Genomic DNA, 56,268 nt, shown 5'->3' with positions numbered 1-56,268 from the left:
CCAGGCGCACGGCCCGTGCTCCTGGCGCAGATGGGTGGTGAGGACGTCGGAGATCAGCGCCAGCCAGGCGGACCAGGAGGTGTGGGCGCCGGAGCCGAGGCCGAGTTCCCCGGCGAAGAAGCGGCGGAGGGTGTCGTCGTCCTGGAAGAGGGCGAGGGCTTCGGCGCATTCGGCGACGACGGGGGGCAGGCGCCACAGGCAGCTGCCGATGTGGTGCCAGTCCGCGACGTAGAGGCCGATGCCGTCCTCGTCGGACATGTCCTCGTCCTCCAGGGCCAAGCCGTCCTGACCGAAGTACGGGCGGAGCAGATTCACGAGCTGGGGAAAACGGCGCTCCAGCTCCCAGGCGGTCGGCACGGAGGCGAGGAATTTGCTGTCGACGGCGACCTGCCACGTGTCCACGTAGGCGGCGATGCCCCTGAGTGCGGTGGGTTCCCCTCCGGGTCCTGATGCCGTGACGAGCTCCCAGAGGTCCCGGGGCATCCTGGAGGCCCCGTCCGCACCCTCGGCGACGGCCTCGGCCAGTGCCCGGACCTCCTCCGCCGCCTCGTACACCGTCACGCCGCCGCGCTCGGAGCGGTCGTACAGGAAGCGCAAGGGAGCCTGGAGCGCGGCCTCAAGCGCGGCCCGGTCGGAGGGGATGCCGGAGCCGGGGGGAAAGAAGGGACTGAGGAGGGTACGCGCGGCTGCGTAGCGGAAGTAGATCCGGTGCACGGGCGGTTCCTGACGGGCTAGGGCCTTTCCGGGAAGGCGGTGACGACGATGAACGGGGGCTGGCGTCCGTCACCGGTGGGCTGGATACGGACCAGGACATTGTGTACGGAGGCCGGTGTGCCGGTGGGGCTGTCCACGGATACCCCGGTGGGTGCGGGACCCATGTAGACCAGGTAGTCGAGCGTCTTCTGGTTCGGACTCGGGTTGGCCAGATAGGTCTGCACGTCCTGGGTGATCTTCGGGGACTCCCTGTCGATCGCCTCCTGGACCAGCCGCTGGGCCGTGGCGAGATCGGCGAACGTGGAGGCTCGTGGCGCTTTGTTGTCGTCCCTCATGCGCCGCTGGAGCTCTTCGGGGGTCAGCCCCACATGCCGGTCGATGGTGTGGGCCGTCTGGTTGCCGACCGTCATGTCCTCCTGGTTGGCCAGGTCGATCGGGTACGTGTGGTTCGTCGCCTGGTCGCCCTCCACCGTCCATTTGTGGTCCGTCCCGTACCCGGCGATGGAGCGGGAGCCCACGGACTGGGCTTTGGCCTCCTCCGCCTGGAAGCTGGGGACGCTGCGCCGGGCCTCGCGCAGGGCTGCCAGGCGGCTCCGCAGGTCCTGGGCGAGCTCGGAGGTCCTGGCGTTGTACCGGTCCACGCCCGCGTTGAGGGCGCCCTCGTTCAGGTTGTCCAGGAAGTTCTTGGCGAGCCCCACCGGGCCGGTGAACAGGGAGACCAGGTCTTTCATGAAGTTCTTGACGGTGTCCGACTCCACCAGTTCCTTGGCCGCCTCCAGGTACTCGTGCTCGATCACCTTGCGGACGTCGCGCACCGCCGTGGCGAAGGAGTCGAGGGCGTCGGCGATGGCCTGCGCGGTCTTGATCAGCACCTGGAGCACGGGCTGCTCGTTCATGCTGCGTTTCCATTTGTAGCCCTGCGCGACGGGGCCGCCGCCCTTGCCCCAGGTCGCGGTCCCCCACAGGTCGGAGGTGAACTGGCCCATCGCGTCCTGCCATTCGGTGGCAGCGCTGTCCGGGTTCTTCAAATAGTTGATGGCGGCGTCCAGGTCGCGGCCGGTCCTCTCGGCGTCGGTCGCCAGCTGCCGCCAGGCCGCCGCCACCAGCGGCAGTTCGATGTCGTCGCCGCCCGGGGTGATCTGGCCGACCTTGCCGTGGTTGAGGGCCTTGTCCATGGCCTCCTTGATCAGCCACTGGATGGCGCTGCCCAGGGCCCCGAGGACATCGTCGATGATCCGCTCGGCGAAGTTGCCGCCGCCTCCGGTCCGCCAGCCGAGGAACGGCGCCTTCCCGTAGTCCGGGATGCTCCGGATGACGTCCGGTATCTGCTTCAGGGTGGTCGGGGCGCCCCACGACGGGTGGGAGGCGTACTCGGCCCGGACGTAGTTGTTCGCGGTGATCGTCAGGCCGGTGGAGACGCCGCCGATGGCCACGACGGAGGCGGCCCACACTTGCAGGTAGAGGGCGGCGACTTCGTCGTAGGCCTTCTCGAACTCCTCCGGGCCCGAGCCGACCCCGCCCACGTGCTTGTGGCCGTCCAGCGTGTTCAGGAGCTGCCGGGGGGCCTTGTCGAAGGCCGTCTGGTGGTTCCGGATGAGGTACGAGGTGTACCAGACGTGCCCCGAGTCGACGTCGAAGCCGCTCGGGAAATCCGGGCCGGTGGACGGCTTGAGGCCCTGGACCTCCTTGTCCGGGTCGGGTTTCGGCTGCGGCTGCCCCTGGGAGATGTCGTTGCCCTGGGGGTCGGTGAGCTTGCCGGGGGCGGGGGACGGCACCTGCGGCACGTTCGGCTGCGTGTTCCCGCTGCTCCCGTTCCCGCTGCCCCCAGACGGCGGCGCCGGCGTGGCCATCAGGCCGCCCCCCAGCCGCGCAGGACCGCCTGGTGGGCGGCCGTGTAGTTGGCGTGGGAGGTGGTCACCGAGTCGTGCAGCCAGGACTGGGTGGCCTTCAGGTCCTCCATGTCCCTGGCCCACCGGTCCAGGGTGATCACGAACTCTTCGCGGGCCTCGCCCTGCCAGCCGAGGACCACCCGCTCGACGCGCGCGTACAGCTGGGCCAGTTGTTCGTTCAGCTTCCGGAGGATCTCCTCCAGTTCCCCGGACATCGCCTGTAACGCGGCGATGTCCACGGCTATCCGCTCGTCTCCCGCCATGCCCGCTCCTCCCCCTACACGTCTTCGATGCGGCTGCGGGGGACGGGCACGGACTCGGGGCCCGGCGCGCCCGGCGGCGGGGCCTGGAGGGCGTTCGCCTCCCGTGCCACGTCGACCTGGCTCTGGGCCTTCCGCAGCCGGGACAGCACGTCCAGCTCCCGCTCGGTGAACCCGTCGCGGCTGAGCCGGACCGCCTCCTCCAGGAGCCGCAGGTGCTCCCGGACGCGTACGGCGTCCTGCGCGGCCTCGTCGTGCAGGGTCCGGTAGGCGGCGCCGGTGGCGCCCTGCCAGCGGGCCTGGATGCGGTCGACGATCCCGTCCATGAGCCGGACCTGCGAGTCGAGGTGCCGCTGCATGACGCCGAGGTCGTCGGCCAGCTTGGTCAGCCCGTCGTCCTCGGGCACCCGCAGATCGGGATCGTTCACCGCCATTGGCGCCCCGCCTCCCCCGTCGGTCGCGCGACCATCAGCCGCGCGCCGAACCTACAAGGGGGCCTGGAACAAAGGAAGTTGCGATGAGGTCAGGAGACACGATCGTGATGGCGGGTTCTCGCCGCTCACGCCGCCAGCCGCACCGCCAGCACCGCGATCAGCGCGCTCGACGCGAGGGTCGTGGCCAGCCGGCCCCTCGGGCCGGTCAGGGCGCGGCCCAGCAGGGTGCCGCCGGTGGCCAGGAGGAGCTGCCAGCTCGCCGAGGCGGCGAGGGCCGCGAGGACGAAGGCGGCGCGTTCGGGGAGGGTCGCCGGGGCGTCCGGGCCGGTGGCCAGGATCAGGGCGGCGAAGTAGACCACCGTCATCGGGTTCAGGACCGTGATGGCCAGGAAGGCGGCGTAGGCGCGGGCCGGGGTGAGGGGCCGGGCGCCGTCGTCGCGGGAGGCGAGGGTGCCCGCGCGGTGGGCGCGCAGCGCCGTCCACGCGGCCCGGGCGGCCAGGACCAGCAGGACCGCGGCCGAGACCAGGCGCAGCGGCGTCGTCACCGGGGCCAGGTACGGGACGAGGGCGGAGCCGCCCGCGACGGCGAGGAGGGCGTAGGCGCCGTCGGCGGTGGCGACGCCGAGGGCCGCGGCGGCGCCGGTGCGCCAGCCGGTGCGGGCGGTGACGGCGACGAGGTACGCGCCGACCGCGCCGACCGGGATCGCGATGCCGTAGCCGGCCAGCAGGCCGGCCAGGGCCGCGGCCGTCACGCGACGGCGGGGGTCGCTCCGGCGTCGGCGCCGGGCTGTCGGCGGTAGGCCGAGCCGTCCTTCGTACGGGCGAGCTGGCCGCCGATCACGAGGTAGCGGCGCAGCGCCGGGAAGTCCTCGTGGACGGTCTTCAGGGCCTCGTTGACCTCGCGCTCGCTGTAGACGGCGGAGGCGTCGAAGAGCGTGGCGGCCAGGTGGTCGAGGAGGGCCGCTCTGCGGGCGGGCTTGCGCGGGATCGCCTTGAGGCGTCCGTCCGCGCTGAACAGGTCGGAGATCATGGGGTGCAGACTGGCCCGCGCCGCCCGTGCGCGGCAACGGGTTTTAGCGGGTCGTCACGTTCACCGCCGGGTCGATCCTCGGCATGATCGGCGGCATCCCGTGCTCCACGAAGATCGGCCGCGCCCGCTCGACGAAGGCCAGGAACGCCTCCTCCGACTCCCAGAAGTCGACCACCCGCCACCCGCCCGTGCCGTCGGGCCCGGCCGCGTGCGCGAGGAAGCCGGGCATGGGCCACCACGAGGCGGTCTCGATCGCGGTGATGGCGCGCTCGTAGACCTCCTGGGTCAGACCGGGGACCTCGACGGTGACGATGACGGCCATGGCGCTGCTCCCGTGCGTGGGGGGTGGGGCGGGGTCCCGACCAGCACAGCAGCCGGTCCCCCGCCCCGCATCGTGGCCGGGCCGAAAGGGCTACCCGCCCAGGCGGTAGTGGATCTTCTTCACCAGTTCCCTCAGGTCCGGCGTCCGCAGCAGGCTGTAGTGGTCGGCGTCCAGTTCGATCACCGTCGGCGGGCGGCTGGACCAGCCGGTGGTGCCTTCGAGGAAGGAGTAGTCGTCGCCCTGCGCCTTGAAGATCGTCACCGGGCAGGACACCTTCCGCTCGGTGAGCTCCTGGAAGGTGTACGTGAAGTCGAAGGTCTGCTCCACGATCGCGATGATCCGGGCGATCAGCTCCGGGTCCAGCGCCGGGAAGCGCTCCGCCACGTGCGCCGCGAAGCCCTCCGCGTCCTTCGCCGGGACGTCCGCGAGGGTGCCCGCGAAGACCGAGTACAGGATCTGCGTGAAGCCGGGGTTGTCGTACGAGGCGCCGCCCGCCGCCGACTCCGCGCGTACCTTCGGCGAACCGGGGGCGATCAGGAAGAGGTGCTCGACCTGTTCCCCCGCCGCCTCCAGCAGGTGCGCCGACTCGAAGGCGACCCGGGCGCCGAAGGAGTAGCCCCACAGGGTGTACGGGCCGGCGGGCTGGCGGCGCCGGATCGCGGCCACGTCGGCGGCGGCCATCTCGCGGATCGTCGCGTACGGCGTCTCGCCTCGGTTGATGCCGTGCGCCTGCACCCCGTAGAAGGGGCGGTCGACGCCGACGGCCTCGGCCAGGAAGCGCAGGTTCATCGTGTAGCCGCCGAGGCCGGGCCAGCAGAACACCGGCGACTGGGCGCCGTCCGCGTGCAGCCGGACGAGCCGCGAGGCGGGCGTCGCGGCGGCGCCGTCCACCCGGTGGGCCAGCTTCTCGATGGTGGGGGCCTCGAAGAGGATCTGGAGCGGGAGGGCGGCGTCCGGGAACTCGCGGTTGATCTTCGTGATGAGCGCGACCGCGATCAGCGAGTTGCCGCCCGACTCGAAGAAGTCGTCCTGCACGGAGACCGCCTCGACCTCCTCGTACTTGAGCGCCGCCGCCCAGATCGCGGTCAGCCGGGTCTCGGTGCGGGTGCGCGGCAGGACGTGCGGGCGGCCGTGCAGGCCCGCGTTGACGACGGCGAGCTCGCCGAGCGCCTTGGTGTCCACCTTGCCGTTGGCGGAGTGCGGCAGCCGGTCGAGGACGACGACGCGGTTGGGGATCATGTAGTCGGGCAGGTGGTTGACCAGGTCGTCGCGGATCATCTCCGCGGGGCCCTTCATGTGGACGGTGTCCTCGTACATGCCCTCGCTGAGCGCCTGCTCCTCGCTGACCCGGCCGCCGACGAAGAAGTACGAGGGGCCGGTCGGGCGGCCCGCCGCCGCCAGCACCTCGTCCATGCGGCGGGCGGCGGGCAGCGGGTTGCCGGTCATCGAGCTGTAGCCGGAGGACATGAAGCCGAGGCCGTGGCCGCCGAGCTGGAGGCGCTGGAGGGCGCGGCCCAGGTCGATGTAGGCGCGCCAGGGCTCCTCGGTCCGGCTGATCGCCGTGACGCCCAGGCTCGCCCGGTCGTACACCGCCTGGTTGATGGCGATGACGTGCCTCCTCTCGACCAGGCCGGGGGCCAGGGGGCTCAGCTCGCCCCGCTCGTACACGTACTGGCCTTCCGGAAGGTCCGCGATCCGGTCCGGGTGGGACTGGACGTAGAGGTCCACCTCCGGCCCGGCCGGCGCCTCCTCGTCGTACGGGACGAGCGCGAAGACACCCAGGTCCTCGGGGTCGCCGGGGGCGCCGCCGCGGACCGGGCGGACGTCCAGGCCGAGGCCCGGCAGGATCTCCTCGAACAGGCCGACCATGTGGCCGGTCTCGATCTCCAGGACCTCGCGGATGTTGTTGCGGTAGACCGGCTCGATCGCCGACCACTTGCCCCGGAAGGCGAAGCGGACCAGGGGCTCTCCCCCGGCGGCGGCCGGCTCCATCAGGTGCAGCCGGTGGTGCACCGGGTGGTAGTAGTACGTGCCGGGCTCCAGGCCCGCGATGCCGCGCGCCTGGACGTACAGCTGGGTCGCGTAGAGCGCGCCCGGCGAGGCGTAGCCGTACTTCGGGAGCAGCCGCTCCTCGCTGGTGAACTGGCCGAACCAGCGCAGGATCTCGCCCAGGTCGGCGGCGGTGAGGGTGCCCACGGCGCGCGAGCCGATGCCCTCGGGGCGGCGGGCCAGGGCGGCCAGCACGTCGGCGCGGGTGACCGGGCCGCCCTCGTAGAAGCGGTAGGTCTTGCGGGCGAAGACGGTGCGGCGCATCCGCTCGGTGGGGGTGCGGCCGGCGAGCCCGACGACGGGGCGGCCGGCGAGGGCGGTGTCGTCGAGGGTGCCCGCGTTGGACAGCTGCGCCTTGACCTGGAGCTTGGACTCCTTGGACTGGTGGTGGGCGCCGTGGTTGCCCTGGTCCATCAGGGCGGCTTCCTTCGGGGAGAGCTCGACGCAGGCGACCAGGTTCTGGAAGCCGGTGCGGGGCTCGTTCTTCACGATGACGGCGGCGGACTTCACCCAGTCGTGGTTCTCGATGGCGACGGCGATCTCGTCGAGCTCGACGCGGAAGCCGCGGAGCTTGATCTGGTTGTCGGCGCGGCCGGCGAACTGGACGGTGCCGTCCTCGTTCCAGGTGGCCAGGTCGCCGGTGCGGTAGAGCCGTTCGCCGTCCTCGGCGGTGATGAAGCGCTCGGCCGTGAGCTCGGGCCGGTCCAGGTACCCCCGCGCCACCTGGACGCCGCCGATGCAGAGCTCGCCGTCGCGTATGTGGAAGGTCGTCTCGTACGCGGGTCTTCCGATCGGGACGGCGGAGGGCCCGTCGGCGACGGTGGCCCGGTCCACGGTGTGCGAGGAGGCGTTGATGGTGCACTCGGTGGGGCCGTACAGGTTGATCAGCTCGGTGCCGGGGAGTTCGGCGAGGAGCTGCACGGCGAGGTTGCGCGAGAGGACCTCGCCGCCCGAGTAGACCCGGCGCAGGGTGGCGCAGCTCCCGAGGCGCTCGGTGTCGACGAGGGCCTGGAGGAGGGTGGGGACGCCCTGGAGCATGGTGACGCCGTGCCGCCGGATGGTGTCGATCAGGCCCTCGGGGTCGCGGTAGACGCCGGGCGGGCCCATGGCGACGCGGGCGCCGACGGCGGAGGCGAGGATCTCCCACTGGGCGGCGTCGAAGGACATCGGGGTCTTCTGGACGACGACGGCATCGGCGCCGAGGGAGTGCTCGGCGCCCATCCAGCGCATCTGGGCGGTGATGGAGCGGTGCTCGACCATGACGCCCTTGGGCTTGCCGGTGGAGCCCGAGGTGTAGATCACGTACGCGAGCTGGGACGGGTCCACCTCGGGCTCCGCGAGCGGCTGTTCGTCGCCCGCGGTGCGCCAGGCGTGCTGGACGGCGTCCTTGAGGGTGATGACGGTGGAGCCGGGCGGGGCGAGTTCGGTGACGCGCTCGCGGAAGCGTTCCTGGGTGAAGACGATCCGGGCCCCGCTGTCCTCGATCATGTAGCGCAGCCGCTCCTCCGGGTACTCCGGGGAGAGCGGCACATAGGCGCCGCCGGAGAACAGCACGCCCCAGGTGCCGATCACCAGTTCGAGCGAAGGTTCGACGTGAACCCCGATCCGCTCGTCGGCGGACACCCCTAAGGTGCGCAGGTACGTGGCGAGGACGGCGGCGCCCTCGTGCAGTTCGCGGAAGGACAGGGTGTCGTCGCCGAAGACGACGGCGGTGTCGTCACCGCGCAGCGCCGCCTGCTCGCGCAGCAGCCGGTCGAGCGTCGCCGGCGCCTCCGCCGTGTTCACCGTACTGGGCATGAAGGTCCTCTTCGTGAGTCGAAAGGGATGGGCCCCGGTCCTTCCGGACCGGGGCCCACCGCTCTCAGCGGTAGATGAGCAGTTCCTGCTCCGTCGCGCCCGTCAGCTCGTAGCGGGTGCGTACCAGCGGGCGTCCCGAATAGATGCGGATCAAGGTCGCCGCGTCGCCGTGGAAGCGGGCCGGCGGCCGGCCCTCGATCTCGTTGCCGAGGGCCACCTCCCCGCCGCCCCGGTCGGCCAGGACCCCCACCAGCCGAGGAGTCTCCCGCTTGCGGCTGGTGACGGAGAGCAGCGGCAGGGCCAGTTCGAGGGCGTCCCCGCAGTAGGCGCCGGGCTCCCCGAAGGCCTCCCGGACGTCCCCCGCGTGGACCCACTCGCCGAGCGCGACGGCGTCGAGCCTGCCGTCCTCCCGGTCGGCGATCACCGGACCGGCCTCGGTGAGCCCGCGCTCCAGCTCGTCGAGGATGCGGTCGAGCGCCCACTTCTCCCGCTCGGCCACGTCGCAGGCGTTGGCCTCGGGGAGGAACACCCCTTCCTCCAGGCGCCCTTCGACGATCCGGACCAGGGCCGCCCCGCAGTGCGCGAGCACCTGCCGGGCGGTCCAGCCGGGACAGGCCGTGCGGAGCTCGAAGGCCTCGGGGGGCGTCCGCCGCAGCAGCGGCATCAGCAGGTCCCGCTCGGTCTTCAGGAGGTGGTCCGGCAGCCAGGGGTCACGTCTGTCGTCCACGTCGGCGGGACACATCAGTAGCGGTAGTGGTCGGGCTTGTACGGGCCCTCGACCGGAACGCCGATGTACGTGGCCTGCTCCGGGCGGAGGGTGGTGAGCCGGACGCCCAGGGCGTCCAGGTGAAGGCGCGCGACCTTCTCGTCCAGGTGCTTCGGCAGCGTGTAGACGCCGACGGGGTACTCGGCGGTCTTCGTGAAGAGCTCGATCTGGGCCAGGGTCTGGTCCGCGAAGGAGTTGGACATCACGAAGGACGGGTGGCCCGTCGCGTTGCCCAGGTTGAGCAGCCGGCCCTCGGAGAGCACGATGACGACCTTGCCGTCGGGGAAGGTCCAGGTGTGGACCTGCGGCTTGACCTCGTCCTTGACGATGCCGTCGATCTTGGCCAGGCCGGCCATGTCGATCTCGTTGTCGAAGTGGCCGATGTTGCCGACGATCGCCTGGTGCTTCATGCGGGCGATGTCGGACGCCATGATGATGTCCTTGTTGCCCGTGGTGGTGATGAAGATGTCGGCGGTCTCGACGACGTCCTCCAGGGTGGCGACCTGGTAGCCGTCCATCGCCGCCTGGAGGGCGCAGATCGGGTCGATCTCGGTGACGATGACCCGGGCGCCCTGGCCGCGCAGCGACTCCGCCGAGCCCTTGCCGACGTCGCCGTAGCCGAAGACGACCGCGGTCTTGCCGCCGATGAGGACGTCGGTGGCCCGGTTGATGCCGTCGATCAGGGAGTGCCGGCAGCCGTACTTGTTGTCGAACTTCGACTTGGTCACGGCGTCGTTCACGTTGATCGCCGGGAAGAGCAGCTCGCCCTCGCGGTGCATCTCGTAGAGGCGGTGGACACCGGTGGTGGTCTCCTCCGTCACGCCCCGGATCTCGGCGGCGATCGTCCCCCAGTCGAGCGGGCTGTTCTCCAGCAGGGCGCGGACGACGGCCAGCTCCTCGTTCGCGGCCTCCGGCAGCGCCCCGGTCTTGCGGTACTCCACACCCTTGTGGACGAGCAGCGTGGCGTCGCCGCCGTCGTCCAGGATCATGTTGGGGCCGTCGGCGTCCGGCCAGGTCAGCGCCTGCTCGGTGCACCACCAGTACTCCTCCAGGGTCTCGCCCTTCCAGGCGAAGACCGGGATGCCGGCGGCGGCGATCGCGGCGGCGGCGTGGTCCTGGGTGGAGTAGATGTTGCAGGACACCCAGCGGACCTCGGCGCCCAGCGCGACGAGCGTCTCGATCAGCACGGCCGTCTGCACCGTCATGTGCAGGGAGCCGGTGATCCGGGCCCCGGCCAGCGGCTGCCGCTCGGCGTACTCGCGGCGGATCGCCATCAGGCCCGGCATCTCGTGCTCGGCCAGGGTGATCTCCTTGCGGCCGAACTCCGCGAGACCGATGTCGGCGACCTTGTAGTCGGAAAACACAGCACCGGTGGACTCAGACACGTGCGAGGCTCCTTGAGGCGTGGATCGAACGGTGGATTTCGAGGGCGGCGGTGCTCTTGTTGAGCGTGATGTAGTGCAGGCCGGGGGCGCCCTCGTCGAGCAGCCGCCGGCCCATCGCGGTGGCGTGCTCGACGCCGATCCGGTACGCGGCGGCCGGGTCGTCCTTCGCCGCCTCCAGGCGGTGCGCCAGGTCCTCGGGGAAGGCCGCGTCCGACAGCTCGGCGAAGCGGCGGATCTGGCGCACGTCGGTGGCGGGCATGATCTCCGGGATGATCGGGGTGTCGCAGCCGGCCGCCGCGACCCGGTCCCGCAGCCGCAGGTAGTCCTCCGGGTCGAAGAACATCTGGGTGATCGCGTAGTCGGCGCCCGCCCGGCACTTGGCGACGAAGTGCGCCAGGTCGCTGTCCGGGCCCGCCGAGCGCGGGTGGCCCTCCGGGAAGGCCGCCACGCCGATCCTGAACTCGCCGAGCGAGCGGACGAGTTCGACCAGCTCGTAGGCGTACGCGAAGCCGTCCGGGTGCGGGGTCCAGGCGCCGCGCGGATCGCCCGGCGGGTCGCCCCGCAGCACCAGCACGTCCCGCACCCCGGCGTCCGCGTAGGCGCCGATGATGGCCCGCAGCTCGGCCACCGAGTGCCCGACGGCCGTCAGGTGCGCGACCGGCCGCAGCGTCGTCTCGGTGACGATCCGCTTGGTCACCTCGATGGTCCGGTCGCGGGACGAGCCGCCCGCGCCGTACGTCACGGAGACGAAGTCCGGCGCGAGGGCCTCCACCCGCCGGATCGCGTCCCACAGGGTCTGCTCGCCCCTGTCGGTCTTCGGCGGGAAGAACTCGAAGGAGAAGGTCGGGGCGCCGGCGACCGGGCCCCCGGGATTCGGGTTCACAGGCGTCTGCCTCCCGCGTTGAAGTAGCTGGCCTCCGGGTGGTGCACGACGAAGGCGTCCGTGGACTGCTCGGGGTGCAGCTGGTACTCCTCCGAGAGCTCCACCCCGATCCGCTCGGGCCGCAGCAGCTCGGCGATCTTCGCCCGGTCCTCCAGGTCGGGGCAGGCGGGATAGCCCAGCGAATAGCGGCAGCCCTGGTACTCGGTGCGCAGCATCCCCTCGATGCCGTCCGGATCGGCGCCCCCGATGCCCCACTCGGCACGCACCCGGCCGTGCCAGCACTCGGCCAGCGCCTCGGCCAACTGCACGGACAAGCCGTGGAGTTCGAGGTAGTCGCGGTAGGCGTCGGCGGCGAAGAGCTTCGCCGTCTCCTCCCCGATCCGCGAGCCGACGGTGACGACCTGGAGGGCGAGCACGTCCACCTCGCCGGAATCCTCCGCGCGGAAGAAGTCGGCCAGGCAGAGGCGGCGGCCCCGCTGCTGGCGGGGGAAGGAGAAGCGGGTCCGCTCGCCTCCGTCCTCGTCCAGGACGATCACGTCGTCGCCCTTGGACACACAGGGGAAGTAGCCGTACACGACGGCCGCTTCGAGGAGGTGGTCCGTCTGGAGCCGGTCCAGCCAGCCGCGCAGCCTCGGCCGGCCCTCCGACTCGATCGTGGCGGCGTCCTTCAGCCCCCACTGGCCCTTGAACAGGGCGCTCTCGTCCAGCCAGGAGGCGTACTCGGCGAGCTGGATGCCCTTGACCACCCGCGTCCCGAGGAACGGCGGCTCCGGTACGGGGTTGTCGGCGGCCACGTCGGACCGGCCGGCCGGCTCCGGCTCCCGCACCTGGAGCACGGGGGTCTCCCGCTTCGGCACCCGGCGCTGCTTCAGCTCCGGCAGGGTCGCGCCCGGCACGCCCCGCTTGACCGCCATGAGCGCGTCCATCAGGCGCAGCCCCTCGAAGGCGTCGCGGGCGTAGCGGACCTCGCCCCGGTACAGCTCGTGCAGGTCCTGCTCTACGTACGCCCGGGTGAGGGCGGCGCCGCCGAGGATCACGGGGAAGCGCTCGGCGAGCCCCCGGCCGTTCAGCTCCTCCAGGTTCTCCTTCATGATCACCGTGGACTTGACCAGGAGGCCCGACATGCCGATCACGTCGGCCCGACTCTCCTCGGCGGCCTCCAGGATCGCGGAGACCGGCTGCTTGATGCCGATGTTGACGACGTTGTAGCCGTTGTTGGACAGGATGATGTCGACGAGGTTCTTGCCGATGTCGTGGACGTCGCCCCGGACGGTCGCGAGGACGATGGTGCCCTTGCCCTCGGCGTCCGACTTCTCCATGTGCGGCTCCAGATAGGCCACCGCGATCTTCATGACCTCGGCGGACTGGAGCACGAACGGGAGCTGCATCTGGCCGGAGCCGAAGAGCTCGCCGACCGTCTTCATGCCGTCGAGCAGCACGTCGTTGACGATCTCCAGCGCCGGGCGCTCCGCGAGCGCCGCGTCCAGGTCGGCCTGCAGGCCGTTCTTCTCGCCGTCGATGATCCGGCGCTTCAGGCGCTCCTCCAGCGGCAGCGCCAGCAGCTCCTCCGCCTTGCCGGCCTTGAGCGACTTCGCCGTCGCGCCCTCGAAGAGCTCCAGGAGCCGCTGGAGCGGGTCGTAGCCCTCCCGCCGCCGGTCGTAGATCAGGTCGAGGGCCACCTCCACCTGCTCCGGCTCCAGGCGCGCGATCGGCAGGATCTTCGACGCGTGGACGATCGCCGAGTCCAGGCCCGCCTTCACGCACTCGTCCAGGAACACCGAGTTCAGCACCAGCCGCGCGGCCGGGTTCAGGCCGAAGGAGATGTTGGACAGGCCCAGGGTCGTCTGGACGTCCGGGTGCAGCCGCTTCAGCTCGCGGATCGCCTCGATGGTGGCGATCCCGTCCTTGCGGGACTCCTCCTGGCCGGTGCAGATGGTGAACGTGAGGGTGTCGATCAGGATGTCCGACTCCCTGATCCCCCAGTTCTCCGTGAGGTCGCCGATCAGCCGCTCGGCGATGGCGACCTTGTGCTCGGCCGTCCGCGCCTGCCCCTGCTCGTCGATGGTCAGCGCCATCAGCGCCGCCCCGTGCTCCCGCGCCAGGGTCGTGACCTGCGCGAACCGCGACTCGGGGCCGTCGCCGTCCTCGTAGTTGACCGAGTTGACGACCGCGCGCCCGCCCAGCTTCTCCAGGCCCGCCCGCAGCACCGCGACCTCGGTCGAGTCCAGCACGATCGGCAACGTGGACGCGGTCGCGAAGCGGCCGGCCAGCTCCGCCATGTCGGCGACGCCGTCGCGGCCCACGTAGTCCACGCACAGGTCCAGCAGGTGCGCGCCCTCGCGGATCTGGTCCCGCGCCATCTCGACGCAGTCGTCCCAGCGGCCCTCCAGCATCGCCTCGCGGAACTTCTTCGAGCCGTTGGCGTTCGTCCGCTCGCCGATCGCCAGGTACGAGCTGTCCTGGCGGAACGGCACATGGCTGTAGAGGGAGGAGGCGCCCGGCTCGGAGACCGGGGTCCGCTGCTTCACCGCCGCGCCCCGCACCCGCTCCACGATCTCCCGCAGGTGCTCGGGGGTGGTGCCGCAGCAGCCGCCGACCAGGGCCGGCCCGAAGTCCCGTACGAACGCCTCCTGGGCGTCGGCGAGTTCGGACGGCGTCAGGGGGTAGTGGGCGCCGTCCGAGGTGAGCACCGGCAGGCCCGCGTTGGGCATGACGGAGATCGGGATCCGGGCGTGCCGGGACAGGTGCCGCAGGTGCTCGGCCATCTCGGCGGGTCCGGTCGCGCAGTTGAGGCCGATCATGTCGATGCCGAGCGGCTCCAGGGCGGTCAGCGCCGCCCCGATCTCGGAGCCCAGCAGCATCGTGCCCGTCGTCTCGACGGTCACCTGCACGATCAGCGGCAGGTCGAGCCCGCACCAGTCCAGGGCCTGACGGGCGCCGATGACGGCCGCCTTCGTCTGGAGCAGGTCCTGCGAGGTCTCGATCAGCAGGGCGTCCGCGCCGCCCCGGATCAGGCCCTCGGCGTTCTGCCGGAAGGCGTCCCGCAGCGGCTCGTAGGTGATGTGCCCGAGGGTCGGCAGCTTGGTGCCGGGGCCCATGGAGCCGAGCACCCAGCGGGGCCGCCCGTCGGCCGCGGTGTGCGCGTCGGCCGTGTTGCGGGCGATCCGGGCGCCCGCCTCGGACAGCTCGTACACCCGGTCCTCGATGCCGTACTCGGCCAGCGCGGCCAGGTTGGCGCCGAAGGTGTTGGTCTCCACGCAGTCCACGCCGACCGAGAAGTAGGCGTCGTGCACGGAGGCCACGATGTCGGGCCGGGTGACGTTCAGGATCTCGTTGCAGCCCTCCAGCTGCTGGAAGTCGTCCATCGAGGGGTCGGCGGCCTGGAGCATGGTGCCCATCGCCCCGTCGGCCACCACGACCCGGGTGGCGAACTCCTCCCGCAGGGAACGCCTTCCGCCGCTCACGTCAGCCCCCTCATGACAGCCCCCTCAGGTGGGTGAGGAGCGAAGCCGTGCAGCCCACTCCGTACGTCGTCCTGATCCGGTCCAGCAGCGGATCCCGGTGCAGCCGGTACTCCTGCGTCCCCACGTAGTCGAGGACGGTCGCGGCGACCGCGCAGCCCAGCTGGGCCGCGCACCGCTCGGGCACGCCCCACAGCGTCCCGGCGAGGAAGCCGGCCCGGAAGGCGTCGCCGACACCCGTCGGGTCCACCACACCGGCCACCGGCACCGCCGGCACGGCCAGCGACTCCCGGCCCTCGCCCCGGATCCGCACCCCGGCCTCGCCGTGGGTGGTGACCCAGGTGCCGACGCGGCGCAGCACGTCCGCCTCGGACCAGCCGGTCTTCTCGTGCAGCAGGGCGCTCTCGTACTCGTTGGTGAACAGGAAGCGCGCCCCGTCCACCAGCTCCCGCACCTGGCCGCCGTCGAGCCGCGCGAGCTGCTGCGAGGGGTCGGCGGCGAAGGGGACCCCCAGCTCACGGCAGGCGCGGGCGTGCCGGAGCATGGCCTCGGGGTCGTCCGGGGAGACCAGGACCAGCTCCAGGCGCCCGGTCCGGGCGAGGACGTCCCGCAGGTCGATCTCGCGGGCCTCGGCCATCGCGCCGGCGTAGAAGGTGGCGATCTGGTTCTGCGCCCGGTCGGTGGTACAGACGAACCTGGCGGTGTGGAGCGACTCGCTGACGCGCACCGAGTCGGTGTCCACACCATGGTCCTTGAGCCAGATCCGGTACGGCTCGAAGTCGGCCCCGACCGCGCCCACGAGTACGGGACGCAGGCCGAGCACGCCGAGTCCGAAGGCGATGTTCGCTGCCACTCCGCCGCGCCTGACCTCCAGGTTGTCGGCGAGGAACGACAGGGAGACCCGGTCGAGCCGGTCGGCGAGCAGCTGCTCGCTGAACCAGCCGGGGAAGGTCATCAGATGGTCGGTCGCGATGGATCCGGTGACAGCGATACGCATTCCAGCTCCCCTCAGATCCCCGCGGCCTTCTTGAGCGCGTCGACCCGGTCGGTGCGCTCCCAGGTGAACTCCGGCAGCTCCCGGCCGAAGTGCCCGTACGCGGCGGTGGCCGCGTAGATGGGCCGCTTCAGGTCCAGGTCGCGGATGATCGCGGCCGGCCGCAGGTCGAAGACCTCGGAGACGGCTTCCTGGATGCGCTCGTCCGGCAGGGTCCCGGTGCCGAAGGTCTCGACGAAGAGACCGACCGGCTCGGCCTTGCCGATCGCGTACGCGACCTGCACCTCGGCGCGGCGGGCGAGCCCGGCGGCCACGATGTTCTTCGCCACCCAGCGCATCGCGTAGGCGGCCGAGCGGTCCACCTTCGACGGGTCCTTGCCGGAGAAGGCGCCGCCGCCGTGCCGGGCCATGCCGCCGTACGTGTCGATGATGATCTTCCGGCCGGTGAGTCCGGCGTCGCCCATCGGGCCGCCGACCTCGAAGCGCCCGGTCGGGTTGACCAGCAGCCGGTAGCCGTCGGACTCCAGCGTGACACCCTCCTCGACGAGCTCCTTGAGGACGTGCTCCACGACGTACTCGCGCACGTCCGGGGTGAGCAGGCCCTCGACGGAGATGTCGGCGGCGTGCTGCGAGGAGACGACGACCGTGTCGAGGCGGACCGGCTTGTCGCCGTCGTACTCGATGGTGACCTGGGTCTTGCCGTCGGGCCGCAGGTAGGGCACGGTGCCGTTCTTGCGGACCTCGGTCAGCCGGCGCGACAGGCGGTGGGCCAGCGCGATCGGCAGCGGCATCAGCTCGGCGGTGTCGTCGCAGGCGTAGCCGAACATCAGGCCCTGGTCGCCGGCGCCCTGGGCCGCCAGCTCGTCCTCGTCGCCCTCGACACGGGCCTCGTGGGCCGTGTCGACGCCCTGCGCGATGTCCGGCGACTGGGCGCCGATGGACACCGACACGCCACAGGAGGCGCCGTCGAAGCCCTTCGCGGAGGAGTCGTAGCCGATGTCGAGGACGGCGTCCCGGACGAGCTGCGCGATCGGCGCGTACGCCCCGGTGGTGACCTCGCCGGCGATGTGGACCTGGCCGGTGGTGATCAGGGTCTCGACCGCGACGCGGGAGGACGGGTCCTGGGCGAGCAGGGCGTCCAGGATGGTGTCGCTGATCCGGTCGGCGATCTTGTCGGGGTGGCCCTCGGTCACGGACTCCGAGGTGAACAGGCGGCGGCTCATGCCTGGGCCTCCGCCGGGGTCTTGAAGAAGTGCTGCTCGATGGCACCGAGGGTGCGGATGGAGTCGACCTCCAGGGTCTCCATCTGGATGGCGGTGCCGCTCTCCTGCTCCAGCAGGAAGACGAACTCGACGAAGGACAGCGAGTCGATGAGCCGGTTCTCGATCAGGTCGAGGTCGGGCGCGATGTCGTCGCGCTCCGGGTGACGCTCCAGGATCCAGCTCTTCACCGTCTGCAGGCCGTCGGCCATGGTTGCTCTCCTTTTAGCTACTGCTGCTGCTTTGAAGGGGGGTGGGGGCGGAGGGGGTGGGGGCGATGATCGGCGCGGCGACCGCGACCGCGTAGTCCACGTCGTGGCTGATGGACACCGTGATCTCGGAGATGCCGGACTCGGCGGCCATGTCGGCCGCGGGCCCGTGCAGCTCCACGAGCGGCCAGCCGCCCTCGGAGCGGCGTACGACGATGTCCGGCCAGGGCAGGAACCTGCCGCGGACCCGTAAGGTCTTGAACGCCGCTTCCTTGGCCGCGATCCGCCCGCACAGGCTCAGCACGTCGAGCCCGCCGGAGGTGCGGCAGTCGTCGAGTTCACCGGGGGTGAGCATCCGCTCGAAGAACTTCTCGCCGTACTGCGCGAGAAGCCTGCGGACACGGTTGACGGACACGATGTCCATGCCGAGGTTCGCCCAGCCCAGGCCGCCCGCCGGCGGGGCCACGGGACGGGCCGGCACGTCAGATCACCGGCCCGGCCGCGAGACTCGCATCGGCCCTCAGGCGGGCGTTCGCGTCGAGCACCGCCTGCGTGGCGGCCTCCCAGTCGCCGTGCCGCCGGGTCAGCGCCGACAGCCAGCGCTCAAGCCCGAAGGCCACGCAGCTGGTGAAGGCGGGCCCGCCGGTCGACTCCAGGGTGATGTCGCAGCGGTCGCCGAAGAAGTTCCGGTGCGTGTTGACCGAGGCGATCGCCAGGTCCTCGTACAGGAACTCGTACTTCACCGGCGTGAGCCGCTGGAGCACCGCCTTGGAGCTGCCCTTGTCGAAGAAGGGGTCGCAGGCGGCCTCCTTGCGCAGCGGCAGGTCGAGCGCCGCGGCGAAGGCCTGGATCCGGGCGGTGAAGTCGGCGAGGTGGTGCTCGGCGTGCTCCTGCGCGCCGATCGCCACGATCTCCCTCATGCGGAAGCCGAGCTGGCGCCGCATCCCCTCGTAGTGCGTCTCCTTGCGGAAGCACCAGGAGCAGATCGTGACGAGGGTGTCGTCGGCGACCCGGTGGCCCTGGTGCGTCAGGTAGACGGCGTAGCAGGACGCCGAGGGCAGTCCGAGCGCGGCCGGTTCGAGCGCGGCGGTCGGAAAGCGGCCGGTGTCGGCGGAGAACGGTTCCGTCGCGCGTCGCTCCAGGTCGAGCGAGGTGGCGACGACGGCCTGGTGGGGGAAGTTGTCGTAGTAGTCGAGCCGGGCCAGGTCGGCGGCCGGCAGCAGCGGGGGCATGGTCATCGGGCTCGCGCCCGCGGCCACCCCCCAGCCTTCGAAGGTGTCGTCGAGGAGCCGCAGCAGGCGGGTCCCCTCGGGGCCCATGGTGGGCAGGCCCCTGGTCTCCCCGACGGTCTCGGGGCTCGTCAAGGTCATGGTCTCGTCACCTCTCGGGTGGGAGATCTCCGGGAGGGGCCGGGGCTCCGGGGAGCGCCGGCGTCCGGGGAGGTCTCCTGGGCGGGTTCAGACGACGGGCAGCGTGTCGTCGGTGAAGATCCCGGTCTTCAGGAAGAAGGACAGCGGCTTGCGGACCGACTTGCGCTCGTGGGCGCGGCGGCTCTCGTCGGCGACGAGGGAGTTGCGCAGCGCGAGCGGGTCGGGGATGCCGGCGTCCCGGTACACGTGGGGGTTGTAGAGCGAGTTGATGCTGTAGACGACGTACCGCTTGAGGTAGGCCTCCACCTCCCGGACGCGCTCGGCGCTCACGGCCTGGCACATGCGCTGGAAGAGCAGCGAGACCAGCTCGCGGCCGAAGGCGATGTGCCGGGACTCGTCCTGGTGGTGGATGCGGTTGACCTCACGGATGGTGTGGCACAGGGAGGCGTCCTTGGCCATCCGGGAGTTGTAGTGGTCGACCAGCTCCTCGAAGAACAGGATGCGGGTGAAGACCAGGAAGTTCTCGACCTCGGGCTCCCAGGCGGCGTCGGCGCGCATCCCGGTGGAACCGTAGATCTTGCTGCCGTAGCGGCGGCAGAACTCGGAGAAGAACCACATGTGTTCGTTCTCCTCGCCGATGAAGTGGTGGAAGAAGTCCGAGGGGACCTCGAAGCCCGGCATGTGGATCCGGCCGACGACCTCGATGAGGAGCTCGCGGATGCCGTGGACATTGAGGCTGTAGAAGTTGATGGACTCCCACTTCGAGAGGCGCTGAAGCGTTTCCTCACCGAGGGTGTCGAAGTGCTCGGTGCCGTAGACGGTGAGCAGCTCCGGCGTCATCCAGTACCGGTTCTCCTCCAGCGTCTCGGGCCACTGGAAGGTCTGGTAGGGGTTGTAGTAGTCCTCGACGGAACGCTCGCTCAGGCGGGCGAGGACCTCCATGAACCGGTCGGTGACGGGCAGCGGGGCGGTGACGCCCATGGTGTGACTCCTCGGGACTCGTGGGGCGATGGGCTCGGGGGGCCGGACGGGACCCGGGGAGCCACAGGGCCGGACTGTCGGGGCGGGACCCCGGGGCCGGGCGCGGCGGGGTCCCTCAGGGACGGACCTCGTAGACCGCGTTGACCGGGGTCTCGGTGGCGCGGCGCCAGCGGGTGAAGCCGGCCTCCTCGGCGATGGCGCGGAAGGCCTTCTCGCCCGAGTGGTTGCCGAGCGCGTGCGGGCCGCGCTGGGCGACGGCGACGGGCAGGCACATCACGGCGGACAGCGCCATGAACATGCGGGCCGCCGGGGTCTGGGTGTCGATGTCGGCGGGCGAGACGTTCGACTCGACGAGCATCCAGGTGCCGTCCGCGTCCAGCGACTTCAGGACGTGCGCGGCGGCGGCGACCGGGTCGCCCATGTCGTGCAGGGCGTTGAAGAAGCAGACCAGGTCGTAGCCGGTGCCCGGGTAGTCGTCGGCGGAGGCGACCTCGAAGACGACCCGGTCGGACAGGCCGGCCTCCTCGGCGAGCTGCCGCGCGATACTGATGGCCTCCTCCGAGTAGTCGAAGCCGTGCACGGTGGCGTGGGGGAAGGCCTTGGCGATGAGGAGGGTGGTGTGGCCGACGCCGCAGCCGACGTCGACGACGGTGCCGCCGTTGTCGAGCTTGCCGGTGACCTCGTGCAGGGCGGGCAGCCAGTCCGGGACCAGCTTGTGCTCGTAGGTCGGCTGGAAGAAGGAGCCCATGCCGGTGTCGAGGGCCGCGTCGTGCTCGGCCCAGCCGACGCCGTCGCCGGACCTGTACGCCTCGACCAGCAGGTCCTCGGTGGCGTACAGCGCCTTGAGGGCGGTGAAGAACCCGGCGGCGAAGGTGACCGCGGTGGGGTCGGCGAGCACCTCGACGTGGTCGGCGGGCAGGGTGTACGTGAGCGAGCTCGGGTGCCGCTCGACGTACCCGGCGGAGAGCTGGGCGTGCAGCCACTCCTCGATGTACCGCTCGTCGGTGCCGGTCTTGCCGGCCAGCTCGCCCGAGGTCAGCGGGCCGTGCTCGGCGAGCGCCCGGTACAGGCCGAGCCGCTCGCCGATCGCGACGGTGAGGCCGCGGACGGCCGCGCCGGCGTCGGTGATCACTCTCTGGTGGAAGTCGTGGGCGCTCATGCGGCGGCCTCCTTCTCGAATCCGGGCAGGTCGCAGGTGAAGAGGAAGGAGCGGGGCACCCGGGGCACGGCGCGGGCCGGGACCGGGTAGGGCCAGCGGTCGAAGTCGGCGCCGGGCTCACCCGGCTGCTTGACCTCGCGCACGGACCAGCCGCAGGCGTCGAGCAGCGCCTCGGGCTCCTCGGTGCCGAAGAGCCAGGGGTTGCCGTCCTCCTTCAGGGCGTTCATGAAGGTGCGGGCGAGGGGGTTCTCCAGGGCGGCCCTGGAGATGACGTCGCCGAGCAGCACGGAGCCGGGCGCCGCGTGCGCGGACAGCGTCGAGATGAGGGTCCGGACGGCCTCCTCCGGCAGGAAGAACAGCAGACCCTCGACCACCCACAGGACGGGCTCGTCGCTCTTCCATCCCGCCTCCTTGAGGGGGCCGGTCCAGTCCTGGGTGAGGTCGACCGGGATCGGCACGCGGGTGCGGCCGGCCGGCAGCGGCTCGTCCTTCAGCATCTCGGCCTTGGCCTCCAGGAGGGCCGGCCGGTCGAGCTCGTAGACGGTGACGCCGTCGGGCCAGGGCAGCCGGAAGAACCGGGTGTCCATGCCGGCGGCGAGGAAGACCACCTGGCGGATGCCGCGCTCCTGCACCGCCGCGACGATGGCGCGGTCCAGGTAGGTGGTGCGGATGGCGAGGAACGGCACGATGCCGCCCCCGTCGTAGCGCTTGAGCAGTTCGAAGCCGATCTGGTCGGCGACGGTGCGCGCGTACGGATCGGCGAACAGCCGGTCCTCGCGCTCGGTCTCCAGGGCGCGCGCCGCGGCGGTCCACTGGGCGGTGCGGGATACGGCCTCCACAGGAGGTCCCCCTTCACTCGGGTTGCGGGCGGTGGTGGGTGCGGTGGTGCGGGGTGGGCCGGCCGTGCGGACGGACTGTCCGCGCGGGCGGCGGCGGTGGTGGTGCGGAAGGGCCGGCCGTGCGGACGGCGGTGGTGGTGGTGCGGAAGGGCCGGCCGTGCGGACGGCCGTGTTCGTCGCGCTCCCGTTCGGGTCGGGGCGCGGCGCCGGACGCGGGGGTCGTCAGGCGCTCATGGCCACTGCGGGAGCGGTCTCCTCGGCGCGCGCGTGCGTGCGCGGACGGGCGCAGCAGCCCACCGGGTCCTGGGCCGCGGGCATCGACGACAGATGTCCGACCTCGGTCCCGGCGGGGCGGCGCCGGAAGATGCTGTGCAGGATCATGCTGAACACGGCCGTCCCGTCGGCGGCCACCAGCGTGCAGCGCGGCTTGACGGTGCCGCTGGTGGGGTTGAAGGGCGACGGGGTGACGGCGAGGACCTCCACCCGCGCCGTGAGGACGTCGCCCGGGCGGACGGGGCGCAGGTAGCGCACCTCGTCGATGCCGGGCGAGCCCATACAGAAGCTGTAGGCGAGCAGGCCGTCGACGTAGCGCCGCATGAACATCGACTGGGTGTGGAAGCCGCTGGCGATCAGGCCGCCGAACTGCGATTCCGCGGCCAGCCCGGGGTCCGTGTGGAAGGGCTGCGGGTCGAAGCGCCTGCCGAACTCCAGCACCTCCTCCGCCGTGACGGTGACGGTGCCCAGCTCGTGGATGTCGCCGGGCCGGAAGTCCTCGAAGTAGCGCATCACGCGCCCCCCTTGACCTAGGAGTTGGTCGTTCGTTCCTTTGTTCCTTGGCACTACCCAATCTACGAATTCACCATTTATTTTGTCAACCCAAAAGAAGGCTCAAATGGCTCCATCCGCCGGTCTCTTCACCGCCCCCGCCGGCCAGCGCGCGCTCGATGTCGCCCCACAGGTCCTCGACCCCCTCGATGCCGACCGACATGCGCACCAGACCGGGCGCGATCCCGGCCGCCGCGAGGGCCCGTTCGTCCAGTTCCCGGTGGGAGGTGGAGGCCGGATGGGTGACCAGGCTCTCCACCCCGCCGAGCGAGAGCGCGAGCCTGGCGATCCGTACGCCCTCGATGAAGGCCCGGCCCGCCTCCCGGCCGCCGGCCAGCTCGAAGGAGAGCAGCCCGCCGCCGCCGGACAGCACCTTGCGGGCGGTCGGGTACGAGGGATGGCCGGCCAGCCAGGGGTAGTGCACGGCGGTCACGTCCGGGCGGGCCGCCAGCCGCTCGGCGAGGACGGCGGCGTTGGCGCAGTGCTCGCGCATCCGCAGCGGCAGCGTGGGTATCCCGCGCAAGGTCAGCCAGGCGGCGAACGGGTCGGCGCAGGCGCCGAGTTCGACCGTGCGCGGCCAGACCCTGCGGCGCAGCTCGTCGTCCGCGAAGACGGCCGCGCCGCCCAGCACGTCGGAGTGGCCGGAGAGGTATTTGGTGGTGGAGTGCACCACGATGTCCGCGCCCAGTTCGAGGGGGCGGCAGAGCGCGGGCGAGGCGAGCGAGTTGTCGACGACGCTGGTCACGCCGAGCCGGCGGGCCGCCGCGAGCAGCCCCGGCAGGTCGGCGACCTGGCCGGTCGGGTTGGCGATGGTCTCCAGGACCAGGAGCCGGGTGGCCGGGTGCACGGCCGCCTCCTCCAGCTCGGCGACCTCGTCCCCGGAGACGTACACGACCTCGATCCCGTACCGCCGGGACAGGTCGGACAGGACGGCGAAGGTCCCGCCGTACAGGCAGCGCTGCGCGACGACCCGGTCGCCCGGTTTGAGCAGGGCGAGCAGCACGCCGCTGATCGCGCCCATCCCGGAGGCGAAGGCGATGGCGCCGGCGCCGCCTTCGAGCCCGGCGAGGGTCTGCTCCAGGGCGCGTACGGTCGGATTGCCCCGACGGCTGTAGACGTACCGCCCGTCGGGCCCGGCCATCGCCCCGGCGAGCTCCTCGGCGGAGGAGAAGGCGAAGGCGGAGGATTGCACGAGCGGCACGGAGAGCGGCCAACTCCCGTGATCGAATGGCTCATTGACGACGTGTACGGCGCGGGTGTTCAGATCCATTTCCGACTGCTTTCTCTCCGGGTACGGAAAAGGGGCCGCCCGGCATCCGCCGCAGCAGTGGCAGCGGACGCCGGGCGGCCCCTCGGGGGCTGGATCGGGCGGTCAGGCGGAGACCCTGTCCCCGCTCTGCGCGGGGGCGGGGGCCTCGGCGGCCGGCGCCTTGTCGCCCTTCATGACGAGCAGGGTGATCACGCCGCCGACGGCGGCGATGATCGCGGCGCCGATGAAGGCGGCCGAGAAGCCCTCGGTCAGCTTGGGCAGGTTGCCGAGCTGGTCGGCGCCCTGCGACATGGCGACCGCGGTGAGGGCGGCGAGGCCGAGCGCGGAACCGACGTTGTACGTGGTGTTGACGATGCCGGAGGCGAGACCGGCCTGCTCCTGCGGGGCGCCGGACATCGCGGCGATCATCGCCGGGATGTAGGCGAGGGACATGCCGAGCGCGGCGACCAGCGAGGCGGGCAGGACGTCGACCAGGAAGGTGCCGGTGGGCTCGACGGCGGCCAGCCAGACCAGACCGGCGGCGAGGACCAGCAGACCGACGCCGATGAGCGGCTTGGCGCCGACCTTCGCCATCAGCTTCGCGGTGATGGCCGTCATGAAGATCATCAGGAGCACGGTCATCGGGAGCAGCGCGGCACCGGAGGCGAAGGCGCCGTAGCCGAGGACCTGCTGGAGGTAGAGGTTGAGGAAGTACCACATCGGGATCCACGCGGCGCCGAGCAGCGTCATGGCCAGGTTGGCCGAGCCGAGGCGGGGCACCCGCCACACGCTGAGCGGCATGAGCGGCTCGCGGATGGCCTTCTGGATCACGAAGAACAGGATCAGCAGGACGGCGGCGCCGGCCAGCTGGAGGATCGTGCCGGTGGAGCCCCAGCCGACCTCGGGGGCGCGGACGACCGCGAAGACGGCGAGCGCGAGGCCCGCGGTGACGGCGACGGCGCCGAGGACGTCGACGGAGCCCCGGCGGGACTCGACGTTCGGGAGGATCTTGGTGGCGGCGAGGGTCGCGAGACCGATCGGCACGTAGATGATGAAGCACCACTGCCAGGCGGCCCACTCGGTGAACACGCCGCCGAGGAAGACACCCGCGGTACCGCCGGCGGGGGCCGCGGCGCCGTAGAGCGCCATCGCCTTGCCGAGCTCCCTCGGGTCGTGCATGAAGAGCATCATGAGCAGCGTCATCGCGGAGGGCGCGATGAGCGCGCCGCCGACGCCCTGGACGGCGCGGCCGAGGATCTCGACCCAGGCGGTCTGCGCGACCGCGGCGAGGACCGAGCCGGCGATCATGACGACCCAGCCGGTGACGAAGATCTTGCGGGCGCCGATGAGGTCGGAGAGCCGGCCGCCGAGCAGCAGCAGACCGCCGAAGACGATCACGTAGGCGTTGAACACCCACTGGAGCTCGCCCTGGGAGAAGCCCAGGTCCTTCTGCATCTCGGGGAGCGCCACCCCGATGATCGAGGTGTCCATGATGACCATGAACTGTGCGGCGGCGAGCACGACAAGTGCCCACCAGCGCCGGGGATTGACGGTTGACATTGCCCTGACCCTTCGCTCGCGGTTGCATACCCCTGGGGGGTACCTGCGTGCTGCACCGTAGCATACCCATGGGGGGTATGTAAGAGAGAGATGAAGGCCGCCTGGAGCGCGAAGGGGAGCGCGCGCCTCCACCCCGGGAGCCCCCAACCGGCAGGGCAGAATGCCCCCATGACCACGGATCAGGAGACCGACCCGGAGCCCGAGCTGCTCCGCCGCTGGACCTCGACCCTGCGCGCCGCCCGAGCCGGCCGCGAGGGCCCGGACCCCCTGCCGTACGGCCGGAACCTGCTGTCCCGCTGGGCCGAGCCGCAGCGCAGGTACCACACCGTCGCGCACCTGCGGGCGGTCCTCGACCGCATCGACGAACTGGCCGATCAGGGCGGCGAGGGCGGCGAGTTGGAGCTCGTACGACTGGCCGCCTGGTTCCACGACGCGGTCTACCGCCCGGACCGCTCGGAGAACGAGGAACGCTCGGCCCACCTGGCCGAAAGAGCCCTCACCGAAGCGGGCCTGACCCCCCACGAGGTCGCGGAGGTGGCCCGCCTGGTCCGCCTCACCGTCACCCACGACCCGGCCCCGGGCGACCTCAACGGCGAGACCCTGTGCGACGCGGACCTGGCGATCCTGGCGAGCGAGCCGGATACCTATACGGGGTATACCCGCGCGGTCCGCGAGGAGTACGCCTTCGTCCCGGACGACGCCTTCCGCACCGGCCGCACCACCGTCCTCACCCACCTCCTGTCCCTCCCCCGCCTCTACCGCACCCCCTACGGAGCGGCCGCCTGGGAGGAACGGGCGCGGGCGAACATGGAACGGGAGATCGCGGAGCTGAAGGGCCCCGAGGGGGACTGACGTCCCGCATCCCGAGATGTTCGCCGTGGGAGGAATGACAGGGTCAAACGGCCGGTTGCGCGTGTCATGCCCTCTTCGCCGTCCGAGCCCGCCGCCGACGTGTCCGCCGCGCCCTCCGCGCCCGCGCCCGGCCGTATGCCCCTCGCCGTCTACATCCTCGGCCTGTCCGTCTTCGCGCTCGGCACGAGCGAGTTCATGCTCTCCGGGCTGCTGCCGCCCATCGCCGAGGACATGGGCGTGTCCATCCCCACCGCGGGGCTGCTCATCTCCGCCTTCGCCATCGGGATGGTCGTCGGCGCGCCGCTGCTCGCCGTCGCCACCCTGCGGCTGCCGCGCAAGGCCACGCTCACCGCGCTGATCAGCCTCTTCGGGCTCGGGCAGGTCGCCGGGGCGCTCGCGCCGAACTACGCGGTGCTCTTCGCCTCGCGCGTGGTCAGCGCGCTCGCCTGCGCCGGGTTCTGGGCCCTGGGCGCCGCCGTCGCCATCGCCATGGTGCCCGTCGGGTCCCGCGCGCGGGCCATGGCCGTCATGATCGGCGGGCTCTCCATAGCCAACGTCCTCGGCGTCCCCGCCGGCGCCTTCCTCGGCGAGCACCTCGGCTGGCGCTCCGCCTTCTGGGCCGTCGGCGCCGCCTCCGCCATCGCCCTCGTGGGCGTCCTGCTCAAGATCCCGCACATCCCGCGCCCCACCCAGAAGCCCCGCCTGCGCGCCGAGCTCGCGATCTACCGCGACCGGCAGGTGCTGCTCTCCGTGCTGCTCACCGCCCTCGCCGCCGGCGGCGTCTTCTGCGCCTTCTCCTACCTGGCCCCGCTCCTCACCGACGTCTCCGGGCTCGACGAGGGCTGGGTCTCCGGCGTCCTCGCCCTCTTCGGCGTCGGCGCCCTCGTCGGCACCTACATCGGCGGGCGCGTCGCCGACGCCCACCTCTTCGGCGTGCTGCTCAGCGGCGTCACCGCCTCCACCGTCTTCCTCGCCGCCCTCGCACTCCTCGCCGCCAGCCCCGTCGCCACGATCGCGCTGACCTTCCTCCTCGGCGTCTCCTGCTTCTACACCGCGCCCGCCCTCAACGCCCGCATGTTCAACGTCGCCGGCGCCGCCCCCACCCTCGCCGGAGCCACCACCACCGCCGCCTTCAACCTCGGCAACACCGGCGGCCCCTGGCTCGGCGGCACCGTCATCGACGCCGGCCACGGCTTCGCCTCCCCCGCCTGGGCCGGCGCCGCCATGACCCTGCTCGCCCTCGTCACCGTCACCGTCTCGCTGCGGCTGCACCAGGGGAGCTCCCGGCTCGTGGCCTCGGGTGCGCCCCGGAAGGCGAAGGCCGTATCGTCCCGCTGACCCATCCTCAGACAGGAAGGCAGGACCACTCCGTGCGCCTCCGCACCCTCCTCGGCACGCCTCTGCGCGCCGCCACCGCAGCACTCGCCCTCGCCCTCGCGGGCACGGCGCTCACCGCCGCGCCCGCGAGCGCCGCGCCCGCCGGGCCCGCCGCGTCCACCGGGATCACCTACGAGGTCACCCGCAACGCCGTCGCCTACGTCGACGTCCCCGGCACCGAGATCAGCTTCGACGCCGTCGCCGGAGAGCGCTCGTTCCTCTGGTCCCGCTCCTTCTCCGCCGAGCCGGTCGACCGGCTCTCCGCGGGCGACAACATAGGCAACACCTTCGCCATCCGCTGCCGCGCCGCCGACGGCACCCCCGACGGCGCGCCCCTGCCCGCCGGCACCGAGGCCGGCGCCTACTGGGCCGCCAACCTCGTCCCCCCGGGCGAGACCTCGCTGACCGCCGCCCTGCGCTGGGTCTTCACCGCCCCCGCCGACGGCACCTACGCCTGCCGGCTGTCCGTCGTCTCGTACTCCTCGGTCATCGTGAACGGCCGCACCGTCACCATGCGCGTCCCGGCCGGCGCCGAGCTGGCCCGCAAGAGCTACCCCGCCACCGCCCGCTGGACCCTGCTCGCCGGCACCGGCACCACCGTCGCCCGCACCGCCACCGCGACGACGCTCGGCTACACGTACACCCCGTCCACCGCCGACACCGACTTCGTCCTCTACCAGGACGCGGCCCTCTCCACCTGCGCCGCCGGGTCCCCGATCTGTTCCGGCGGGACCGCCGCCCACACCGGCAGCACCGTCGAGACCTGGGTCGAGGCCCAGCCCCGCAACGCCGACGGCGCCCTGTGCGGCCCCGCCCTCACCGGCCCGGTCTCCCGCTGGAACATCAGCGACGCCAAGCACCACCAGACCGCCGCCAACACCCTCCACCTCACCCGCGCCCAGCTCGGCGGCTGCGCCCAGGTGCGGACGACACTGAAGGTACGGAACGTCGACGGCAACCCCGTGAAGATCCACGACGGCTACGCCTCCGGCACCATCGCCGCCACCCACGGGGCGGGGATCAGCTACACCCTCTGATGGCCCTGGAGCTGTAGAGACCCCCTCGGCCCCGGCGCGCGGGCCCCCCTAGGCCAGTCCCCGCCCTCCGCGGGTCCCCCTACGCGGGTCCCCGCGCCGGCCGGCGCTTCGGCCGGCGCAGCCCCGCCTCCGTGAGCCGGCGCAGCAGCTCCTTCGAACCGACCTCGACCGCGCCCGCCGCCACCGCGTCCCCGTACCGGTCGGACGGGATGTCGTAGTGGTCCCCGTCGAAGCCCCGGGGCGGGGCGCCGATCGAGGCGGCGAAGGCGTGCAGCTCCTCGAAGGAGACGTCGCTGACCAGGTGCGACCACACGCGGCCGTGGCCCGGCCAGGTGGGCGGGTCGATGTACAGCGTCACGCCCCCGCACCCCTCACGTGAGCCCGCCCACCGGCGCGACCACCACGCCCTGCTTGCCGCAGACCCAGTGCGGGTCCGGGCCCATCTCCGGCTCGACGTCCAGGGCGTGCGGGTCGCCCGAGGAGCAGACCGGGCAGAGCGGCCAGCGGCCGTAACGTTCCAGCAGCGCGTCCTGTACGTCCTGGGCGACCAGACCGGCCACGAAGGGCGCGCCCTCGGGCCACTGCTCCACCCACCAGCGGCGGTGGGCGACGGCGTCCTCCACCATCGAGACGACCTCGGCCATGGCGACCTCGCGGGCCACCAGATCGGCGAGGACCAGGGCACGGGCGGCGTGGAGCGCCTGCTCCACGGGGTCGATGTCGTCCATGCACACATTCTCGCCCCACCCGCCCGCGAAGGACCAATGTCCCGCCCGGATCCGGGCCCAACGGACCCTTGACGCTCCCCCCGGCCGAAAATATCTTTCAAGTGTGACCAATGACGTGAAGGAAAGTTTCACCGGCAGCCCCGGCACCCGGGCCGGCGCCCCGGTCGGGCGGCAGTCCGCCCCGCTGGCGCCCCCGCCCGCCCCCGCCGCGCTCGCCGCCAAGGTGCGCACCCTCGGCCCCTCCATGACCCGCTCCATGCAGCGCGTCGCCGAGGCCGTCGCCGGGGACCCGGCCGGCTGCGCCGCCCTCACCGTCACCGGTCTCGCCGAGCTCACCGGCACCAGCGAGGCCACCGTCGTCCGCACCGCCCGCCTGCTCGGCTACCCCGGCTACCGGGACCTGCGCCTGGCGCTGGCCGGCCTCGCCGCCCAGCAGCAGTCCGGCCGCGCCCCCTCCGTCACCGCCGACATCGCCGTCGACGACCCGGTCGCCGACGTCGTCGCCAAGCTGGCCTACGACGAGCAGCAGACCCTCGCCGACACCGCCGCCGGACTCGACACCGTCCAGCTCGGCGCGGCCGTCGCCGCCCTCGCCACCGCCCGCCGCATCGACATCTACGGCGTCGGCGCCTCCGGGCTCGTCGCCCAGGACCTCGGCCAGAAGCTGCTCCGCATCGGCCTGCTCGCGCACGCCCACAGCGACCCGCACCTCGCCGTCACCAACGCCGTGCAGCTCCGCTCCGGCGACGTCGCCATCGCCATCACCCACTCCGGGTCCACCGGCGACGTCATAGAACCGCTGCGGGTCGCCTTCGACCACGGCGCCACCACGGTCGCCGTCACCGGCCGCCCCGACGGCCCGGTCGCGCAGTACGCCGACCACGTGCTGACCACCTCCACCGCCCGCGAGAGCGAACTGCGCCCCGCGGCCATGTCGTCCCGCACCAGCCAACTCCTGGTCGTGGACTGTCTGTTCACCTGCGTCACCCAACGTACGTACGAGACGGCGGCCCCTGCCCTCGCCGCCTCGTACGAAGCCCTCGCCCACCGCCACTCCCCCCGCACCCGCTGAACCAAGAGAGCCGCCCCGTGTCCACCGCACCCGCATCCGCCACCACGTACTCCGCGCTGCGCGCCCAGCTCGCCACCCTCACCACCGAGGCGTTCCGGCCCGAGCTGGCCGAGATCGACCAGCTCCCGACCGCCGAGCTCGCCGCCCTGATGAACAGCGAGGACCAGACCGTCCCCGCCGCCGTCGCCCAGCAGCTGCCCGCCATCGCCGCCGCCATCGACGCCACCGCCGCCCGCATGGCCCGCGGCGGCCGGCTCCTCTACCTCGGCGCCGGCACGGCCGGCCGGCTCGGCGTCCTGGACGCCAGCGAGTGCCCGCCCACCTTCAACACCGACCCCTCCCAGGTCGTCGGCCTGATCGCGGGCGGCCCGTCCGCCATGATCAAGGCCGTCGAGGGCGCCGAGGACTCCAAGGAGCTCGCCGTCGAGGACCTCACCGCGCTCGGCCTCACCGCCGACGACACGGTGGTCGGCATCTCCGCCTCCGGCCGCACCCCGTACGCCATCGGCGCCGTCGAGCACGCCCGGGCCGAGGGCGCCCTGACCATCGGCCTGTCCTGCAACGCGGACAGCGCGCTGGCCGCCGCCGCCGAGCACGGCATCGAGGTCGTCGCCGGCCCCGAGCTGCTCACCGGCTCCACGCGCCTGAAGGCGGGCACCGCCCAGAAGCTGGTGCTCAACATGATCTCGACGATCACGATGATCCGGCTCGGCAAGACCTACGGAAACCTCATGGTCGACGTCCGCGCCTCCAACGAGAAGCTCCAGGCCCGCTCCCGCCGCATCGTGGCCCTCGCCACCGGCGCGCCGGACGAGCAGATCGAGACCGCCCTGACCGCCGCCGACGGGGAGGTGAAGACCGCGATCCTGATGATCCTCGCCGACATCGACGCCAAGGCCGCCGACCAGCGGCTGCACGACTCGAAGGGCCACCTGCGCGCAGCGCTGCACGCGACCGGCCCCACGGCGAGCACCGACACCGCCACGGCCGCCGCCGTCGCCCCCCTCACCCCGTAACCCCTCGCCGGGCACCCCCCTCACAGCAAGGCACCACCGCACCATGAGCACAGACGACAAGAACCGCGCCATCGCCGCCGCGATCCTCCCCCTCGTCGGCGGCGCCGAGAACATCAGCTCCGTGGCCCACTGCATGACCCGCCTCCGGCTGGGTCTGCGGGACCGCTCGCTCGTCCAGGACGAGGCCCTCAAGGCCCTGCCGTCCGTGATGGGCGTCGTAGAGGACGACACGTACCAGATCGTCCTCGGCCCCGGCACCGTCGCCCGCGTGACCCCCGAGCTGGAGGCCCTGATCGCCGAGGCGCCCCAGCCGGTCCACTCGGCGGACGACCTCGCCGCCCAGGGCGCGGCGATCAAGGCGGCGCAGAAGGCGAAGAACTCCACCCCGTTCAAGCTCTTCCTGCGCAAGATCGCCAACATCTTCGTCCCGCTGATCCCCGCCCTCATCGGCTGCGGCATCATCGCCGGCCTCAACGGCCTGCTCATCAACCTCGGCTGGCTGCCCGGCGTCACCCCGGCGCTCGCCGCCATCGCGAGCGGCTTCATGGCCCTCATCGCGGTCTTCGTCGGCTTCAACACGGCGAAGGAGTTCGGCGGCACGCCCATCCTCGGCGGCGCGGTCGCGTCCATCATCGTCTTCGCGGGTGTCGCCAAGATCACCGTCTTCGGCCAGACCCTCTCCCCCGGCCAGGGCGGCGTCCTCGGCGCGCTCGGCGCGGCGGTCCTCGCCGTGTACGTGGAGAAGTGGTGCCGCCGCTGGGTGCCCGAGTCCCTGGACGTCCTGGTCACCCCGACCATCACCGTCCTGCTCTCCGGCCTCGCCACGATCTTCGGCCTGATGTTCGTCGCCGGTGAGATCTCCCAGGGCATCGGCGACTTCGCCACCTGGCTGCTCACCCACGCGGGTGCCGGCGCCGGCTTCCTGCTCGGCGGCCTGTTCCTCCCGCTGGTGATGCTCGGCCTCCACCAGGCCCTGATCCCGATCCACACCACCCTGATCGAGCAGCAGGGCTACACGGTCCTCCTGCCCATCCTGGCGATGGCGGGCGCGGGCCAGGTCGGCGCGGCCATGGCCGTCTACCGCAAGCTGCCCCGCAACGGCTCGATCCGCCGCACCATCAAGTCCGCCCTCCCGGCCGGCTTCCTCGGCGTCGGCGAGCCGCTGATCTACGGCGTCTCGCTCCCGCTGGGCCGCCCCTTCATCACCGCCTGCGTCGGCGGCGCCTTCGGCGGCGGCTTCATCGGCCTCTTCAGCATGCTGGGCGACCAGGTCGGCTCCACCACGATCGGCCCCTCGGGCTGGGCCCTCTTCCCCCTCCTCGACGGCAGCAAGGGCCTCGGCGGGACCATCTTGATCTACGCGGGCGGCCTCCTCGTCGGCTACGTCGTGGGTTTCCTGGCCACGTACTTCTTCGGCTTCAGCAAGGAGCTGATCGAGGAGTTCAACGTGGACACGGAGACCGAGGCGGGGACGGCCACGGCCCCCGCCCCGGCCGCGGCCCCCGCCGCCACCCCGGCGGCCACCACGCCGGAGGCGGAACCGGCGAAGGTCTGACCGACCCGCGCACGGAACACACGGAACACACGGAACACACGGAACACACGGAACACACGGAACACAGCGAAGGGCTCCCGGTACGCACGTACCGGGAGCCCTTCCCCGTACCCCGCGCCCCGCCTCGCTCAGCAGGTGACGTCGGCCTCCGGGCGCTCGCCGGTGAGCAGGAAGCGGGTCACCGCGCGGTCGCCGCAGGCGTTGCCGTTGCCGAGGTACATGCCGTGGCCGCCGTGGTCGACGGAGACCAGCCGGGCCCTGGCGCCGAGGGCCGCGCGCATCTTGAGGCCCTCGGAGTGCGGGGTGGCCGGGTCGCGCAGGCTCTGGATCATGAGGATGTTCGACGGGCCCCGGCCGGTCAGCCGGGCCGGCCGCTCCACCGGGCCGCCCTTCCAGAAGGAGCAGGGCGTGATGTTCGCGGGCATCCCCGCCGTCAGCGGGTACGCGGCCCGGTCGGCGGCCACGGCCCGCCCGTAGGAGGCGACGGAGCCCCGCCACCTCACGTCGTTGCAGATCACGCCGACCGTGACGGCCGCGTCCGCGTCGGACATCGGGCCGGTCAGGGCGGGCGGCAGGACCGGCGTCTCGCCCGGCGTGCGGGCCTGCCGCACGAGCCGGGCGAAGCCCTCGAACTGTGTGTCCGAGTAGAGCGCCAGCTGGAGCGCCTGCCGCAGCAGGTTGCCGGTCAGCGGCACCCCCGCCGTGGCCGAGGGCTTCGGCTCCCGGTCCAGGCGCGCGGCGGCGTCGAGGACCAGCCCGCGCACGTCCCCGGCCCGCTCGGCGAGCCGCAGCCCCTCCGGCGCCCGGTCCGGGTGCGCGGCCCAGGCGGCGAAGTCGGGGAAGCGGTCCTCGGCGCCCCGCGCCATCCCCCGCAGCCAGCCCTGCGCGACCGTGCGCGGGTCCGGGTCGGCGCTGCTGTCGAGGACCAGCCGGTCGGTGCGGCGCGGGAACTTCTGCGCGTACTGGGCGGTGACGTACGTGCCGTACGAGACGCCCCACACCGACACCGTCTCCTCGCCGAGCGCCGCGCGCAGCCGGTCCATGTCCCGCACCTGGTTGGCGGTGGTGAGGCCGCGGAGTTCGGCGCCGCCCACGCGGGCGCACGCCTCGGCGATGCGGCGGGAGCGGACGGTGTTCGCGTCGACGGAGCCGTCGGCGGCGGGCCAGCTCCGCAGGTTGACCAGGTGCCGGTCCTCGTCGGCGAGCCCGCAGCCGGCCTTCACGCTGCCGCCGACACCGCGCGGGTCGAACGCCACCAGGTCGTACGCTCCGCCCAACTCCCCTTGCAGTGCAGCCCCCTTGGCGGACAGCCGCTGCACCCCGGAGCCGCCGGGCCCGCCGGGCACCACGAGCAGCACCCCGCGCCGCCGCTCGGGCCGGGCGCTGAGGATCCGGGACACGGCGAGCGGGACCCGGCGCCCGTCCGGGTCGGCGTAGTCGAGCGGCACGGTCAGCGTGGCGCACTCCTGCCGCAGCCCGGCGGGCCCGCAGTCGTGCCAGGCGAGGGCCGGGGCGGCCGAGGCGGCCGGGGCCGGGGCCTGGGCCTGGGCCTGGGCGGCACCCGGAGCGGTGAGGGCGGCGGGGGCCGCGAGGGCCAGGGCGAGGGCGATTCCGGCGTAAGTCGTCATGGGAGAAGCCTGTCTGAGTGCACGTCAGCACCCCATCCGGCAGACACGCGGACGCACGGTGGGGGTAGCCCCCTGGCCTCAGGAGACTTCCGGAGGTGTCCGGAGGACGTCCGCTCAGTCGGAGGACGGCACGCTCGGGATCTGCGACCCGACGTAGTTCACCGGCGCGATCAGCAGCCACAGCGCCGCCCCGCACACCAGCACCCCCGCCCAGACCGTCCACACGCCGGCCAGCCAGGGCGCCGAGAGCAGGAACGGCACGGCGTAGCGGCGGAGGCGGCGGCGGGCGCCCCGGGGCGTCCAGCACTCCTCGTCGCTGTCCACCAGCCCGAAGCCCAGGCCGCCGATGATCCCGCCCATGAGCGCGGTGAGCAGCAGCGCGAAGCCGGTGGCGCCCCAGCCGGTGAAGACCGTCAGCTCCTCCTTGCCCGCCGCCGCCGCGAGGGCGGCGACGAGCGCGCCGATCGGCACGCCCATCGACACCAGGTGCAGCAGCCGCGCCCAGTCCCACACGAGTTCGGGCGGCCCGGAGAAGACGCCGGGGAGCAGCCCGGCCGGGGGCGGCGGGGCGGTGCCCGCGTCGGCGACCACGCCGGACGCGACCCAGCGGGCGGCCCGGGAGAGGACCGCCACCCACAGCACCCCGCAGGCCAGCGCCGCCGCGCCGACACCGAGCGCCAGGCGCTGCCCCGCCGCGCCGGGGTCCCGCCACAGCGGCACCACCGCGAGGTGCCCGAGCAGGACGGCGCCGCCCGCCGCGAGCCGGGCGCCCAGCAGGAAGCGGCGCGCGGTGCGTTCGGCCCCGCCCCGGTGGTCGTGGAGCCGCACCGCCTCCTCCACCCGTACCGGCTTGCCCCGCTCCCCGCCCCGCTTCCGTCTGCCGATCCGTACGGCCGCCATGTCCCGGTCCCCCCGTTCACGATCACGTCGAGCGCGCAGCCTACGGCCGGGCCGGGCGGATGACACAGACCCGGCGGGAGGGAGATCATCCGGCCCATGACCACCGAAGGAACCGCCCCCGCGCAGCCCGCACACCCCGCTCCCTCGCCCTCGCCCTCGCCCTCGCCCTCGCCCGACGCCGCCGCCTCCGGCACCTGGACGCTCGGCGACCTCCCCGTACGCCGCATGGGCTTCGGCGCCATGCGGCTGCCGCAGACCGGCGGCGCCCTCGTCGAGGACGCCGTGCCGCGCGACCGCGCGCAGGCGATCGGCGTGCTCCGCAGGGCCGTCGAGCTGGGCGTGAACCACATAGACACCGCCGCGTTCTACTTCTCGCCGCTGCGGTCCGCGAACGAACTCATCAACAGCGCCCTCGCCCCCGCCGGCCGCTACCCCGACGACCTCGTGATCGCGACGAAGGTCGGCCCCGCGCGGGACGCGTCCGGCGCCTGGACCGAGCACGCCCGTACGCCACGGGCGCTGCGCGCCCAGGTCGAGGAGAACCTGCGCCAGCTCGGCCGCGACCACCTCGACCTGGTCAACCTCCGGGTCCTCGGCACGGACTCCGTCGCCGAGCGCTTCGGCGCCCTGGCCGACCTCCGCGCGGCGGGGCTGATCCGCCACCTCGGCGTCTCGAACGTCACGCCCGGGCAGCTCGCGCAGGCGCGGGAGATCGCGCCGGTGGTGTGCGTGCAGAACATGTACGGGATCGGGGTGCGCCCGGAATACGCGGAGTTCGTGCGCCACTGCGGCGAACAGGGCATCGCGTTCGTGCCGTTCTACTCGATCGCGGCGGCGGGCCGGGAGACCGGCGCGACGGGCGCGGAGCCGGAGGCGGCGGCGGTCCTGGCCGTGGCCCGCGCGCACGGGGCCGCCCCGGCGCAGGTCCGGCTCGCCTGGCTGCTGCACCAGGGCCCGCACCTGCTCCCCATCCCCGGCACCGGCGACCCCGCGCACCTCGCGGCGAACGTGGCGGCGGGCGCGCTGCGGCTGACCGGCGAGGACCTGGCCCGCCTCGACGCGGCCCACGCCGGGGCGGCGGCGTAGGCTCCGGCCCCATGACCTCAGCGACGCCCCCCACCCAAGCCCTCGTCTCCGACCTGGCCCCGACCGGCACCCTGCGCGCCTCGATCAACCTGGGCAACCCGGTCCTGGCGCAGGGCACCCCCGAGGCGCCCGCCGGCATCACGGTGGACCTGGCCCGCGAGATCGGCGCGCGGCTGGGCGTACCGGTGGAGCTGCTGTGCTTCGACGCGGCGCGCAAGTCGTACGAGGCGATGGCGACCGGCCGCGCGGACCTCTGCTTCCTCGCGGTGGACCCCGCGCGGGAGGCGGAGGTCGCGTTCACGGCCCCGTACGTCGTGATCGAGGGCGTGTACGCGGTGCCGCGCGACTCGGCGCCGACCGGCCCGGCGGAGGTGGACGCGCCGGGTGTGCGCATCGGCGTGAAGGCGGGCTCGGCGTACGACCTGTACCTCACCCGCACCCTGCGGCACGCGACGCTGGTGCGCGGCGACGAGGGCGTGGACGTCTTCGCGGCGGAGGGCCTGGAGGCGGGGGCGGGCATCCGCCAGCCGATGACGGCGTACGCGGCGGCGCACCCGGAGGTCCGCCTGCTGGACGCCCGCTTCATGGAGATCCGGCAGGCGGTGGGCACCCCGGTGACGCGGTCGGCGGAGTCGGTGGCGTTCCTGCGCGCGACGGTCGAGGAACTGAAGGCGACGGGCTTCGTGACGGCGTCCCTGACCCGCGCCAACCAGGACCCGACCCTGCTGGCCCCGCCGGAGGCGTAGCGACCGACGAGGGCGGTTCCGGGGCCGTCCCCGGGGCCGGTTCCGGGGACGGCCCCGGAGCCACCTGGCCGGGCCGAAATCCGCTGGCGGCCCGCCCCGCCCCTTCCTACGCTGCGCCCCCATGGACTCCTTCGGCAAGACCTCCTTCGTCTGCCTGCCGTGCCGGGCGTCGTACAAGCAGCCGTACGCGGACATCACCCGCGAGCGGCGCTGTCCGCGCTGCGCGCGGACGCTGATCCACGCCGGCTCGGCGTTCGCCCCGCCCAGGCGCCGGGACCTGGCTGCCTGGCGGGCGCTCTCGGTGCTGCTGAACGCGGGTGTCGGCTTCCACAAGAGCTGCTGCGGCGGCCCCGGCTGGCGGCCCCGCACCCTCCGCGAGGTCAAGGCCAGGACCGCCTACGCCCGCCGCACCGGCGAACCCCTGGCCCGAGCCCTGCTCCGCTACGAACTCCCGCCGTCCTGAGCCGGGGCCCACGCCCGCCCACGCCCCGCCCCCCGGGAGCCCCTCACATCCCCCGCAGATGCCCCGCCAGCCGGTCGTACTGCTCGCGGACGCCCGCCTCCATGCCCGCCGCCAGGGCCTGGTCGCGGGTTTCCGTGGTGGGCCAGAAGGAGGTGCTGGTGAGGGCGGTGCCGCCGGTGGGGGTGGCGTCGAAGGAGAGGATGACGCGGACCGGGCCGGTGTCCGGCATCTGCTCGAAGTGCTCGGAGTAGACGAGGCGTTCGGCCGGGACCAGCTCCTCGTAGGTGCCCGAGAAGACGATCTCCTGGCCGTCGGGGGTCCGCTGGCCCCAGCGCCAGGCGCCGCCCGGGCGCAGGTCGATCTCGCAGACGGACATGGTGAGGCCGGGCGTCCCGTACCAGGCCCGCACGTGCTCGGGGCGCGTCCACGCCTCCCAGACCCGCCGTACGGGGGCGTCGAAGGTGCGGGTGACGACCAGTTCCCGGTCGGCCGGCGTGGTGAGCAGCGTGATCATCGGCTTCTCCCGTCTGCCCGCGGGCGGCCGTGCGGGGCCCTCTCCTCAGGATCGTACTGACGCACTCCGGTCGCAAACAGGGACGAACCAATAACCGAGTGAACACGTTCAACGGTGAAGCGCTATCGTGCTCCCACGCGGCCTGCGATCTCTACGCGCCGCCTTCCGACCTGTGGGGGGTCCCTCAGATGCGCTCTACGCGCACGCTGCCGCATGTCCTGGTACGTGCGGCAACCGTTTTCGCTCTTTCGGCAGGCGTCGCCCTGCCCGCCATCGTCGCGGCACCGACCGCGTACGCGGCGACCGTGACGCAGACCGTCACCCTGGACGACGGCCGGCTGACCCTCGGGCTGCCCGCCAACGCGCTCTGGGTGAAGGTGAGCGTCCTCGCCTCCGCCGACGCCGGCGCCGGCACGCTCTTCGCCACGGACGAGCTCACGTCCACCGGCTACAACGCCTGGACCACCGACGCGGCGATCAAGCTCCCCGAGGGCACCGCCTTCGGCGACTACCCGCTCGCCGTCGAGTACCGGATGCCCGGCGGCATCGTCGAGCGCTGGACCGGCGGCACCTTCGGCTACAAGCCGCACACCGGCGTCGAGTCGGCCGTCTTCGACCGCAAGACCACCAGCTACGACCAGCGCGAGGTCGTCCTCAAGGGCAAGGCCACCACCTGGAACCCGGCCACCGGCGAGCGCACCGCCGCCGCCGAGGGCACCGCGGTCTCCGTCACGCTGGCCCTGCGCGACGCGTTCGCCGCCACGCGCAGCACCACCTCGACCGTCACCACCGGCGCCGACGGCACCTTCTCGCTGCCGGTCACCCCGGACGCCGAGATCACCGGCGGCACCGCCGTCGTCGCCCCGGCCCTCGGCATCGACCCGGACGCGGCGCGCCCGCTGTCCGGCGTCGGCGTCGACAAGCTGACGTACCGGATCACCTCGGACACCAACAAGACCCGCGCCAACGCCAACACCGACGTCCGGGTCACCGGCCGCGTCGAGCGGCTGACCGCCGAGGGCTGGAAGGGCTTCGAGGGCGCCCCGGTCATCTCCACCGGCACCGAGCCGCTCTCGTACGGCTCCGGCGTGGTCGACCAGATCGGCGCCGGCACCACGGACGCCAACGGCTTCTTCGCCCTCGCGGCCCGCGTGCAGTACTCGACCTCCGGCGTCTTCACCGGCCTGCGCCCCTCCGTGTACTACGGCAAGGGCAACGACCGTCCGTACGACCACGCCGCCGTCGCCGTGCCGCAGAGCTTCTGGTTCGCCGACACCCGCATCACCATGGACGAGTTCGGCCGCCTCACCGCGACCGGCCGTCTGGCCACCAACGCCTCGGTGAGCTGCTACGAGAAGCCCGACTGGGTCGCCTTCCAGGTCTCCCTGGACAACGGCCGCACCTGGTACAACATGAAGTCGCAGGCCACCCCGTGGTGCAGCTTCTCGTTCGAGACCTGGGGCTACGAGAACGCGCTCTACCGGATCTACCACCCGGAGACGGACCGTTTCATCGCCCGGACGAGCAACACGGTCCGCCTGACCCGGACGCCCACCCGGATCGTGAACGTCTCCATCACCCCCTCCCGGCCCCGCACCGGCTCGACGATGACCGTCAAGGCGCTCGTCCAGCAGAAGGTGAAGGGCGTCTGGAAGGCCATGCCGGGCGCGAAGGTCACCCTCGTCTTCAAGCCCAAGGGCGACCCGAACTGGTACTGGGTCAAGAAGGACATCGCCACCAACTCGGCCGGCAACGTCAACTTCAAGGCCACCAACTACGGCGACGGCACCTGGGCGCTCGTCCTGCAGTCCAAGAACGGTTTCTTCTACAGCGAGTCGAGGACCATCTATGTCGATGCGCTCTGATCTCCGACGCGCCGACCTGCGGCGCATCGCCGCCGTGTCCCTCGTCACGGCCCTGACCCTGGGGGCCGCCGCGGCCCCCGCCCTCGCCGACGAGCCGGTCCCGACGCCCACCGTGGGCATCGGCCGCGCCGTCACCGACGCCAACCAGCGCGGCAGCTTCCAGGTCACCGCCTGGACGGACGCCCCGCAGGCCACCGTCACCGCGGTCTCCGCCAAGGTCCGCAGGGGCGACACCGTCCTCGCCGACATCCCGGCGCTGATCCAGTCCGCCCCGGGCACCTTCAAGCTGCCCTCGGACGCCACCCTGAAGCTGACCGAGGACGAGGGCACCCTGCCCGAGCTCGGCCAGTACGCGATCGACGTCACCGCCACCGACTCGCTCGGCAACACGGTGACCCGCGCCGGCGCGGGCACGCTGGACTTCACCCTGCGCCCGCTGCTCACCTTCGCGGTGGGCACGCCCGGCTGGAACGACCCGAACATCCGCCCGCAGGGCAAGCTGTCCGGCGTCCAGCCCGGCTCCGGCGACATCGTGCCGCTGCCCGGCCGCTCGGTCTCCTACCAGCGGGCCACCCCGGACGAGGGCCCGGCCCAGTCCGCGGTCACGACGGACACCGGCGAGTTCGCCGGCGCCCCGATCCCCGCGACCCGGTCCTACGAGTCGTACCTGGCCTCGTTCACCGAGAACAGCGCCGAGGTCCACGGCACCGCCACCGACCAGCGCTACTTCAGCGAGTGGCAGGCCCGGAAGATGACGGTCACCGCCACCGCCGACAAGACCCGCGCGGTCAGCGGCGAGACGGTCACCATCACCGGCCGGGTCACCGACCCGGAGAACGGCGGCGCCCCGCTCGCGGACCAGCCGCTCCGGGTGACCCTCGGCGCGCCGCACGACTACTACCAGCCCAGCACCCCGTTCCCGCAGACCGTGCGGACCGACGCGGACGGCTACTACACGGCGAAGCTGATCGCCGCGGCCGGCCCGAACGCCGAGGGCTGGACCGTCGAGTCGGCCGACCTCTTCCAGGCCTTCTCGCCGGTCCAGGGCACGCTGGTCATGCCCCTCGACTCGCGCACCACGACCATGAGCTACTCGCTCCGGGCGGACGCGCGCCTCACGGTCTACGGCCAGCTCCGCTCCCCGTACGAGCGCTGGTCCGGCTCCTCGTCCTCGCAGACGGTGCTGCTGGAGCAGTCGCCCGACGGCCGCACCGGCTGGAAGCAGGTCGGCTCGACCAGCTTCTACTCCAGCGTCCGCTCCACCTTCGGCATCGCCGTGTGGAACAAGGGCGGCTGGTTCCGGCTGCGCCACGTGACCTCGGACCAGTACGCGGAGTCCGTCAGCACCCCGTTCCGGGTCACCCGGACCGAGACCCGCGTGCTGAACGTCAACGCGGCCCCCGAGCCCGTCCGCAAGGGCGCGACGGTGACCGTCACGGGCACCCTCCAGCACAACGTGAGCGGCTGGAAGCCGCTGGCCTCGAAGCAGCTCCAGCTGCAGTTCCGGGCCAAGGGCACCTCGAAGTGGGTCACGGTCGCCAAGGGCAACACGGCGGCCAACGGAAACATCGCGCTGAAGCACAAGGCGACCGTGGACGGCGTGTACAACCTCGTCTACGTGGCCGACACGGCGCACTTCCAGTCCTCGGGCGTGGCGGACTACGTCGACGTCCGCTGACCGGGTCCCTCGGACTCCGGTCCGGGAACGACTGAAGGGCGGCACCCCCTGGGGGGTGCCGCCCTTCGGCGTTCAGCGGTGAACCGCCGATCCTCCGATCACCTACGGGAGGATCAGAAGTCCATGTCGCCGCCCGGCATACCGCCACCGGCGGGCGCGGCGGACTTCTCCGGCTTGTCGGCGATGACGGCCTCGGTGGTGAGGAACAGCGCCGCGATGGAGGCGGCGTTCTGCAGCGCGGAGCGGGTGACCTTCGCCGGGTCGATGATGCCCTCGGCGATCATGTCCACGTACTCACCGGTCGCGGCGTTCAGGCCGTGGCCGACGGGGAGGTTGCGCACCTTCTCGACGACGACGCCACCCTCGAGACCACCGTTGACGGCGATCTGCTTGAGCGGGGCCTCCAGGGCCAGCTTGACGGCGTTGGCACCGGTGGCCTCGTCGCCGTCCAGCTCCAGCTTCTCGAAGACCGCGGAGGCCTGCAGCAGGGCCACGCCGCCACCGGCGACGATGCCCTCCTCGACGGCCGCCTTCGCGTTGCGCACGGCGTCCTCGATGCGGTGCTTGCGCTCCTTGAGCTCGACCTCGGTCGCGGCGCCGGCCTTGATGACGGCCACGCCGCCGGCCAGCTTCGCGAGGCGCTCCTGGAGCTTCTCGCGGTCGTAGTCCGAGTCGCTGTTCTCGATCTCGGCGCGGATCTGGTTCACGCGACCGGCGACCTGCTCGCTGTCACCGGCACCGTCGACGATGGTGGTCTCGTCCTTGGTGATGACGACCTTGCGGGCGCGGCCCAGCAGGTCGAGGCCCGCGTTCTCCAGCTTGAGGCCGACCTCCTCGGAGATGACCGTGCCGCCGGTGAGGATGGCGATGTCGTTCAGCATGGCCTTGCGACGGTCGCCGAAGCCCGGGGCCTTGACCGCGACGGACTTGAAGGTGCCGCGGATCTTGTTGACGACCAGGGTCGACAGGGCCTCGCCCTCGACGTCCTCGGCGATGATCAGCAGCGGCTTGCCCGACTGCATGACCTTCTCCAGGAGCGGGAGCAGGTCCTTCACGGAGGAGATCTTGGAGTTGACGATCAGGATGTACGGGTCATCCAGGGCCGCCTCCATGCGCTCCATGTCGGTCGCGAAGTACGCCGAGATGTAGCCCTTGTCGAAGCGCATGCCCTCGGTGAGCTCAAGCTCGAGACCGAAGGTCTGCGACTCCTCGACGGTGATGACGCCTTCCTTGCCGACCTTGTCCATCGCCTCGGCGATGAGCTCGCCGATCTGGGTGTCGGCGGCGGAGATGGAGGCCGTGGAAGCGATCTGCTCCTTGGTCTCGACATCCTTCGCCTGCTCAAGGAGCGCGCCGGAGACGGCCTCGACGGCCTTCTCGATGCCGCGCTTGAGGGCCATCGGGTTGGCACCGGCGGCCACGTTGCGCAGGCCCTCGCGGACGAGCGCCTGGGCGAGGACGGTGGCGGTGGTCGTACCGTCGCCGGCGACGTCGTCCGTCTTCTTGGCGACTTCCTTGACCAGCTCGGCGCCGATCTTCTCGTACGGGTCCTCGAGCTCGATCTCCTTGGCGATGGAGACACCATCGTTGGTGATCGTGGGGGCGCCCCACTTCTTCTCGAGGACGACGTTGCGGCCCTTGGGGCCGAGGGTGACCTTGACGGCGTCAGCGAGCTGGTTCATGCCGCGCTCGAGACCGCGCCGGGCCTCCTCGTCGAACGCGATGATCTTGGCCATGTGAAGTGGTCCTCCCGGACATGGGGTGGATAACGCTCCTGGACCGTGCCGACGCCCGCGACGGACGGCCCGCTCACCCTGTGGTTCCTTGCCCCACATGGCCGCGGACCTCGTCTGCCCGATCCTCGTAAGCACTCTCACCTTCAGAGTGCTAACGCCAATGATTAGCACTCGCCCCATGCGAGTGCAAGCGACTACCGAGGATCGGTCACACCGCGCGGCACACGCCCGGCGCGCGAGCCGGGCGCACGCGGCGGGCACCGGGGGCACCGGGGCGCGACCGTGACGCGGCGGGACATGACGAGGGGCCCGTACCCGGATTCCGGATACGGGCCCCTCGACGGAAGTGCGTCGGTGGCCGATCGCGCCGCGCTCAGGCGGTGGCGAGCTTGACCATGTCCGCCTGCGGACCCTTCTGGCCCTGCGAGATCTCGAACTCGACCCGCTGCCCTTCTTCAAGGGTGCGGTAGCCGTCCATCTGGATCGCGCTGTAGTGGACGAAAACATCCGCACCACCGTCGACCGCGATGAAGCCGTAGCCCTTCTCCGCGTTGAACCACTTGACGGTGCCCTGAGCCATGCCTAACTCCCCTATTACTGGCCCTTGCGCGGGACCGCACTTCGCGGACCCGGGTCAGACCCTGCGCCGGAACGCGTCGACCGCCGCTGAATGTATCTGCCCAACTGCCCTCTGCAACAGGTCAATCCGACGAGAATTCTGGGCGCCCCCGAAAGGGGAATTGGGGAGAATCCCTTGAATTCCGGGTCAAGTCGGGCCGGGCAAAGCGCGCAGAAGGTACACAAGGCACGGGCGCTTTGGCTGCTTCTTGTCGTGCGCGGGCGCATTCTCATATGCGACCGGCATGAGCAGCGGAGGGGACTTCCCCAACTCTACCGCTTCCAACCATGCAGAATTGCCCCCTCCGCTTCTTAGCGCGGAAGGGGCAATTCAGGAAAGACGGGAAAGACGGGAAAGCCAGGTACGGGCTCGGCCGCCGGACTCGGCGGCCGGGCTCAGCCGCCGGCGACCGCCGGGATGATCGAGACACCGGCGCCGTCCGGCGTGGCGGTCTCCAGGCCCTGCTCGAAGCGCACGTCGTCGTCGTTCACGTACACGTTGACGAAGCGGCGCAGCTTGCCCTGGTCGTCCAGGACGCGGGCGGCGATGCCGGCGTGGTTCTTCTCCAGGTCCGCGATGACCTCGGCGAGGGTCGCGCCCTCGGCCTTCACCTCGGACTCGCCGCCGGTGTAGGTGCGCAGGATGGTGGGGATGCGGACGTTCACTGCCATGGGTTCACGGACCTTTCAGTGGGCCAGGCCCGCGTCGCGGAACGCGTCCAGGCTCGGGCGGATGGTGGCGGTCGCCTGAGAGCTGTCGGCAACGGCGTCCAGGGTCTTGAGCCCGTCGCCGGTGTTGAGGACGACCGTCGTCAGCGCGGGGTCGATGAGACCGTTCTCGACCAGCTTCCGGGTGACGCCGACGGTCACGCCGCCCGCCGTCTCGGCGAAGATGCCCTCGGTGCGCGCGAGGAGCTTGATCGCGTCGACCACCTGCTCGTCGTTCACGTCCTCCACGGCGCCGCCGGTGCGGCGGGCGATGTCGAGCACGTACGGGCCGTCGGCCGGGTTGCCGATCGCGAGGGACTTGGCGATCGTGTTCGGCTTCTGGGGGCGCACCACGTCGTGGCCGGCCTTGAAGGCGGCGGAGACCGGGGAGCAGCCCTCGGCCTGGGCGCCGAAGATCTTGTACGGCTTGTCCTCGACCAGGCCCAGCTTGATGAGCTCCTGGAGCCCCTTGTCGATCTTGGTGAGCTGGGAGCCGGAGGCGATCGGGATGACGAGCTGGTCCGGGATGACCCAGCCGAGCTGCTCACAGATCTCGTACGCGAGCGTCTTGGAGCCCTCGCCGTAGTACGGGCGCAGGTTGACGTTCACGAAGCCCCAGCCCTCGCCGAGCGGGTCGCCGATGAGCTCCGAGCAGAAGCGGTTGACGTCGTCGTAGTTGCCCTCGATGGCGACGAGGTCGCCGCCGTAGACGCCGGCCATGACGACCTTGCCCTGCTCCAGGTCGTGCGGGATGAAGACGCAGGAGCGGAAGCCGGCCCGGGCGGCGGCGGCGCCGACGGCGCCGGCCAGGTTGCCGGTGGAGGAGCAGGAGAGGGTGGTGAAGCCGAAGGCGCGGGCGGCCTCGATGGCCTGGGCGACGACCCGGTCCTTGAAGGAGTGGGTCGGGTTGCCGGAGTCGTCCTTGACGAACAGCCTGCCGGGCTCGACGCCGAGCTCGCGGGCGAGGTTGTCGGCCTTGACCAGCGGGGTCCAGCCGGGGTTCAGGTTGGGCTTCTCGGCGACGTCGGCCGGGACGGGCAGCAGCGGGGCGTAGCGCCAGATGCTGGCGGGTCCGGCCTCGATGCGCTTGCGCAGCTCCTCCGGGTCGCCGGCGGGCAGCTCGTACGCGACTTCGAGCGGGCCGAAACACAGTTCGCAGGCGAAGATCGGGCCGAGCGGGAAGGATTCACCGCATTCGCGGCAGGAGAGTCCGGAAGCGGGACCGAGATCGACGGTGGTTCCGGATGCGACGGTCTGTACAGCCATGGAGGCGAGGCCCTTTCTCCTCATCTTTCCCATGACGAATTTTTCGCCATGAGACGGATTTGGCACCTTCCCTAGCCGGTGGCCTCGCTGGAGGACGAGAACCGACTGGAGGGTTGCCGGGGCTTCAACGGGCCGTTTCCCTCTGCCCCTCTGGATGAGCGGTATTCGATTGTGAGACGCGGTCGGCACCCCGACATGCATCGGGGATCCGCGTTGTTCAAGACTGTAACCGAAGGCTGCGAAGGTGGAGACGGTCGTCCGATCCGCGAGATGGAGATCACGTTGCTGGAAGAGGTGGAGCGCTGGCTGGCCCGGCGGTCCTGGTCCGTTGCCGACCGCCCGCTGGAGCGCGTCCTGGCCGCCAAGCGGGGCACGAAGGTCAGCGTGGTGCTGCCCGCGCTGAACGAGGAGGCGACGGTCGGCGCGATCGTCTCGGTGATCCGCCGCGAGCTGATGACCGAGGCCGTTCCGCTGGTCGACGAGCTCGTGGTGATCGACTCGGGCTCCACGGACCGCACGGCGGAGGTGGCCTCGGCGGCGGGCGCGCGGGTGGTGGCGCGCGACACGATCCTGCCCCGGATACCGGCGGTGCCCGGCAAGGGCGAGGTCCTGTGGCGGTCACTGATGGTGACGACCGGGGACGTGGTCTGCTTCGTGGACGCGGACCTCAGGGACTTCTCCGCGGACTTCGTGACCGGCATCGTCGGCCCGCTCCTCACCGACCCGGACGTGGACTTCGTGAAGGCGATGTACGACCGCCCGCTCGGCGACACCCCTGGTCAGGGCGGCCGGGTGACGGAGCTGGTGGCGCGCCCGCTGCTCAATCTGCACTGGCCGCAGCTGGCCGGCCTCGTGCAGCCGCTGGGCGGCGAGTACGCGGCGCGGCGCTCTCTCCTTGAGCGGCTGCCCTTCCCGGTCGGTTACGGAGTGGAGCTGGGCCTGCTGGTCGACGCCCTGCACACGGTGGGCCTGGACGCCCTGGCGCAGGTGGACGTGGGGGTGCGCAAGCACCGGCACCAGGACGGGCGGGCGCTGGGCCGGATGGCGGCGGCGATCTACCGGACGGCGCAGCTGCGGCTGTCCCGGGGGCACCTGGTGCGGCCCTGGCTGACCCAGTTCGAGCGGGGCGAGCGGGGCTTCGAGCCGCACACGTACCCGGTGGACACGGAGGAGCGCCCGCCGATGGCGGAGATCGCGGAGTACGCGCGGCGCCGCGTGGCGTAGCTCCGAATAGTCATGATTTCTGCATAAATTCCCGTTTCATGCGGTCGAGAAATGAAACGGGAATCCTGCTGACGGTCCTCGTCCTGCTGGCCGGGCCGCTCTCCCTCGCGGGAGCCGCCCCGGCCGCCGCCGATGTCGTCGAGCCCTTCGGCAAGCGGTACGAGGCGGACCTCTACGGCGACTTCATCACCATCGGCAACACCGTCATCGGCTGCCCCACCGCCCCCGCGGACCTGGCGGCGCGCTGCGCGACCGCCGCCTCCGGGCAGGGCGCGGACAACAACAACACCTTCGACATGGAGCGGATCGACACGGCCGCCATGAGCGCCGGCTTCGGCTCCAGCACGGGTCACGTGGTGATCCCGCCGGGCGCGAAGGTGGCGTACGCGCGCCTCTTCTGGGGCGGCGACGACGGCACGTACCGGGGCCCGAGCGGCGCCGCGCTCGCCCGCTGCGACATCTCCGGCGCCGACGTCGACCGCTCCCCCGGCGACCCCGCGACGACCGTCCCGAGGATCCGGGTCGGCACCGGCACGGGCACCGCCACCGGCACCCCGGTGACGCCCGAGCACGTGGTCACCGACCCGGCCGACACCCACGGCCCGCACTACTACACGGGCGAGGCGGACGTGACCGCCGCGTTCACCACCGCCAAGGGCGACACCCCGGTCGCCGTCGGCGGGATCTGGGCGCCCAGCGGGCGCGGCTGCGTGGCCGGCTGGTCGCTGACGCTGGTGTACGCCTACCCGGCCCCGGACCCGAAGCACGCGCCCGACCGGCGCGCCGTCTACGTCTACGGCGGCCACGTCCTCCAGCGCTCCAGCTCGCCGGCCACCACCGTCACCGTCGACGGCTTCTACCGCGGCGGCGGCAAGGCGCGGGCCGGCGTCACCGCGTACGAGGGCGACTGGAACACCCCTGGCGACCGCTTCCTCGTCGACGGGCACAACGTCACCGAGCCGCACACCGGCAGCACCAAGAACTTCTTCGTCAGCGCCGGCGACGGGGCCGTGAACCCGAGGCTCGTCAACAACCTGAGCATCGACGCCGAGGCGTTCGACCTGCCCGCCGGCGCGATCCCGGCCGGCGCCACCTCCGCCGGCCTCACCTTCACCACCAGCGGCGACACCTACGTGCCCTCCGCGCTCGCCCTGTCGGTGCCGGTGCCGGACCTGAAGGCCTCGCTCGTCCAGCGCCCGCCGGCCCGCCCGACCCCGGCCCCGAGCCCGACCCACGCGTCCCCCCACCCGACCCCGACCACCTCGAAGCCCGCCCCGCCCGTCCGCCACGCCCCGCCCGCCCCGCACCCCGGCGCGCACGGGGGCGCGATGGCGGAGACCGGCGCGAGCGGGGAGCGGCTGTGGCTGCTGGGCGCGCTGGGCCTGGCGCTGGCGGCGACCGGACTGGTCGCGCGGGCGGCGGTACGGGGCCGCAGGGAACACTGAACCGGCCCGCCCGTCCGGAATCCGTACGTTTGAGCGTGTACCGGACGGGCTAGGTTCGCCCCATGGCTACCGTCCTCGTGGCATCGAACCGCGGCCCCGTCTCGTACACCGTGCGTGACGACGGCTCCCTGGACACCCGGCGCGGCGGCGGAGGGCTCGTCGCGGGCCTGGGCGCCGTCGCCTCGGAGGGCGGCCTGTGGGTCTGCGCCGCCCTCGGCGACGGCGACCGCGAGGCCGTCCGCCGGGGGGTCGCCGAGCCGGGTGTGCGGATGCTCGACATCGACCCGGAGGTGTACGCCGACGCGTACAACGGCATCGCGAACTCGGTGCTGTGGTTCCTCCACCACCACCTGTACGACATCCCGCGCGAGCCCGTCTTCGACGCGGCCTTCCGCCGCCGCTGGGACGCCTACCGCGCGTACAACCGGGCCTTCGCCGAAGCCCTCGCGCAGGCGGCGGACCCCGGGGCGGCGGTCCTCGTCCAGGACTACCACCTGGCGCTGGTCCCCGGTCTGCTCCGCGCGCTCCGCCCCGACCTGCGGATCGCCCACTTCACCCACACCCCGTGGGCGGCGCCCGGCTATCTGGCGATGCTCCCGGACGACGTCCACCACGAGCTGGTGGCGGGCATGTCGGGCGCGGACGAGCTGGGCTTCCACACCCGCGCCTGGGCCGACGCCTTCCTGGCCGACCCCTTCGTGACGCGGGCCCCCCGGGTGGCGGCGTATCCGCTGGGCGTGGACGCCGACGACCTGCGCGCGCTGGCGCACCGCCCGGAGGTCGACGCGCGGCTGGCCGAGCTGCGCGCCGAGACGGGCGGCCGGAAGACCATCGTCCGGGTGGACCGCACCGAGCTCTCCAAGAACATCCCGCGCGGCCTGCTCGCCTACCGCGAGCTCCTCGCCGCCCACCCCGAGTGGCGCGGCCGGGTCGTCCACCTGGCCTCCGCCTACCCCTCCCGCCAGGACCTGGAGGTCTACCGCGCCTACACCGCCTCGGTGACCGAGCTGGCCGAGGCGGTCAACGAGGAGTACGGCACCCCCGACTGGCAGCCCGTCCTGGTCTCCGTCCAGGACGACTTCACCCGCTCCCTCGCCGCCTACCGCCTCGCCGACGTGGCCCTGGTCAACCCGGTCCGCGACGGCATGAACCTGGTCGCCAAGGAGATCCCGGTCGTCTCCGACGAGGGCTGCGCCCTGGTCCTGTCCCGCGAGGCGGGCGCCTACGAGGAGCTCCGCGAGGCCGCCCTCACCGTCAACCCGTACGACGTGACGGGCACCGCCGAGGCCCTCCACCAGGCCCTGTCGATGCCGGCCCCGGAGCGCGCGGAACGCACCAAGCACCTGGCGACGGCATCGACGGCCCTGCCGCCCCGCGCCTGGTTCCTGGCCCAGCTGGCGGCGTTGCGTGAGTCCTGAAGGACACAAACGTCCCCGGGCGGCACAGAGGGTGACGTGGGGCACAACAGCGGCGGTGGCCGCCCCCTCGGGGAGCGGCCACCGTCTCAAGGACGTACGACGCGTGCTCGACCGCGTGTCCTGAAGCCCAACCCGTGCCGGTAGATCTCGGGCAGCCGATACAGACCGTCGGTGTCCCGGTCGAGGGCGCCCGCTTCCCTCAGCTTGGTGATGGCATTCGGGTCGAGACCGACATCCTCGGCCGCGAAGGGCATGACCACGTCGTCCGCGTAGCGCCCCACATCGACGAGAAGGCCACCGACCGAAGGGTTCTCCTGCCGTAGTTCCTCCAGCTTCTCCGAGCTGCATCGGACAAGTGCCTGTCGCATGGCGCTGGGCACGAGCAGACGGTCCTGCCAATCTTGATCGCCCTTGGACGTCTCTGCGGCATCCCTGATGAACCTCACCACGTCCCGGGCCTGCACCTGGTCATTGAAGTCCCCGAGTGCTGCGGGGACCCACCTGTCCGAACGGGCCTCTCTCGAGTTCTTCCGGCCCATCTTGACGCCCCACAGCGGCACCAGGGCGTCCACGACCTTGTCACTCCCCAGATCCATCAGGTCGCCGTCGGGTCGTTCGACGGCCTCGGCGGTGGACGCCACCCACAAGGCCAGCCGGAGAGCCTCCTGGCTGTCCCACCTCAAGGCATAGGGCTCGTAGCGGTCAAGGTACTGCCCGAGGTTCTGCCGGACCGCCCAGCGCACGAGGTCCTCTCGGACGAAGATGACCGCGCCGAACGGCCGGCCGCGGAAGGTCCTCAACCAGTCGGGGATCTCGGTGAACAGAGCCCTTAGCGCGACCCGCTTGGCCTCGCCATCCAAGTCCTGGAACACGTCCTCAAGGCCGTCGAACACGAACAACGCCGGCTTCATGGAGCGGTCGAAGAGGACTTCCTCAGGGTTCTTCTCGAGGACAGGCCCTGCGATCGCCATGGCCATGCATCGCAACCAGACGTCCCGCCAGAACGAGGGACGCTCACTGTCCGAGCTGGCCAGTGCCTCGACCAGCACGTTACGGATGTCCAGAGCAGTAGCGCCGGCTCCGGAGGCGGCGGCGGCCCTGAGACGCTGTGGCCCGGTCGCCCCCTCGCCAGCTTCCGTACCCATGTTCGCCGGATCCAGCACAGGAACCACGGGGGCGTCCACCCGTACTTCTTCGTCAGCGCTCTTCGCAAACCTCTGCCAGGTCCCAGCGACACACAACCGCGCATAGGTAAAGGTCTTACCGGACCCCTTCGCACCCACGACCACAGTCACGGGCAACGCCGTGCGGTGATCACCTACCAGGCGTCGCAGCGGAGCTGTCGACAAGAACCCCAGACTGCTGTCCAGCCCGGTCTTCTCCGCGAACACCAAAGACTTCGCCCGATCGTGCAGAGCGATACGCCGCGCGTCGAGGTCGCGGTCGGGCTTGGCCGTCGGGTAGTTCGATGCGTCGGGCTCGACGGCCCAGTTCATGGACTCAAGCAGACGGTCCCCGATCCCGAGTCTCCTGACCACGGCGACGACCTCGTCCCAGGCCTGAGGGAGCGCCAGCAACTCATCTCGAAACGGGCTCAGAAGGGGATCCGTCAGGACCTGGGCATCCACGTCGCTGGTGTCGTGCGGTGAAACCCCACCGCTCTCTCCAGAGGAATCGGTTGCCTGGACTCCCCTCAGCTCAGAGAGTGCCTTGACGAGTTGGACCTTCGCCTGTTCGACCTCCTCCCCGTGCTGATCCTCGCGGTACTGGGTGATTACCACGGAAGGCTCCGGGTCACGGCCGGTGAGAGCGACCGCCTTGTCACCAAGCTGGCGGATCAAGCGATCAGTGCCGTCCAGGGACTGGCTGCTGAGGGTGGTCACGAAGATGCGCTGCACTCTGGGGTCCAGAAGAATCGGGGCCGAGAGCTCCGATGCGCCGGCGCGAAGGTCCACGACCACCGTGTCCAGGCCGGCTTGGGCGGCCAGGTCGGCTAGCGATTCCGTCAGGAAGTACCGGGACCGGTCCGGCGTCAGCAGTTGCCCGGGTTCGATCCGTGGGGGGCCCAGCCTGATACGGCGGCTCGTCGGCAGGACTACCAGCCGCCCACTGCTCCTGTGGAGGAGGGTCTCCTGATTGGCCAAATACTCCGAAGCGATCCGAAGGGCGTGTCTACGGTCCTGGCCGGACGAGCCGTGCAGGAGGGCCAGCACGTCGTCGTACGCGACATCGACCACGCCGCCTTGTGACTCGAACATCCAGCTGATGCCAGGCGCTTCGAGGTCTGCGTCGACGAGGAGGACTTTGCGTCCTTGCTGCGCCAGGAGATCCGCAAAGGCCACAGCGTGGACGGTGCGCCCCACTCCGCCCTTGAACGAGTGAAACGCCACCATTTGAACGTTTCCCGGGAAGGAATCCGATTCCGGGCGAGGAAGCGGCTCCGCGAGCTCGTCGGTGACCCTCCTGTCGGTGAGCTTCGGCAGACGCGGCGACGGACTGATCGAGTCCTCGACGTGAACCGAGATCGACAGACCCTCCGCCTCGAAGCCGCTGGGCCGATCGAGGATCAGCTCGGAGCCAAGGTCAGAGGTACGGACCGAGCCGCGCCCGAACGCCGTGTTCAGCCAGTTCAGGGCCGCCTGTTCACCGGTCCCGGGCATAACGGTCAGCTCGACACCGTCCCACCAGGCATTCACCTCCTTGAGCCATTCCGGCCACCGCCCCTTGGTTGCCAGGACGGTGCAATGCTCATCGACATCGACCCACGTCAGCAGGTTGCCGGGGAGCAAGGGATAGTTCTGGTGCATGGTTCCTCTCCCACTGACCTCAACTTCGCGAAGCTTCGACCAAGGCTCGTAGCGCGTCCAGGGCGGCCTTCTCATCGTCGGCGTGCAGGTCGGCGCCATAACGCCACGCCTCGTGGAGATCCGAGGGCCCCACGTGCGAGCCTTGCTGCGCGTTTCGGCCCTTACCCTGCACGGTTCCTTGCATGATCCTCCGGCACTGAAGCACGGCTTCTCCCAGACCACCAGGAAGGCCCAGTTCCTTCGCCAGGCGCCGCAGGTCGTGAGTCCGCAGATCCTTGGGAAGCTTCGAGGTGTCTCTGGCCATGTAGACGTGATCGAGGATCTCGGCCTTCAGCCCGCACTCCGCCGCGTAGAACAGGAGCAGTCCCCCCGTCGCGGCGTCTCCGACCTTTACCGAGGCCTCGGCTCGCTCGCTCAGTCGCTCACGGCTTTTCCTGAGCTGCCCCACCCTCACATCGACCATCCGACGATGTTATGACCACCGGCCCGGCCCTCGTATCGCACTTTCCAGTTCTGTCAGCAGTCCCACCACCCCCGCCGGCCCCCGGACCGTGAGGTCGGCGCGGTCGGCGAGTTCCGGGACGGACTCCGTGGTGGAGGCGGAGCAGACGAGGAGGCCGGGGGTGCCGTCCGAGCGGAGCTTCTCGACCGCCGCGAACGCGGGCAGGTCGCCCAGGTCGTCGCCCGCGTACAGGACGCACCCGGCGCCCAGTTCGCGTACGTAGTCGGCGAGGGCGACGCCCTTGTCCATGCCCGGCGGGCGGAGCTCCAGGACCATCCGGCCCGGTTCGAGGACCAGGCCGTGGTGGGTGGCCAGGTCGCCCAGCGGGCCCTTCAGGGCCTCGAAGGCGCCCTGCGGGTCGACGGCGCGCCGGGTGTGCACGGCGACCGCGCGGCCCTTCTCCTCGATCCAGGTGCCCGGCCAGGCCCCGATCCGGTCCAGGAAGCCGGGGAGCTCGGCGCGGACGGAGGCGACGCCCGGGTGCGGGGCGGCGGCGCGCACGGTGCCGGTGACGGCGTCCCAGCGCTCGGCGCCGTAGTGGCCGAGGACCACCAGATGCTCCAGGCCCGGGACTCCGGCGAAGCCCCCGTAGCGGACCGCCACGCCGGCGGGGCGGCCGGTCACCACGGCGACGGCCGCCACCCGGGGCGCGAGGGCGGCCAGGGCGGGCACGGCGCCGGGGTGGGCGCGGGCCCGCTCGGGGTCCGGGACGATCTCGGCGAGCGTCCCGTCGAAGTCCAGGGCGACGACGGCCTTCTCGGGCCGCGCGAGGAAGGCGGCGAGGCCGTCGCGGCCGGCTGCGGTGGTCGGGTGCGGAAGGCTGCTGACCATGTCCACGACCCTACCCACGCGGGGGCGTCCCGTCAGCGGCGCGAGGCGCGCTCTTCGCGCACCCGGCGCAGCCGGTTGACCGTCACCGGGTCGTGGGCGAGCGCCCTCGGGTCGTCGAGGAGGGCGTTGAGCAGCTGGTAGTAGCGGGTGGCGGAGAGGCCGAGCCGCTCGCGCACCGCCCGCTCCTTGGCACCGGGCCCCGGCCAGGAGCGCCGCTCCATGGCCAGGACGGCCCGCTCCCGCTCCCCGAGCCCGGCGGCGGGCGCCGCCTCCGCCGGGTCCGTGGGGGCTGTGGGGTCCGCCGGCTCGGTCGGCTCGGTCGGCTCCGTAGGCTCCGTAGGCTCCGTAGGCTCCGTAGGCTCCGTCGGTCCGTTCGTCATACCGACCAACCTAGCCCGGTCGCCGCCCCGCTCCGCCTACTCGGCGTTCTCCGCCGCCGACGCCTGGCGGGCTATCCGGCCCAGGACCTCCGCGGGCTTCGCGTCCGGGGCGACCGCCTGGCCGATGTCCTTCTTGATGACGCCGCTGACCTGGGCCCACGAGGTCTTGCCTACCGGCGGGAGCTGGGAGTCCGGCAGGGCCTCGATGAAGTCGCGCAGGTCGGCGTACTGCGGGTTGGCCGCCATGCTGGCCGAGGCCGTGGTGGTGGCGGGCAGCATGTTGTTGCCGCCCGCGAACTTCAGGACGTTCTCGTCGCTGAAGGCGAAGTCGAGGAAGGCGCCGATCTCCTTGCGGTGCCCGTTCTGCTTGAAGCCCATGATCCAGTCGGCGACGCCCATCGAGGCCCTGGGCTTGCCGGACGTGCCGGGGAGGGCGACCTTGCCGACCTTGACGCCGTTCTTCGCGGCCTGCTGCATCAGCGACGGGTGCCCGTTGAGCATCCCGACCTCGCCGCGCGCGAAGGCGGTGAAGGCCGCCTTGCGGTTGAGCTTGCCGGGGGCGACCGGGCCGGTGAGCCCGGGGGCGACCAGGTTGGTGCGGAGCCACTCGAAGGTGCGGACGTTCGCGTCCGAGTCGATCTTGTAGTGCTCGGTCGCGTCGGTGTAGCCGTCGCCGCCGCTGAGCAGCCACATCATCGTCTCGGCCTGCGCCTCCTCGGGCCCGAGCGGCAGCGCGAAGGGGTACTTGACGCCCTTCTTCTCCAGCTTGCGGGCCGCGGCGGCGAGCTCGTCCCAGGTGGTCGGGGGCGCGGCGACGCCCGCCTTCTCGAACAGGTCCTCGTTGAAGAAGAGCAGCCGGGTGGAGGCGACGAAGGGCATGCCGTACTGGGTGCGCTTGTACTCGCCGGCGGCGACCAGCGGCGCGAGGAAGTTGGCCTGGACCCGGATGGAGAGGAGCTCGTCCGCGGCGTAGAGCTGTCCGGCGGCGGCGTAGTCGGCGTAGGCGCCGATCTGCGCGATGTCGGGCGCCTTGCCCGCCTTGACCAGCTCGGCGACCTTGCGGTCGACGTCGTCCCAGGACTCGACCTGGACCTGGACCTTCACGCCCGGGTTCTTCGTCTCGAAGGCCGAGACGAGGCCGTCCCAGTACTTCCGGGTGGAGTCGCCGCCGCCGAGGTCGTAGTCGGCGGCGACCAGCTTGAGCGTGACGTCGCCGGACTGGGAGTCCAGGGAGCCGCAGCCGGCGAGACCGCCGGTCAGAACGAGTGCCGAGGCCGCCGCGGCCAGTCCAAGGAGTCGTCGCCGCTGCACAGCCGTAACCCGCCCTTTGCTCGTCGTCGAGGCATCACGATCGTCAAGGATCCCGGTCGATCGCCACAGT

Annotated in this window: 51 protein-coding genes and 1 riboswitch (1 of these 52 only partly in view); of the genes, 14 read left to right on the top strand and 37 right to left on the bottom strand. The window is 71.9% G+C overall.

The window, feature by feature from the left end:
- From ACZ6J5_RS00825 to ACZ6J5_RS00715, 23 genes are all read right to left on the bottom strand, one after another.
- A protein-coding gene (locus ACZ6J5_RS00825) for a hypothetical protein (protein WP_469386292.1) crosses the window boundary here: on the bottom strand, window positions 1–714 show its 5' portion. It extends 33 nt beyond the left edge of the window; the window shows 714 of its 747 coding nt (coding positions 1–714); it begins with the start codon at window positions 712–714; its stop codon lies off the left edge, out of view.
- 17 nt (window positions 715–731) lie between these two features.
- Window positions 732–2,498 carry an RNase A-like domain-containing protein gene (locus tag ACZ6J5_RS00820; protein WP_469386291.1) on the bottom strand — a complete coding sequence of 589 codons (1,767 nt, stop codon included), beginning with the start codon at window positions 2,496–2,498 and terminating at the stop codon, window positions 732–734.
- A gap of 65 nt (window positions 2,499–2,563) precedes the next feature.
- The gene (locus ACZ6J5_RS00815) at window positions 2,564–2,866 is read right to left on the bottom strand and encodes a WXG100 family type VII secretion target (protein ID WP_469386290.1); all 303 of its coding nucleotides are present in this window, start codon (window positions 2,864–2,866) and stop codon (window positions 2,564–2,566) included.
- A 14-nt stretch (window positions 2,867–2,880) separates the two neighbouring features.
- The gene (locus tag ACZ6J5_RS00810; RefSeq protein ID WP_469386288.1) at window positions 2,881–3,297 is read right to left on the bottom strand and encodes a WXG100 family type VII secretion target; all 417 of its coding nucleotides are present in this window, start codon (window positions 3,295–3,297) and stop codon (window positions 2,881–2,883) included.
- A 125-nt stretch (window positions 3,298–3,422) separates the two neighbouring features.
- Complete coding sequence (locus ACZ6J5_RS00805; RefSeq protein ID WP_469386286.1) at window positions 3,423–4,049, bottom strand: LysE family transporter; 627 nt, start codon at window positions 4,047–4,049, stop codon at window positions 3,423–3,425.
- Window positions 4,046–4,327, bottom strand: a complete 282-nt coding sequence (locus ACZ6J5_RS00800; protein ID WP_469386284.1) for a DUF2087 domain-containing protein — start codon at window positions 4,325–4,327, stop codon at window positions 4,046–4,048. The genes ACZ6J5_RS00805 and ACZ6J5_RS00800 overlap by 4 nt, the downstream gene beginning before the upstream one ends.
- 43 nt (window positions 4,328–4,370) lie before the next feature.
- The gene (locus ACZ6J5_RS00795) at window positions 4,371–4,649 is read right to left on the bottom strand and encodes an antibiotic biosynthesis monooxygenase (RefSeq protein ID WP_469386282.1); all 279 of its coding nucleotides are present in this window, start codon (window positions 4,647–4,649) and stop codon (window positions 4,371–4,373) included.
- A gap of 90 nt (window positions 4,650–4,739) precedes the next feature.
- Window positions 4,740–8,495: a non-ribosomal peptide synthetase family protein gene (locus ACZ6J5_RS00790; protein WP_469386280.1), complete on the bottom strand. Its 3,756-nt coding sequence runs from the start codon at window positions 8,493–8,495 to the stop codon at window positions 4,740–4,742.
- 64 nt (window positions 8,496–8,559) lie between these two features.
- Window positions 8,560–9,237 carry a maleylpyruvate isomerase family mycothiol-dependent enzyme gene (locus ACZ6J5_RS00785; protein WP_469386278.1) on the bottom strand — a complete coding sequence of 226 codons (678 nt, stop codon included), beginning with the start codon at window positions 9,235–9,237 and terminating at the stop codon, window positions 8,560–8,562.
- Window positions 9,237–10,646: an adenosylhomocysteinase gene (ahcY, locus tag ACZ6J5_RS00780; RefSeq protein WP_469386276.1), complete on the bottom strand. Its 1,410-nt coding sequence runs from the start codon at window positions 10,644–10,646 to the stop codon at window positions 9,237–9,239. The genes ACZ6J5_RS00785 and ahcY overlap by 1 nt, the downstream gene beginning before the upstream one ends.
- The gene (metF, locus tag ACZ6J5_RS00775; protein ID WP_469386274.1) at window positions 10,639–11,529 is read right to left on the bottom strand and encodes a methylenetetrahydrofolate reductase [NAD(P)H]; all 891 of its coding nucleotides are present in this window, start codon (window positions 11,527–11,529) and stop codon (window positions 10,639–10,641) included. The genes ahcY and metF overlap by 8 nt, the downstream gene beginning before the upstream one ends.
- Entirely contained in the window at window positions 11,526–14,993 is a 3,468-nt protein-coding gene (metH, locus tag ACZ6J5_RS00770; protein WP_469386272.1) for a methionine synthase, read from the bottom strand. Before metH ends, metF begins: the two co-directional genes overlap by 4 nt.
- A 10-nt stretch (window positions 14,994–15,003) precedes the next feature.
- Window positions 15,004–15,987, bottom strand: coding sequence for a carbohydrate kinase family protein (locus ACZ6J5_RS00765; RefSeq protein ID WP_469386270.1), 984 nt, complete (start codon window positions 15,985–15,987; stop codon window positions 15,004–15,006).
- Window positions 15,988–15,998: 11 nt separating this feature from the next.
- A complete protein-coding gene (metK, locus tag ACZ6J5_RS00760; RefSeq protein WP_362484648.1) occupies window positions 15,999–17,207 on the bottom strand; it encodes a methionine adenosyltransferase in 1,209 nt (402 codons plus the stop codon).
- Entirely contained in the window at window positions 17,204–17,455 is a 252-nt protein-coding gene (locus ACZ6J5_RS00755) for a phosphopantetheine-binding protein (protein ID WP_469386268.1), read from the bottom strand. The genes metK and ACZ6J5_RS00755 overlap by 4 nt, the downstream gene beginning before the upstream one ends.
- A gap of 13 nt (window positions 17,456–17,468) precedes the next feature.
- Entirely contained in the window at window positions 17,469–17,933 is a 465-nt protein-coding gene (gene acpS / locus ACZ6J5_RS00750; RefSeq protein ID WP_362484646.1) for a holo-ACP synthase, read from the bottom strand.
- Between the two features lies 1 nt (window position 17,934).
- On the bottom strand, window positions 17,935–18,822 hold the full coding sequence (locus ACZ6J5_RS00745; RefSeq protein WP_469386266.1) for a class-II aminoacyl-tRNA synthetase family protein: 888 nt from the start codon (window positions 18,820–18,822) through the stop codon (window positions 17,935–17,937).
- 87 nt (window positions 18,823–18,909) lie between these two features.
- The gene (locus ACZ6J5_RS00740) at window positions 18,910–19,803 is read right to left on the bottom strand and encodes a diiron oxygenase (protein WP_469386264.1); all 894 of its coding nucleotides are present in this window, start codon (window positions 19,801–19,803) and stop codon (window positions 18,910–18,912) included.
- 115 nt (window positions 19,804–19,918) lie between these two features.
- Entirely contained in the window at window positions 19,919–20,962 is a 1,044-nt protein-coding gene (locus tag ACZ6J5_RS00735) for a methyltransferase domain-containing protein (RefSeq protein WP_469386262.1), read from the bottom strand.
- Window positions 20,959–21,801 carry a class I SAM-dependent methyltransferase gene (locus ACZ6J5_RS00730; protein WP_469386260.1) on the bottom strand — a complete coding sequence of 281 codons (843 nt, stop codon included), beginning with the start codon at window positions 21,799–21,801 and terminating at the stop codon, window positions 20,959–20,961. The genes ACZ6J5_RS00735 and ACZ6J5_RS00730 overlap by 4 nt, the downstream gene beginning before the upstream one ends.
- A gap of 222 nt (window positions 21,802–22,023) precedes the next feature.
- Window positions 22,024–22,587 carry a MaoC family dehydratase gene (locus ACZ6J5_RS00725; RefSeq protein WP_469386258.1) on the bottom strand — a complete coding sequence of 188 codons (564 nt, stop codon included), beginning with the start codon at window positions 22,585–22,587 and terminating at the stop codon, window positions 22,024–22,026.
- 85 nt (window positions 22,588–22,672) lie between these two features.
- A complete protein-coding gene (locus ACZ6J5_RS00720) occupies window positions 22,673–23,827 on the bottom strand; it encodes a trans-sulfuration enzyme family protein (RefSeq protein ID WP_469386256.1) in 1,155 nt (384 codons plus the stop codon).
- A 171-nt stretch (window positions 23,828–23,998) separates the two neighbouring features.
- Window positions 23,999–25,435: an MFS transporter gene (locus tag ACZ6J5_RS00715; protein WP_469386254.1), complete on the bottom strand. Its 1,437-nt coding sequence runs from the start codon at window positions 25,433–25,435 to the stop codon at window positions 23,999–24,001.
- Between the two features lie 168 nt (window positions 25,436–25,603).
- On the opposite strand from ACZ6J5_RS00715, the gene ACZ6J5_RS00710 reads away from it, so the two are divergent.
- The 3 genes from ACZ6J5_RS00710 (at window position 25,604) to ACZ6J5_RS00700 (ending at window position 28,701) form a co-directional block, all read left to right on the top strand.
- Entirely contained in the window at window positions 25,604–26,287 is a 684-nt protein-coding gene (locus ACZ6J5_RS00710) for an HD domain-containing protein (protein ID WP_469386252.1), read from the top strand.
- A gap of 135 nt (window positions 26,288–26,422) precedes the next feature.
- Window positions 26,423–27,625, top strand: a complete 1,203-nt coding sequence (locus tag ACZ6J5_RS00705; protein WP_469387392.1) for a Cmx/CmrA family chloramphenicol efflux MFS transporter — start codon at window positions 26,423–26,425, stop codon at window positions 27,623–27,625.
- A 32-nt stretch (window positions 27,626–27,657) separates the two neighbouring features.
- On the top strand, window positions 27,658–28,701 hold the full coding sequence (locus ACZ6J5_RS00700) for a hypothetical protein (RefSeq protein WP_469386250.1): 1,044 nt from the start codon (window positions 27,658–27,660) through the stop codon (window positions 28,699–28,701).
- Between the two features lie 79 nt (window positions 28,702–28,780).
- Here the strand turns inward: ACZ6J5_RS00700 and ACZ6J5_RS00695 are convergent, their stop codons facing one another.
- Window positions 28,781–29,059, bottom strand: a complete 279-nt coding sequence (locus tag ACZ6J5_RS00695; protein WP_469386248.1) for a DUF4031 domain-containing protein — start codon at window positions 29,057–29,059, stop codon at window positions 28,781–28,783.
- A gap of 13 nt (window positions 29,060–29,072) precedes the next feature.
- Window positions 29,073–29,429 (bottom strand): hypothetical protein, encoded by a 357-nt coding sequence (locus ACZ6J5_RS00690; protein ID WP_361165165.1) that lies wholly within the window; start codon window positions 29,427–29,429, stop codon window positions 29,073–29,075.
- Window positions 29,430–29,532: 103 nt separating this feature from the next.
- Between ACZ6J5_RS00690 and ACZ6J5_RS00685 the strand changes: the two genes are divergently transcribed.
- From ACZ6J5_RS00685 to ACZ6J5_RS00675, 3 genes are read left to right on the top strand one after another with little or no spacing between them, the layout of a single operon-like run.
- Complete coding sequence (locus tag ACZ6J5_RS00685) at window positions 29,533–30,501, top strand: MurR/RpiR family transcriptional regulator (protein ID WP_469386246.1); 969 nt, start codon at window positions 29,533–29,535, stop codon at window positions 30,499–30,501.
- Between the two features lie 17 nt (window positions 30,502–30,518).
- Window positions 30,519–31,517 (top strand): N-acetylmuramic acid 6-phosphate etherase, encoded by a 999-nt coding sequence (murQ, locus tag ACZ6J5_RS00680; protein ID WP_469386244.1) that lies wholly within the window; start codon window positions 30,519–30,521, stop codon window positions 31,515–31,517.
- 43 nt (window positions 31,518–31,560) lie between these two features.
- Window positions 31,561–33,072, top strand: a complete 1,512-nt coding sequence (locus ACZ6J5_RS00675; RefSeq protein ID WP_469386242.1) for a PTS transporter subunit EIIC — start codon at window positions 31,561–31,563, stop codon at window positions 33,070–33,072.
- A gap of 128 nt (window positions 33,073–33,200) precedes the next feature.
- Here ACZ6J5_RS00675 and ACZ6J5_RS00670 read toward each other — a convergent pair whose 3' ends face one another.
- Window positions 33,201–34,700 carry an alpha/beta hydrolase gene (locus ACZ6J5_RS00670; RefSeq protein WP_469386240.1) on the bottom strand — a complete coding sequence of 500 codons (1,500 nt, stop codon included), beginning with the start codon at window positions 34,698–34,700 and terminating at the stop codon, window positions 33,201–33,203.
- Window positions 34,701–34,814: 114 nt separating this feature from the next.
- Window positions 34,815–35,600, bottom strand: coding sequence for a hypothetical protein (locus tag ACZ6J5_RS00665; protein ID WP_469386238.1), 786 nt, complete (start codon window positions 35,598–35,600; stop codon window positions 34,815–34,817).
- Window positions 35,601–35,696: 96 nt separating this feature from the next.
- Between ACZ6J5_RS00665 and ACZ6J5_RS00660 the strand changes: the two genes are divergently transcribed.
- The 3 genes from ACZ6J5_RS00660 to ACZ6J5_RS00650 all read left to right on the top strand — a co-directional run bounded on the left by ACZ6J5_RS00660 (window position 35,697) and on the right by ACZ6J5_RS00650 (window position 37,895).
- Window positions 35,697–36,686, top strand: a complete 990-nt coding sequence (locus tag ACZ6J5_RS00660) for an aldo/keto reductase (protein WP_469386236.1) — start codon at window positions 35,697–35,699, stop codon at window positions 36,684–36,686.
- 11 nt (window positions 36,687–36,697) lie between these two features.
- Complete coding sequence (locus tag ACZ6J5_RS00655) at window positions 36,698–37,432, top strand: transporter substrate-binding domain-containing protein (RefSeq protein WP_469386234.1); 735 nt, start codon at window positions 36,698–36,700, stop codon at window positions 37,430–37,432.
- A 121-nt stretch (window positions 37,433–37,553) separates the two neighbouring features.
- On the top strand, window positions 37,554–37,895 hold the full coding sequence (locus tag ACZ6J5_RS00650; RefSeq protein ID WP_469386232.1) for a deoxyxylulose-5-phosphate synthase: 342 nt from the start codon (window positions 37,554–37,556) through the stop codon (window positions 37,893–37,895).
- A gap of 43 nt (window positions 37,896–37,938) precedes the next feature.
- Here ACZ6J5_RS00650 and ACZ6J5_RS00645 read toward each other — a convergent pair whose 3' ends face one another.
- Window positions 37,939–38,409: an SRPBCC domain-containing protein gene (locus ACZ6J5_RS00645; RefSeq protein ID WP_469386230.1), complete on the bottom strand. Its 471-nt coding sequence runs from the start codon at window positions 38,407–38,409 to the stop codon at window positions 37,939–37,941.
- A 305-nt stretch (window positions 38,410–38,714) separates the two neighbouring features.
- Between ACZ6J5_RS00645 and ACZ6J5_RS00640 the strand changes: the two genes are divergently transcribed.
- On the top strand, window positions 38,715–40,274 hold the full coding sequence (locus tag ACZ6J5_RS00640) for a hypothetical protein (protein WP_469386228.1): 1,560 nt from the start codon (window positions 38,715–38,717) through the stop codon (window positions 40,272–40,274).
- On the top strand, window positions 40,264–41,952 hold the full coding sequence (locus ACZ6J5_RS00635; RefSeq protein WP_469386226.1) for an Ig-like domain-containing protein: 1,689 nt from the start codon (window positions 40,264–40,266) through the stop codon (window positions 41,950–41,952). The genes ACZ6J5_RS00640 and ACZ6J5_RS00635 overlap by 11 nt, the downstream gene beginning before the upstream one ends.
- A gap of 113 nt (window positions 41,953–42,065) precedes the next feature.
- On the opposite strand, the gene groL is transcribed toward ACZ6J5_RS00635, so the two are convergent.
- The 4 genes from groL to thrC all read right to left on the bottom strand — a co-directional run bounded on the left by groL (window position 42,066) and on the right by thrC (window position 46,304).
- On the bottom strand, window positions 42,066–43,688 hold the full coding sequence (groL, locus tag ACZ6J5_RS00630) for a chaperonin GroEL (protein WP_469386224.1): 1,623 nt from the start codon (window positions 43,686–43,688) through the stop codon (window positions 42,066–42,068).
- Between the two features lie 373 nt (window positions 43,689–44,061).
- On the bottom strand, window positions 44,062–44,268 hold the full coding sequence (locus ACZ6J5_RS00625; protein ID WP_046911137.1) for a cold-shock protein: 207 nt from the start codon (window positions 44,266–44,268) through the stop codon (window positions 44,062–44,064).
- Window positions 44,269–44,702: 434 nt separating this feature from the next.
- Window positions 44,703–44,978 (bottom strand): MoaD/ThiS family protein, encoded by a 276-nt coding sequence (locus tag ACZ6J5_RS00620; RefSeq protein ID WP_362482132.1) that lies wholly within the window; start codon window positions 44,976–44,978, stop codon window positions 44,703–44,705.
- 15 nt (window positions 44,979–44,993) lie between these two features.
- Entirely contained in the window at window positions 44,994–46,304 is a 1,311-nt protein-coding gene (thrC, locus tag ACZ6J5_RS00615) for a threonine synthase (protein ID WP_469386222.1), read from the bottom strand.
- Window positions 46,298–46,441: riboswitch (SAM riboswitch) on the bottom strand. It overlaps the preceding gene by 7 nt.
- Before the next feature lie 121 nt (window positions 46,442–46,562).
- Here thrC and ACZ6J5_RS00610 point away from each other — a divergent pair.
- The 3 genes from ACZ6J5_RS00610 to ACZ6J5_RS00600 all read left to right on the top strand — a co-directional run bounded on the left by ACZ6J5_RS00610 (window position 46,563) and on the right by ACZ6J5_RS00600 (window position 50,367).
- A complete protein-coding gene (locus ACZ6J5_RS00610; protein ID WP_469387390.1) occupies window positions 46,563–47,504 on the top strand; it encodes a glucosyl-3-phosphoglycerate synthase in 942 nt (313 codons plus the stop codon).
- Between the two features lie 38 nt (window positions 47,505–47,542).
- On the top strand, window positions 47,543–48,949 hold the full coding sequence (locus ACZ6J5_RS00605) for a DUF11 domain-containing protein (protein WP_469386220.1): 1,407 nt from the start codon (window positions 47,543–47,545) through the stop codon (window positions 48,947–48,949).
- Between the two features lie 62 nt (window positions 48,950–49,011).
- Window positions 49,012–50,367, top strand: coding sequence for an alpha,alpha-trehalose-phosphate synthase (UDP-forming) (locus ACZ6J5_RS00600; RefSeq protein ID WP_469386218.1), 1,356 nt, complete (start codon window positions 49,012–49,014; stop codon window positions 50,365–50,367).
- An 86-nt stretch (window positions 50,368–50,453) separates the two neighbouring features.
- Here the strand turns inward: ACZ6J5_RS00600 and ACZ6J5_RS00595 are convergent, their stop codons facing one another.
- The 5 genes from ACZ6J5_RS00595 to ACZ6J5_RS00575 all read right to left on the bottom strand — a co-directional run bounded on the left by ACZ6J5_RS00595 (window position 50,454) and on the right by ACZ6J5_RS00575 (window position 56,198).
- Window positions 50,454–53,174: a KGGVGR-motif variant AAA ATPase gene (locus ACZ6J5_RS00595; RefSeq protein WP_469386216.1), complete on the bottom strand. Its 2,721-nt coding sequence runs from the start codon at window positions 53,172–53,174 to the stop codon at window positions 50,454–50,456.
- Between the two features lie 19 nt (window positions 53,175–53,193).
- The gene (locus tag ACZ6J5_RS00590; protein ID WP_469386214.1) at window positions 53,194–53,637 is read right to left on the bottom strand and encodes a hypothetical protein; all 444 of its coding nucleotides are present in this window, start codon (window positions 53,635–53,637) and stop codon (window positions 53,194–53,196) included.
- Window positions 53,638–53,646: 9 nt separating this feature from the next.
- Window positions 53,647–54,507, bottom strand: a complete 861-nt coding sequence (gene otsB, locus ACZ6J5_RS00585) for a trehalose-phosphatase (RefSeq protein ID WP_469386212.1) — start codon at window positions 54,505–54,507, stop codon at window positions 53,647–53,649.
- Between the two features lie 32 nt (window positions 54,508–54,539).
- Window positions 54,540–54,734: a DUF3263 domain-containing protein gene (locus tag ACZ6J5_RS00580; RefSeq protein ID WP_469387389.1), complete on the bottom strand. Its 195-nt coding sequence runs from the start codon at window positions 54,732–54,734 to the stop codon at window positions 54,540–54,542.
- Window positions 54,735–54,923: 189 nt separating this feature from the next.
- The gene (locus ACZ6J5_RS00575) at window positions 54,924–56,198 is read right to left on the bottom strand and encodes an extracellular solute-binding protein (protein WP_469386210.1); all 1,275 of its coding nucleotides are present in this window, start codon (window positions 56,196–56,198) and stop codon (window positions 54,924–54,926) included.
- Between the last annotated feature and the right edge of the window lie 70 nt (window positions 56,199–56,268).

Source organism: Streptomyces sp. NPDC042100 (assembly GCF_055582325.1).
Note: the sequence above shows the minus strand (reverse complement) of the source record. Positions and strands in the feature narration are given on the sequence as shown.

Coding starts and splice junctions, on each gene's coding strand:
- ACZ6J5_RS00800 (WP_469386284.1), bottom strand. CDS start 4,327: ATGATCTCCGACCTGTTCAGCGCGGACGGACGCCTCAAGGCGATCCCG.
- otsB (WP_469386212.1), bottom strand. CDS start 54,507: ATGGTCAGCAGCCTTCCGCACCCGACCACCGCAGCCGGCCGCGACGGC.
- ACZ6J5_RS00625 (WP_046911137.1), bottom strand. CDS start 44,268: ATGGCTCAGGGCACCGTCAAGTGGTTCAACGCGGAGAAGGGCTACGGC.
- ACZ6J5_RS00810 (WP_469386288.1), bottom strand. CDS start 3,297: ATGGCGGTGAACGATCCCGATCTGCGGGTGCCCGAGGACGACGGGCTG.
- ACZ6J5_RS00645 (WP_469386230.1), bottom strand. CDS start 38,409: ATGATCACGCTGCTCACCACGCCGGCCGACCGGGAACTGGTCGTCACC.
- ACZ6J5_RS00725 (WP_469386258.1), bottom strand. CDS start 22,587: ATGCGCTACTTCGAGGACTTCCGGCCCGGCGACATCCACGAGCTGGGC.
- ACZ6J5_RS00705 (WP_469387392.1), top strand. CDS start 26,423: ATGCCCCTCGCCGTCTACATCCTCGGCCTGTCCGTCTTCGCGCTCGGC.
- ACZ6J5_RS00655 (WP_469386234.1), top strand. CDS start 36,698: ATGACCTCAGCGACGCCCCCCACCCAAGCCCTCGTCTCCGACCTGGCC.
- ACZ6J5_RS00665 (WP_469386238.1), bottom strand. CDS start 35,600: ATGGCGGCCGTACGGATCGGCAGACGGAAGCGGGGCGGGGAGCGGGGC.
- ACZ6J5_RS00635 (WP_469386226.1), top strand. CDS start 40,264: ATGCGCTCTGATCTCCGACGCGCCGACCTGCGGCGCATCGCCGCCGTG.
- ACZ6J5_RS00790 (WP_469386280.1), bottom strand. CDS start 8,495: ATGCCCAGTACGGTGAACACGGCGGAGGCGCCGGCGACGCTCGACCGG.
- ACZ6J5_RS00620 (WP_362482132.1), bottom strand. CDS start 44,978: ATGGCAGTGAACGTCCGCATCCCCACCATCCTGCGCACCTACACCGGC.
- ACZ6J5_RS00600 (WP_469386218.1), top strand. CDS start 49,012: ATGGCTACCGTCCTCGTGGCATCGAACCGCGGCCCCGTCTCGTACACC.
- ACZ6J5_RS00755 (WP_469386268.1), bottom strand. CDS start 17,455: ATGGCCGACGGCCTGCAGACGGTGAAGAGCTGGATCCTGGAGCGTCAC.
- ACZ6J5_RS00595 (WP_469386216.1), bottom strand. CDS start 53,174: ATGCACCAGAACTATCCCTTGCTCCCCGGCAACCTGCTGACGTGGGTC.
- ACZ6J5_RS00690 (WP_361165165.1), bottom strand. CDS start 29,429: ATGGACGACATCGACCCCGTGGAGCAGGCGCTCCACGCCGCCCGTGCC.
- ACZ6J5_RS00590 (WP_469386214.1), bottom strand. CDS start 53,637: ATGGTCGATGTGAGGGTGGGGCAGCTCAGGAAAAGCCGTGAGCGACTG.
- ACZ6J5_RS00765 (WP_469386270.1), bottom strand. CDS start 15,987: ATGCGTATCGCTGTCACCGGATCCATCGCGACCGACCATCTGATGACC.
- ACZ6J5_RS00785 (WP_469386278.1), bottom strand. CDS start 9,237: ATGTGTCCCGCCGACGTGGACGACAGACGTGACCCCTGGCTGCCGGAC.
- metK (WP_362484648.1), bottom strand. CDS start 17,207: ATGAGCCGCCGCCTGTTCACCTCGGAGTCCGTGACCGAGGGCCACCCC.
- ACZ6J5_RS00735 (WP_469386262.1), bottom strand. CDS start 20,962: ATGAGCGCCCACGACTTCCACCAGAGAGTGATCACCGACGCCGGCGCG.
- ACZ6J5_RS00795 (WP_469386282.1), bottom strand. CDS start 4,649: ATGGCCGTCATCGTCACCGTCGAGGTCCCCGGTCTGACCCAGGAGGTC.
- ACZ6J5_RS00605 (WP_469386220.1), top strand. CDS start 47,543: ATGCGGTCGAGAAATGAAACGGGAATCCTGCTGACGGTCCTCGTCCTG.
- ACZ6J5_RS00745 (WP_469386266.1), bottom strand. CDS start 18,822: ATGACCTTGACGAGCCCCGAGACCGTCGGGGAGACCAGGGGCCTGCCC.
- ACZ6J5_RS00815 (WP_469386290.1), bottom strand. CDS start 2,866: ATGGCGGGAGACGAGCGGATAGCCGTGGACATCGCCGCGTTACAGGCG.
- ACZ6J5_RS00670 (WP_469386240.1), bottom strand. CDS start 34,700: ATGACGACTTACGCCGGAATCGCCCTCGCCCTGGCCCTCGCGGCCCCC.
- ACZ6J5_RS00740 (WP_469386264.1), bottom strand. CDS start 19,803: ATGGGCGTCACCGCCCCGCTGCCCGTCACCGACCGGTTCATGGAGGTC.
- groL (WP_469386224.1), bottom strand. CDS start 43,688: ATGGCCAAGATCATCGCGTTCGACGAGGAGGCCCGGCGCGGTCTCGAG.
- ACZ6J5_RS00675 (WP_469386242.1), top strand. CDS start 31,561: ATGAGCACAGACGACAAGAACCGCGCCATCGCCGCCGCGATCCTCCCC.
- ACZ6J5_RS00660 (WP_469386236.1), top strand. CDS start 35,697: ATGACCACCGAAGGAACCGCCCCCGCGCAGCCCGCACACCCCGCTCCC.
- thrC (WP_469386222.1), bottom strand. CDS start 46,304: ATGAGGAGAAAGGGCCTCGCCTCCATGGCTGTACAGACCGTCGCATCC.
- ACZ6J5_RS00710 (WP_469386252.1), top strand. CDS start 25,604: ATGACCACGGATCAGGAGACCGACCCGGAGCCCGAGCTGCTCCGCCGC.
- ACZ6J5_RS00650 (WP_469386232.1), top strand. CDS start 37,554: ATGGACTCCTTCGGCAAGACCTCCTTCGTCTGCCTGCCGTGCCGGGCG.
- ACZ6J5_RS00715 (WP_469386254.1), bottom strand. CDS start 25,435: ATGTCAACCGTCAATCCCCGGCGCTGGTGGGCACTTGTCGTGCTCGCC.